This window comes from Sphaerospermopsis kisseleviana CS-549, from assembly GCF_028329225.1.
Classification (GTDB): Bacteria; Cyanobacteriota; Cyanobacteriia; order Cyanobacteriales; family Nostocaceae; genus Sphaerospermopsis; species Sphaerospermopsis kisseleviana.
This window is the reverse complement of sequence record NZ_JAQMTI010000108.1, coordinates 1-57,671: the sequence shown is the minus strand read 5'-3', so window position 1 is coordinate 57,671 and position 57,671 is coordinate 1. Positions and strand designations below refer to the sequence as shown.

The 57,671-nt window shown below is 36.7% G+C and carries 41 protein-coding genes and 1 pseudogene (1 of these 42 running past the window's edge); 30 read left to right on the top strand and 12 right to left on the bottom strand.

Annotated features, from left to right (window positions below; genetic code table 11):
• The 5 genes from dnaN to PN497_RS08875 form a co-directional block, all read left to right on the top strand.
• Window positions 1–699, top strand: partial view of a DNA polymerase III subunit beta gene (gene dnaN, locus PN497_RS08895; protein WP_096573039.1) — the end only. 735 nt of this gene lie to the left of the window's left edge; 699 of the gene's 1,434 nt are visible here — the last part of the coding sequence; its start codon lies off the left edge, out of view; it ends in the stop codon at window positions 697–699.
• A 232-nt stretch (window positions 700–931) separates the two neighbouring features.
• On the top strand, window positions 932–2,215 hold the full coding sequence (locus tag PN497_RS08890; RefSeq protein ID WP_272109952.1) for a DNA polymerase III subunit gamma/tau: 1,284 nt from the start codon (window positions 932–934) through the stop codon (window positions 2,213–2,215).
• Between the two features lie 174 nt (window positions 2,216–2,389).
• The gene (locus PN497_RS08885; RefSeq protein WP_096573040.1) at window positions 2,390–4,048 is read left to right on the top strand and encodes an IS1634 family transposase; all 1,659 of its coding nucleotides are present in this window, start codon (window positions 2,390–2,392) and stop codon (window positions 4,046–4,048) included.
• Between the two features lie 755 nt (window positions 4,049–4,803).
• Window positions 4,804–5,142 carry a hypothetical protein gene (locus tag PN497_RS08880; protein WP_096573041.1) on the top strand — a complete coding sequence of 113 codons (339 nt, stop codon included), beginning with the start codon at window positions 4,804–4,806 and terminating at the stop codon, window positions 5,140–5,142.
• Between the two features lie 12 nt (window positions 5,143–5,154).
• Complete coding sequence (locus PN497_RS08875; protein WP_096573042.1) at window positions 5,155–6,960, top strand: DNA polymerase domain-containing protein; 1,806 nt, start codon at window positions 5,155–5,157, stop codon at window positions 6,958–6,960.
• Window positions 6,961–6,969: 9 nt separating this feature from the next.
• On the opposite strand, the gene PN497_RS08870 is transcribed toward PN497_RS08875, so the two are convergent.
• Genes PN497_RS08870 through PN497_RS08860 form a run of 3 tightly spaced genes read right to left on the bottom strand, consistent with a single transcriptional unit; the run spans window position 6,970 to window position 13,317 of the window.
• Window positions 6,970–10,821, bottom strand: coding sequence for a HEAT repeat domain-containing protein (locus PN497_RS08870; protein ID WP_096573043.1), 3,852 nt, complete (start codon window positions 10,819–10,821; stop codon window positions 6,970–6,972).
• 19 nt (window positions 10,822–10,840) lie between these two features.
• Window positions 10,841–12,298 carry an esterase/lipase family protein gene (locus PN497_RS08865; RefSeq protein WP_096573044.1) on the bottom strand — a complete coding sequence of 486 codons (1,458 nt, stop codon included), beginning with the start codon at window positions 12,296–12,298 and terminating at the stop codon, window positions 10,841–10,843.
• A gap of 44 nt (window positions 12,299–12,342) precedes the next feature.
• Window positions 12,343–13,317 (bottom strand): GUN4 domain-containing protein, encoded by a 975-nt coding sequence (locus PN497_RS08860; RefSeq protein ID WP_096573045.1) that lies wholly within the window; start codon window positions 13,315–13,317, stop codon window positions 12,343–12,345.
• Between the two features lie 184 nt (window positions 13,318–13,501).
• Here PN497_RS08860 and holA point away from each other — a divergent pair, with 184 nt between their 5' ends.
• The 7 genes from holA (at window position 13,502) to PN497_RS08825 (ending at window position 19,651) form a co-directional block, all read left to right on the top strand.
• Window positions 13,502–14,467, top strand: coding sequence for a DNA polymerase III subunit delta (gene holA / locus PN497_RS08855; protein ID WP_096573046.1), 966 nt, complete (start codon window positions 13,502–13,504; stop codon window positions 14,465–14,467).
• A gap of 117 nt (window positions 14,468–14,584) precedes the next feature.
• Window positions 14,585–15,580 (top strand): DNA polymerase III subunit delta', encoded by a 996-nt coding sequence (locus tag PN497_RS08850; protein WP_096573047.1) that lies wholly within the window; start codon window positions 14,585–14,587, stop codon window positions 15,578–15,580.
• Between the two features lie 117 nt (window positions 15,581–15,697).
• Window positions 15,698–16,477: a hypothetical protein gene (locus PN497_RS08845; protein ID WP_096573048.1), complete on the top strand. Its 780-nt coding sequence runs from the start codon at window positions 15,698–15,700 to the stop codon at window positions 16,475–16,477.
• Between the two features lie 221 nt (window positions 16,478–16,698).
• Window positions 16,699–17,082: a single-stranded DNA-binding protein gene (gene ssb, locus PN497_RS08840; RefSeq protein ID WP_096573049.1), complete on the top strand. Its 384-nt coding sequence runs from the start codon at window positions 16,699–16,701 to the stop codon at window positions 17,080–17,082.
• Between the two features lie 108 nt (window positions 17,083–17,190).
• The gene (locus PN497_RS08835; protein WP_096573050.1) at window positions 17,191–17,637 is read left to right on the top strand and encodes a hypothetical protein; all 447 of its coding nucleotides are present in this window, start codon (window positions 17,191–17,193) and stop codon (window positions 17,635–17,637) included.
• Between the two features lie 317 nt (window positions 17,638–17,954).
• On the top strand, window positions 17,955–18,716 hold the full coding sequence (locus PN497_RS08830; protein ID WP_096573051.1) for a ParA family protein: 762 nt from the start codon (window positions 17,955–17,957) through the stop codon (window positions 18,714–18,716).
• The gene (locus PN497_RS08825) at window positions 18,713–19,651 is read left to right on the top strand and encodes a ParB/RepB/Spo0J family partition protein (protein ID WP_096573052.1); all 939 of its coding nucleotides are present in this window, start codon (window positions 18,713–18,715) and stop codon (window positions 19,649–19,651) included. The genes PN497_RS08830 and PN497_RS08825 overlap by 4 nt, the downstream gene beginning before the upstream one ends.
• Before the next feature lie 196 nt (window positions 19,652–19,847).
• Here the strand turns inward: PN497_RS08825 and PN497_RS08820 are convergent, their stop codons facing one another.
• From PN497_RS08820 to PN497_RS08810, 3 genes are all read right to left on the bottom strand, one after another.
• Complete coding sequence (locus PN497_RS08820; RefSeq protein WP_272109950.1) at window positions 19,848–21,239, bottom strand: WD40 repeat domain-containing protein; 1,392 nt, start codon at window positions 21,237–21,239, stop codon at window positions 19,848–19,850.
• 101 nt (window positions 21,240–21,340) lie between these two features.
• Window positions 21,341–22,090, bottom strand: a complete 750-nt coding sequence (locus tag PN497_RS08815) for a Swt1 family HEPN domain-containing protein (RefSeq protein WP_272109948.1) — start codon at window positions 22,088–22,090, stop codon at window positions 21,341–21,343.
• A 104-nt stretch (window positions 22,091–22,194) separates the two neighbouring features.
• Entirely contained in the window at window positions 22,195–22,719 is a 525-nt protein-coding gene (locus PN497_RS08810) for a hypothetical protein (RefSeq protein WP_096573055.1), read from the bottom strand.
• 516 nt (window positions 22,720–23,235) lie between these two features.
• Between PN497_RS08810 and PN497_RS08805 the strand changes: the two genes are divergently transcribed.
• The 10 genes from PN497_RS08805 to PN497_RS08760 all read left to right on the top strand — a co-directional run bounded on the left by PN497_RS08805 (window position 23,236) and on the right by PN497_RS08760 (window position 35,913).
• Window positions 23,236–24,312, top strand: coding sequence for a hypothetical protein (locus tag PN497_RS08805; protein ID WP_096573056.1), 1,077 nt, complete (start codon window positions 23,236–23,238; stop codon window positions 24,310–24,312).
• Window positions 24,313–24,470: 158 nt separating this feature from the next.
• Window positions 24,471–24,917, top strand: coding sequence for a DUF1257 domain-containing protein (locus tag PN497_RS08800; protein WP_096573057.1), 447 nt, complete (start codon window positions 24,471–24,473; stop codon window positions 24,915–24,917).
• A gap of 3 nt (window positions 24,918–24,920) precedes the next feature.
• Window positions 24,921–25,145, top strand: a complete 225-nt coding sequence (locus tag PN497_RS08795; RefSeq protein WP_096573058.1) for a DUF2997 domain-containing protein — start codon at window positions 24,921–24,923, stop codon at window positions 25,143–25,145.
• Between the two features lie 130 nt (window positions 25,146–25,275).
• A complete protein-coding gene (locus PN497_RS08790; protein WP_096573059.1) occupies window positions 25,276–26,892 on the top strand; it encodes an AAA family ATPase in 1,617 nt (538 codons plus the stop codon).
• Window positions 26,893–26,925: 33 nt separating this feature from the next.
• A complete protein-coding gene (locus tag PN497_RS08785) occupies window positions 26,926–27,081 on the top strand; it encodes a hypothetical protein (RefSeq protein ID WP_272109944.1) in 156 nt (51 codons plus the stop codon).
• A 245-nt stretch (window positions 27,082–27,326) separates the two neighbouring features.
• The gene (locus PN497_RS08780) at window positions 27,327–27,875 is read left to right on the top strand and encodes a WGR domain-containing protein (protein WP_096573060.1); all 549 of its coding nucleotides are present in this window, start codon (window positions 27,327–27,329) and stop codon (window positions 27,873–27,875) included.
• Between the two features lie 322 nt (window positions 27,876–28,197).
• On the top strand, window positions 28,198–33,315 hold the full coding sequence (locus PN497_RS08775) for a DEAD/DEAH box helicase family protein (RefSeq protein WP_096573061.1): 5,118 nt from the start codon (window positions 28,198–28,200) through the stop codon (window positions 33,313–33,315).
• A gap of 310 nt (window positions 33,316–33,625) precedes the next feature.
• The gene (locus tag PN497_RS08770; protein WP_096573062.1) at window positions 33,626–34,027 is read left to right on the top strand and encodes a DNA-binding protein; all 402 of its coding nucleotides are present in this window, start codon (window positions 33,626–33,628) and stop codon (window positions 34,025–34,027) included.
• A 395-nt stretch (window positions 34,028–34,422) separates the two neighbouring features.
• The gene (locus PN497_RS08765; RefSeq protein WP_096573106.1) at window positions 34,423–34,854 is read left to right on the top strand and encodes a hypothetical protein; all 432 of its coding nucleotides are present in this window, start codon (window positions 34,423–34,425) and stop codon (window positions 34,852–34,854) included.
• A gap of 90 nt (window positions 34,855–34,944) precedes the next feature.
• The gene (locus tag PN497_RS08760; RefSeq protein ID WP_096573063.1) at window positions 34,945–35,913 is read left to right on the top strand and encodes a DUF4351 domain-containing protein; all 969 of its coding nucleotides are present in this window, start codon (window positions 34,945–34,947) and stop codon (window positions 35,911–35,913) included.
• 161 nt (window positions 35,914–36,074) lie between these two features.
• Here PN497_RS08760 and PN497_RS08755 read toward each other — a convergent pair whose 3' ends face one another.
• Together PN497_RS08755 and PN497_RS08750 are read right to left on the bottom strand one after the other, a co-directional pair.
• Entirely contained in the window at window positions 36,075–37,304 is a 1,230-nt protein-coding gene (locus PN497_RS08755; RefSeq protein WP_096573064.1) for a ParM/StbA family protein, read from the bottom strand.
• A 99-nt stretch (window positions 37,305–37,403) separates the two neighbouring features.
• Entirely contained in the window at window positions 37,404–37,928 is a 525-nt protein-coding gene (locus tag PN497_RS08750) for a hypothetical protein (protein WP_096573065.1), read from the bottom strand.
• 711 nt (window positions 37,929–38,639) lie between these two features.
• On the opposite strand from PN497_RS08750, the gene PN497_RS08745 reads away from it, so the two are divergent.
• The gene (locus tag PN497_RS08745; RefSeq protein WP_096573067.1) at window positions 38,640–39,044 is read left to right on the top strand and encodes a plasmid mobilization protein; all 405 of its coding nucleotides are present in this window, start codon (window positions 38,640–38,642) and stop codon (window positions 39,042–39,044) included.
• A gap of 202 nt (window positions 39,045–39,246) precedes the next feature.
• Here PN497_RS08745 and tnpA read toward each other — a convergent pair whose 3' ends face one another.
• Window positions 39,247–39,648 (bottom strand): IS200/IS605 family transposase, encoded by a 402-nt coding sequence (gene tnpA / locus PN497_RS08740; protein WP_096573069.1) that lies wholly within the window; start codon window positions 39,646–39,648, stop codon window positions 39,247–39,249.
• Window positions 39,649–39,727: 79 nt separating this feature from the next.
• Between tnpA and PN497_RS08735 the strand changes: the two genes are divergently transcribed.
• Both PN497_RS08735 and PN497_RS08730 read left to right on the top strand, forming a co-directional pair.
• Window positions 39,728–40,999, top strand: coding sequence for an RNA-guided endonuclease InsQ/TnpB family protein (locus tag PN497_RS08735; protein WP_096573070.1), 1,272 nt, complete (start codon window positions 39,728–39,730; stop codon window positions 40,997–40,999).
• Between the two features lie 133 nt (window positions 41,000–41,132).
• The gene (locus PN497_RS08730; protein WP_443096395.1) at window positions 41,133–42,857 is read left to right on the top strand and encodes a relaxase/mobilization nuclease domain-containing protein; all 1,725 of its coding nucleotides are present in this window, start codon (window positions 41,133–41,135) and stop codon (window positions 42,855–42,857) included.
• A gap of 73 nt (window positions 42,858–42,930) precedes the next feature.
• Here the strand turns inward: PN497_RS08730 and PN497_RS08725 are convergent, their stop codons facing one another.
• Together PN497_RS08725 and PN497_RS08720 are read right to left on the bottom strand one after the other, a co-directional pair.
• Window positions 42,931–43,161 (bottom strand): hypothetical protein, encoded by a 231-nt coding sequence (locus PN497_RS08725; RefSeq protein WP_137667661.1) that lies wholly within the window; start codon window positions 43,159–43,161, stop codon window positions 42,931–42,933.
• A complete protein-coding gene (locus tag PN497_RS08720; RefSeq protein WP_096573072.1) occupies window positions 43,139–43,669 on the bottom strand; it encodes a hypothetical protein in 531 nt (176 codons plus the stop codon). Before PN497_RS08720 ends, PN497_RS08725 begins: the two co-directional genes overlap by 23 nt.
• A gap of 51 nt (window positions 43,670–43,720) precedes the next feature.
• Here PN497_RS08720 and PN497_RS08715 point away from each other — a divergent pair, with 51 nt between their 5' ends.
• The 3 genes from PN497_RS08715 (at window position 43,721) to PN497_RS08705 (ending at window position 51,707) form a co-directional block, all read left to right on the top strand.
• The gene (locus PN497_RS08715; protein WP_096573073.1) at window positions 43,721–50,233 is read left to right on the top strand and encodes a hypothetical protein; all 6,513 of its coding nucleotides are present in this window, start codon (window positions 43,721–43,723) and stop codon (window positions 50,231–50,233) included.
• Between the two features lie 315 nt (window positions 50,234–50,548).
• Window positions 50,549–51,331, top strand: coding sequence for a hypothetical protein (locus tag PN497_RS08710; RefSeq protein ID WP_096573074.1), 783 nt, complete (start codon window positions 50,549–50,551; stop codon window positions 51,329–51,331).
• 115 nt (window positions 51,332–51,446) lie between these two features.
• Window positions 51,447–51,707, top strand: a complete 261-nt coding sequence (locus tag PN497_RS08705) for a hypothetical protein (protein WP_096573075.1) — start codon at window positions 51,447–51,449, stop codon at window positions 51,705–51,707.
• Between the two features lie 14 nt (window positions 51,708–51,721).
• On the opposite strand, the gene PN497_RS08700 is transcribed toward PN497_RS08705, so the two are convergent.
• A complete protein-coding gene (locus PN497_RS08700) occupies window positions 51,722–52,492 on the bottom strand; it encodes an Rpn family recombination-promoting nuclease/putative transposase (protein WP_096573076.1) in 771 nt (256 codons plus the stop codon).
• A gap of 643 nt (window positions 52,493–53,135) precedes the next feature.
• Here PN497_RS08700 and PN497_RS08695 point away from each other — a divergent pair.
• Window positions 53,136–57,320: a hypothetical protein gene (locus tag PN497_RS08695; protein ID WP_242027294.1), complete on the top strand. Its 4,185-nt coding sequence runs from the start codon at window positions 53,136–53,138 to the stop codon at window positions 57,318–57,320.
• 41 nt (window positions 57,321–57,361) lie between these two features.
• Window positions 57,362–57,671, top strand: a pseudogene (locus PN497_RS08690) (IS982 family transposase); the annotation flags it as partial.

Here is a 57,671-nt window from a genome sequence, read left to right as displayed (position 1 = left end):
ACCACCAGATTATTAGAAGGAGATTATCCCAAATATTCAGCTTTAATTCCCCGACAATTTCAACATCAAGTTATTGTTGATAGAAAATTATTGGATCATGCTTTAAAACGAGTGGGAATTGTAGCTGACCAAAAGAATAAGATTGTCAAAATTATCTGTGATTACCAGCATCAACAAGTAACTTTATCTACTGAATCTTCAGATATTGCTGGTGCTGTGGAATCTTTGAATATTAAACCCCAAGATGATTATCAGCAACAATTAGTCATGGGTTTTAATATCAAATATCTGGAACAAGCTCTCAAATTTATACCTACAAATGAGGTCTTGATTCATATCAACCAAACTACAACTCCTGTGGTTATTACTCCTGTTGATGGCATTCTCAATCAATTAATTCTGGTGATGCCGGTTCAACTTATTAATAATAACAGCACAGCAATGAAAGAAGATGCTGCAAATGATAACGAGGAAGTTGTAGCTACAGAACATATTTCCTCAACAAATGAAGTGAATGAGAAAATAAATGTAGCTGCTGAAGCAGTGGAAACAGAAGAAGATGTCAAAGATAAAAATAATGTGATGAAATCTGATTCTTCTTTACAGAAAAACACAGCAGAAACTAAAACCAATTCTCGAAATTCTGCCAATTCTACTCCTAAACCTAGAGGAAGGAAAAAGAAAGTCGCTGCTGCATAAAATGACTGAATCAAAAATTGCAGTGGTTTAGATTTAGCAAACCAAACCTCAATACTTGTCAGTCAAAAGTTCTGCAAATATCCCTTCAACCCTAATTCCTCTGTGTACTCTGTGTCTCTGTGGTTCGTTACATCAAATCTGTTTTAACAACCACACCAAAAATTACTCACACCCCAAGTTTATTAATGATAAATGAGCTTGGGGAAATTCAATATATCTACTTTTGAAAAATATGACATACCAACCATTTCACCTGAAATATCGTCCCCAGTCTTTTGCTGAACTTGTTGGTCAAAGAGCGATCGCAACTACTCTCACCAATGCTATCACATCCCAAAGAATTGCCCCGGCGTACTTATTCACTGGACCCAGAGGTACAGGTAAAACTTCCAGCGCACGCATCTTTGCTAAATCTCTCAATTGTCAACATGGTGATTTTCCTACTCCCACACCCTGCGGCCTGTGCAATTCCTGTACCAACATCTCCAAAGGTTTATCTCTGGATGTTGTAGAAATAGATGCTGCTAGTAACTCTGGTGTTGAAAATATCAGACAAATTATTGATCGTACTCACATTGTACCTGTCAATAGTCGCTACAAGGTGTTTGTTTTAGATGAAGTACATAGCCTCAGTTCACAAGGATTTCAAGCTTTACTCAAAACTTTGGAAGAACCACCAAAAAATGTAGTGTTTATCCTCTGTACGACAGAAATTCACAAAGTTCCTGCAACAATAATTTCTCGTTGTCAAAGGTTCGATTTTAAAAGAATTGGTGTTGAGGATATGATACAACACCTCAACCAAATTGTGAATGAGGAATTAATTGATATTACTCCAGAAGCATTACGTTTGATTGCACAAATTTCTTTTGGTTGTTTGCGGGATAGTCAATGTTTACTGGATCAATTGAGTTTACTAAATATCATCATTGACCAAAATTGGGTATGGGAAATGGTGGGAAATGTGCCTGAGTATGAATTGCTAACAATAGTAGAAAGAATTGCTGAAAATGATAGCGATTCCGTAATTAATATTATTCGGAATTTGTTGGAATGGGGTAAAGAACCTTTAGTAATTCTGCAAAATCTCACCAGCTTTTATCGAGATATGTTGATTGCTAAAACATCTCCTAGCAGTAAAGAAATGGTGATGTTAACTGAAGATACTTGGCAACAATTGTGTAAAATAGCTAAAAGTTGGGAGACTACAACTATTTTAGCAGGACAGCAGCACTTGAGACAATGTGAAGTACAAATCAAATTATCTACTCAACCACAGTTATGGTTAGAGGTTGGTATTTTGGGTTTACTACCTGATGCTAATTCTGTTAATTCCAGCAATTCAAATCAATTTGGTTCAATTTCTGAAAATCCACCTTGGACGAATTGGAAAACACCTACTGATGCTATTGTTTGGGCGCAACATAAGTTACCAAATATGAGTATTGAATCCCACATTCCGCACCCTCAACTGTCACAGATCAAAAAAGCCATTAAAGTAGTACATAATAACTAAAGGTAACTTAAAAGTTAAGAGGCTTAATGAGAGTAAATAGTATTAAGCTGGGTATGGAGTGAGAAAGTGAAACTTCGTAACGGGACACAGAGAGAAGATTCAATAGGAAAAAAATGAATTGATAACAAAACAATAAATGAGAAAATCACAACAGAAGTAATAGAGGAAGCTGTTGTGAAATTAAAACCTCAAGAAATAGAAATTCAGAACATAGACCATCTAGGGATAGTAGCAGGAATAATAGACGCGATAGGAATAGTAGAAATAATAAATGAATTAATAGGAGTCGAAAAAGGCGAAAAAGTAAATGCAGGTCAAGTAGTAAAAGCCATGATAATAAACGGTTTAGGATTTGTCTCCAAACCGTTATATATGTTTCCCGAATATTTTGAAACAATAGCCTGTGAACATCTAATAGGAACAGGAATAAAACCAGAATATCTCAACGACGATAAACTGGGGATAGTCATGGATAAACTATTTATCAAAGGATTAGATACAATATTTTTTATCATTGCCTTAAAAGCAGCACAAAGATTTGGAGTATCACTATCAACCTCACATCTAGACTCATCATCAATGCACGTACATGGGCTGTATAACACTAGCTTACCAGAAGTAATATTTGAGAGTCAAAAAGTAGGAGATAACCAAGAATTAGAAGAATTAGCAGTAAAATCACCCAAAGAAATCACCATCACCTATGGTTATTCTCGTGACCACAGACCAGACCTAAAACAGTTTATCATAGAAATGATATGTTCAGGAGATGGAGACATCCCCATATTTTTGAAACTAGCATCAGGAAATCAAGCTGACTCATCATGCTTTGGTAAAATAGCAGTAGAATATCAAAAACAATTAGAAGTTAATAGTCTCATCGTTGCTGACTCGGCTTTATATACAGAACCAAACCTAAAAATGATGTCAGAATTACGCTGGTTATGTAGAGTACCATTAAGCATAAAAGCCGTAAAATCATTAATATCAACAATCCCAGAATCAGAATTTATTGATAGTACAATACCAGGATATAAATTAACATCGAAAACAGAAAATTATGCAGGAATAGAACAAAGATGGCTAGTAGTGCAAAGTCAAGAAAGAAGAGAATCAGACCTGCGTAAGCTCACCCAAAAAATTACCAAAGCAGAATCAAAAGCTGTACAAGAATTGAAAAAGTTATCACAAGAAGAATTTGCTTGTGAAGCAGATGCTATCAAGGCATTATCAAAATTATCAAAACAGTTTAAATATCACCAAATTAACGAAAGTAAGGTTACTCAAGTCAAATCTAAGACCAAAGATTTTCCACAAGAAATATCTTACCAAATATCAGCTACAGTTTCCGAAGATGAAAGTAAGATTAATACAGAATTGCTGAGTGCAGGGCGGTTTATTATTGCTACGAATGTTTTAGATTCAAAGGAACTTAGTGATGATTCTATGCTCAGTGAATATAAAGCCCAGCAGTCATGTGAAAGAGGGTTTGGTTTTCTCAAAGACCCATTATTTTTTGCCGACAGTATTTTCCTCAAAAGTCCTGAAAGAATAGAGTCTCTGGGAATGATTATGGGTTTATGTCTACTGGTTTATACTTTGGCTCAACGTCAAATTAGAAATGCTCTAAAAGAGTCTAAATCAACCATTAAAAATCAATTAGGTAAAGCAACTGACCGCCCTACTTTACGCTGGATTTTTCAATGCTTTCAGTGTATTCATTTGGTTACACTCAATCAGGAGGAACATATTTCTAATTGGAATAAAGACAGAGATTTTATCTTGCGTCTTTTACCAGATGATTGTTTACGTTACTATCAATTATTCACCTAATTATTATCTCTATTAATTTAATTTCTATGAGTGAAAATGAGCTAATTTCTTTGATTTATAGCTCAAGTTTACTATGTCTACAATTTTGTTTTTTGCTTCAACTTATTAGTCTAATTTATAATCTCTATCTTAAATATCTTCTTTTATTTATCTATTGACTCCTCTTGGTAGTATTCATTCTTATTGCTCCTTATTGAGAATGGGTTTTGATGGCATTTTTGGTATTTTTCTTTTTCAACAATGTATTTTTTCGCTAATATGTGATTTTTTAGGCTCAGTTTCCTTTCTTATTTCCGTAATTTCTCTATGTGCCAGATCAGGGTGCGGAATGTGGGTTGAATCATTGCAAGAATATTGGAATTCATTGATTCCAGTCAATGGAAAGAAAGCTCCTGTTTGGGTGGAAACTGTACAACAATTAGCGTCTTCTCGATAGATATTTACAGCAGTTTTTGAAGAAATTAGGTACACATTTAGCGGGCAAGATGCCCGCACCACAAGAGTTTGATTATTTAAGCTTGTACCTCTTTTGAATGAAATATGCTGTATCAATTAAAGGTTTACCTATCTCTTTCCTTTTCTCTTGTCTTCTTCTCTTTCCCTCTTCCTTCGTGTTCTTCGCGTCTATCCCTACGGGACGCTTCGCGAACGTGGTTCATTCAATCAGTATTTTTCAAAAGAAAAGGAGCAATTAGTTATTCGTAATAACTCAGTCTATCTATTTCAAATTATTTGTTACCATTGGAGTAATAGTCATGCAAATATCTTGTCAATCTAAAAGTGGGGAATCATGTACACAAAGTTTAAACACTTTAGAAGAATTATGTGAATTTATCAAAAATCACCCGGTATCCTCTTACAATTTCCACATCAATTCTGTGATTTACCAACTGTTGAAAATAACAACCTGTGAATGGCGTGAACATCCGAAAATTCTCCTGAATGTTCAAGGAAAAATCTTACCTCAAGAACTGACGATTACACATTTAGACGACTTTCACTATTTCTTATCTCAGTACCCGTCACCACAATATTTACTGGAAATCAATTCTGCACTTTTCAAAATGCAAAAGATAGGAACTATTGGTAAGTAACCAACACCAAAAATGAACACTGATTACAATCATCGTCTTTTTGTCAGCAAAAGCGGTAATCAAATTACTGTGTCAGAAGATAAATTAAATATTTTCTACACAGAGAATACAGTTTATCGCTCTTGGCAACCTTTACAGACTATCAAACCTTACAATGCCCTGAAGCAAATGGTTGTTGACATTGAAACTTCAGGGCTAATTCCTAGTAAAGATAGAATTTTCGCTATTGGTTGTATGAATAAATTGGGGGAGTATTTTGTATTCATGGATGAAAATGAATCAAAATTACTCTGCCAATTTATTTCCTATTTTCAGTCTATTTCTCCTGATGTAGTTCTCACATACAACGGTACAGATTTTGATTTTCCATTTATCATTACTAGATGCCTACTTAATAACATATCTCATCCATTTACTATTTCTCAGCAATTGAGAATTATCAAAACAGCACAGGTATTTGGTAAACCTATGAATATTTCCGAAATATTCATCAGCAACAGCCAACATATTGATGTTTATATTTGCGTCCTGAGATGGGATTTTGTCAATAAAGCATTATATCAACATTCCCTAAAAAGTGCAGTCATAGAAATGGGATTGCGAGAATCTGCTAGATTAGTTTTAACTCCCCAAGAAATTCAACATTGTTGGAGTGAAGGTGCAGGTTCTCAAGGATGGGAACAAATCAGAAAATACCTAATTTATGACTTGGAAGATACGAAATTAATTGCTGATAAATTAGTTCCTTCCTATTACTATGAATCGCTGATAGTACCAGGTATGAACTTACAACAATTATCGCTTACTGGTAATGGTACTAAATGGCAGCGAGTTTTAGAAAGACAATATCCAGGTTACAAACCAACTGCTGATCCGAAGTTGAAATTTGAGGGGGGACTGGTAATTTCTATACCAGGTTTACACAAACACATTGCCAAAATTGATGTTTCCAGTCTGTATCCCAGCATTATGCTTAAATATGGGATTTGCTCCCGCAAGGATACGCAACGAGTGGGGTTAAGTATTCTCGATTATCTCACCAGGGAACGACTCAGACTCAAGGAATTAGGAAAAGCTGGAGATTTAGCTGCTAAACAAGCTGAAGCTGCTCTCAAAGTGTTAATCAACTCGTTGTTTGGCTTTTATGGGACTTCTGGTGTTGGTTTTAACGATATGGAAGCTGCTGCACTGGTTACAGCTTATGGGAGACGGATTCTGCGATTCATGATTGATGTGATTGAAAAAGCGGGAGGTATCCAGGTTGAAAGTGATACTGATGGTGTGTTCTTCTCCCACTCTGAACCTCTGCTGATATTTGAAAAGCTGCAAAATGCTTTACCTACTGGTATCAAAATTGAGTTGGAAATTCTTGCTCAAGCGATGTTTGTTCCCTCTAGAGGAGCTAAGAATTATATTCTCTGGCATGAAGATGGTAAAATTACTACTAAGGGTTCATGGCGGAAAAGAGACCGTTCTCGTTTAGAAAAGGAGTTTCCTTTGAACTACCTGACACAATATCTTCTGTCAAAGACTAAGGCAGAACAATATTACCAGGAATTAACCAAGGTTATTCGTGCTGGTGATTTTCCTGTAGAACAGTTACAGGTTACTCGGAAAATTAAGAAAGGTGAAAAGGCTCTTTTGGTTCTGGGTAATACTGGGGATGTTGTGACGTTTTATCAAGGAATTTTGGGGTTGACTAATTCTGAAGCCTATTCCAGTGGGTATTATTTGGAGTTGATGGCTAAAAAACGAGATGAGTTACTTTCGGTTGTTGAGCCTCAAGGTGATGTGGGAAAGCAGTTGAGTTTGTTTTGAGTGGGGAGTTTACTGCTGAGTTGAGACCAATTCAGGATAAACAGGAATGAAATCTACTTTTGATTGGTTGAACTTAATTGCTAGTTTCCTTGCTAAGTAAAATACGTCAGGGTCATAAATGTTTACTTCAGTGTGAGAGAGTTCTATGAGTCTTCTTAAAGTCTTTTCTGTAGAACATTCCTCCAAAGCCGATACTACTGCTCTTATAACGTTCCTGTTATTGTCTTTGAGAGTTAAAATTAATGCTTCCATTGCTTGCTCGTTACCTTTTCCTATTCTACCCAAAGCAAAAGAAACCTCAATTTTTAATTCACTGCACTTTGTCTTTTTGAGAACTTCAGTTAAGTATGAAGCCCCTTCAGGATTATTAAACCTACGCAAATCCTCTTTCGCTTGATTTCGGATTTTATCAATGTATACAGTATTAGAAGTATCAATATCAGCGATTATCTTTGGAAGCATATTAATATCAATACCAGTAGCTGAATTAGTTGGGGCTGGCTCATTACTATTACTGTTCTTTTTACTCTGAATATTTTTCCAAGCTAATTCAGCCTTGTTTCTAACTTTCTCATTCTGGTGGTTGTTTTTAGTATCTACCAAGATTTCCTCTACCTTCAAGTTATCGATCTCACCCAAAGCCTTAAGTGCTGACGATTTTACGAACTTATTTGTATGTTCGCAAGCTTTGATTAAGGCTTGTACTGCTTCTGGGCTGCTAATCTTACCCAAAGCTCTTGCTGTCGTTGTTCTAATGTCATTAATGTCAGTATCAGAGTCATTTTCCTCATTGAAGGTTGTGATTAAGGCTTGCACTGCTTCTGAACTGCCAATCTTACCCAAAGCTCTTGCTGTCGTTGTTCTAGTTTGAATATTTTTCTGTTTGTCGTTCAGAACTTTGATTAAGTATTTCATAACTTTCTCGTTACTGATTTCACTCAAAGCCCATATCAACTTTTCTTGAAATCCTTGGACATCTTTGTTAAGAATGTAGCCACTGATTTCATTGATGGCATTAACAATCGCTTCTATTATTTGTATTTTGTCGTTTTCTTGTCTTGTTTCATTACCGATCTTGGCTAAAGTCTTGGCTGCCGAAATTCTATAGTTAATGTCTTCTTCCTTGTTATTCAGAAATTTGATTAATTCTTCTATTACTTCGCGGTTGCCAATTATAGCCAAAGCAGAGCATATCTCATACTCTTTATTGTTACCATATAGACTTTGAAAACTAGAAACATAGGATGGGTCTTTGAAGCATTCGATTAATAGCTTAATTGCATCCGAAGTGCCAATGTCACCTAAAGCCAAAGCAGACTGTCTTTTTAGACGGGGATTAGAACTTTTCAAAGTAGCATTCAAGGCTGGTATGGCTTCTGAGTTGCGAATTTCGCCCAAAGCTAATGCTGCTTCGCTTCTCACTTGTTCACTTTCGTTGGTATTTTCAAGAGTTTCTTTCAACATCCTGAACATCTGCGAATTTACTTGCCCGATAGTTACAACAGTCGAGCGAATGAAGTTAGCAGATGGAAATTTGTGCCAGAAGTGATAGATGTCTTCTACCAAGTCGCTATCATCCAATTTACGTTCAGCAAGACATCTACCTGCTAATAACTTCAAAGTATAGAATATATCATCTCTTTGCTCCTTGATAGATTTGATAAATGCTACTGCTTTTAGTTTCTTTTCTATCAATCCCGTCAATAAAGTTAAAGTTTCATGCCATTCGTATTGCCAAATATGTTTTATTGCTTCCTCTATAAGATTTTCATCGTTTGCTAAATACAAAGCTGTGAAATACTCTTGAAAAGTTCGATGCAAAAATAGATAATGACTTTCTTCATCGTTTTCTTCTGATTCCATTTTTTGCAGAATGCCATCCTTCTCTGATAGTTCCCTAATTAAGTCTATTGGTTTTGAATCGTTTAAATCAGATTTTATTTCATTATCTTCATTGTTTAAAACTTGCTCAATAACCCCATTGAGTTCATCAAAATGAATATTATCGTTGCTATTGCTAGATAAATTATAAGCAATTTCCGACAATAATTTGACTTTTGCTTCTTTTCTTGTATCACTATCTACGATATCTACTTCTTTTTTTCGTTCTTCATCCCATTCTGTCGACATGAAATTATTTATAGTTTGGCGATAAATTTCAGTACGCTTTGCAGGAAGACTTGGAGGCTTAGGTTTGTTATACATATTACAAATCAAAGATAATAGCAGTGGATTTTGAGCTAGTCCCATTATTTGAGGTTTATTACGCAGTTCGCTAATTAATCTTTCTACTAGCAAATTGTCATTAATAAACCAGCTAATATATTGTTCAATTTGGTTTTGACCAAACGGTACAATTTCAACTTCAACTACCTTATTACTATTACTATTGAAAAAAATCTTATCATAACCGACAATTCGGGATGTACAAATAATTTTACCTGAATAAATTGAAGCAAAATCATTTAACTTTCTTTTTAATCTATCTCGGTATATTGGTGGTACTTCGTCCAAAGCATCCAAAAAAACAAGGCATTTTCCATCTTTCAAATTTTTATTTAATATAGGAAATACTTCTTTTGGTAGGTTTGATATTTTTTCGATAAGTGTTGGAATTAGATTGATGATTTGGCTATCTTCGTTTAATTTTTTTGCTATTTGCGATAGTCTTAGAAGAATCGGAAAGTTCAAATCCTCATCATTTATGATTGTAATTATACCCAAATTATCTTTTTGTTGTTGTGCAGTGTTCCAAGCATCCATCCTTAATAATGTAGATTTTCCCATACCTGGATCGGCAAGAACCATGATCACTTTGTAATCTTCTTTTGCCTTTGCCTCTTCCCAATTTACTTTGTAACGCTGTGCCAGTTCGTTATCAAAGCCTTTATAGGCGTAGATCCTTTTGAGTTCTGTTGCGTGTTCACCATATATCAAAGGGGTTTCCACTAGAGGTTGAGAAATTCTTTCCGAAGTCACTTGAATAGGAATATATCGGAACTTTTCCTGGGATTCAATATCGGAGTTATTCTTTAATCTATTCAAATCAGTTTCTATATTGTTTAAAATAATACTAAAAAAATTCTTGACATCCTTTTCAAGAAGCACCGCTTTACCAATTTCTGAATCCATATCTGGAAGACTAATTGGCAAAGGTTGCCAACTTTCTTCGTGATATATTACAGCAATATCTAATGCAAATTGTGGAGGTCGATTTGTTTCTGGCTCAAATTGTTTACGACCTGCGATAATAGCTTGCTCAAAAGTTAAAAATCCATTAATTCTATCAGATCCCTCTGGGGTTGCTGAATTTAAACTATCACTTTGGGCAAAGCCAGTACATTCTATGAAAAGATATTGACCAGAATCAACTAAGTTAATAAAATTTGTAAGGTTATTGCTGTCAGTAAGGGATAGCAATCCTGATCCTCTCTTGAATAATTTATCATATTCTTTTCGTTGACGGGCTTTGTAATCTCCGAACCCGTGATTCAAAGATACAGCTACTAATGCATGACCTTTAATTATAATTAAAAGTGGCAGTAATTCATAAGTTAAACATACTCCACAGAAAAAAGCTGCTAGATCCAGACAAGTGCCTTGACGAATATTACCTATAATTTCACTTGGTTCACGTATAATTTGTTGTGTATCATTTGATTGATCATATTTTTCCAGAGCATACTGTATACTTAGGTTGCACAAAGTATTATATATAACCTCAATTAATAGATGACGACCATTAGGTTGTTTCAACAAATCTAATTGATTTTGAGAAAATGGTAAAAATTGGCCAGCCTCTTTATGAACGTAACGGGCTAAACCTTTTTCATCAGATTTAAGCCAGGCTTCCCTTGTCATACAAAATACCCCTATTTAATTATATAACTACAAAAACGTCTTTTACAGGTGTTGGACATAAAGGATTCTTCATACTTGTTTCTACCTCCAATCTATACAACCCTAGTGAAAGTTTATCAATTGTCAATACCCACTGCTCATCCTGTTGTTTAAAATTTAATTGGATTGGTTCTTTATTCGCTTCCACAGGAGTAATTGTGGCTTGAAGCACACCAATATTTGTATTTAAGTTCAAGATTTTAGCCCGCAGTTCAATAGGTTCACTGGTAACATACAAATCATCAATATTAAGACTAATAGTTGCACGGTGGTTTAGTTCAGATCTCAATCCACCCCTGATTGGTGGTTTCTCTGTATTTTGCATATCTTCAAGGAGTCTGCTCAGATCATCAAAAACTTGCAAGTTACTCTGTAAACAGCTATGTGTGTCTACAATATATCTTGCGGCCAATTTCCCATCTAGTTCTATAGGACTTGCTGATAGGCGAGGTACAGTTCCATCTCCTTCAGCTAATGCAATATCAAGTTTTTGATTATTTATTGTTGGTAATTCATAGCTGGTTTGTATTTTTCCGTCAACAAGTTCAACAGATTGAAAAGTGTTTTGACTACAACCAACAAAAGGTATTATTTGATAGCTATCTTTGAAATTTAGATATTGAGCATCTTTTTGGTGTTTCTCTACAGCTTGCTCAATTTCTCGATGGAATGCCAAAGCTTTTTCAGCCCGTTTTTTATCAAGATGAGGAATTCCTTGTGTCTCAGCTACTTGCTGGTAGTTTTCGCCAATTTTAACCATCGGGTATATTGGTATTAATTGGTAAACCGAAGTAAATGAACGGACTATATCTGTGAGATCAGCAAATCCTAGTCTCTGCTCATTAGCTAGATAATTAACTGAGTTAACTGCTCCTCTATAAGGAGTACCAAAAGTTACCAAAGCACGACAGTTTTGCCACCCTTCTAATACTTCTAAATAATGACGAGCAACTAAACCTCCCATACTGTGAGCTAGAATAATTACCTTAGCCTTCTCATTACCAGTTTTTTCACGCCACTGCGGTAAGCGTTTGTCAATTAGCTGTTGCAATTTTCGTGCAGCAACTCTGTTATCACGTCGCCAATCGTAGGGAAACTCGAAAAAATTAGCGGGGTTGTTATCATGTATTTCTCCTTTTGTTACATTAAATTCTTCAGTAATTAAATTTGAGATGGATGAATAATCATCAGTTTTAATCAATCCACCAATTACACCAGGAACTCTTATTAAACCAGTTGCTTGAACTCCATCTTCTAAATCATCTCTAAGGTAGTCATCTTCTCCTTGAATTTTTAGGTTTTGCAAATTATCATTTAAACCTGACATTGCCCAAATAATATTACTAGTATCCCATAGTTTTTTACCTTTTTTGAGTTGTAGAATACTACCCATAATGCCTGGTATCAGGACAATTATATCTTTCATCTCTTTTGCCATTATTTGCTCCTGTATTTTACTATCTTGATATTTGTGTGAAAAAATTAAAGAATTGTACTGTCTAAAAGAGTACGAAAAAGAAGACTTTTTAAGAGTTCTACACCAGAGCGTGTTTCATACAAACGTCCCATAAAGGGTTCTGATCTTGATACCCACAATGGCAGGTTAAACGGTAATTGATTAATCCAATTCTCCTCATCCGCTATACAAATACCTCCAAACGGGAGATGACCCATTGGTGCTTGTTTGGAAAATTCTAAGTCTTCGTAATCTAACCAATCGTCTTCCAATCGCCAGCCAACACGATCACATAATTCCAAATAGTCTTCTCCAACCTCTTGCCAGATTTGTTTTTGGACACTTAAACCAAAGCGTGCTTCGCTATGGTTTAGCCAAAGTTTATCAATAGCAACCAATTCAGCACTAGGAAAATTTTCAATATCATCATCAGTCAGCCAACCTCTTTCTAGTTGACCTGCTATCTCAAGGATGATCCTACCTGTTTCCGAGTCTGCTTGTTTCCATTGTTCAGCTTTTAAATGTTTTTCCAGTTCAGTTAATTTTACTCTTAGGTCATTTGAAGTGGCTTGATCTGTTGTATGCGACTCCAATTGCTTAATGTATGTAACTCTCCCAGCACCTTCTACATAAGTATCCGGATCGAGATAAGCAAAATAATCTTTTCCCTCTCTCACAAAAGCCTCGTCAGGACGACCAAATGCCGAACGATTAAATCCGTCATTAAAGCCAAATCGGCGTTTTATAGAGCCTCCAGTAGCAATGAAATGTTGAAATTCACCATCTTTGAATGAAACTTTTGGTAGTCCATCAAAACTAGATTCGGTATAGGTTACACCTTGATATCTAAATTGCGCTTCTAAGACCTCGATAGTTTCATCTCCATTACAATTTAACTGGGATTGGTCATAGGTAAAATGTCCCTCATATCTCTTGCTTCTTAACTGCCCTGAAACTATATTTACAGTAAACTTATAGGTGATGATAGAAGAATCTTGCATAGTAGTGAGTAGTTTTATCTCAAATAAAGATATATGACAATTAGCCACAATAACAGTACCATCCTACATTTTGTTTTTAGTGTAAAGTTAGAAATATTTACAACACACTAGACATTACCGAAAATCCTCAGATAAGAGAGCTAGAGCTAACGCTCATGTACGACAATACAATTGCCGTACCACCATGCCAACACACTTATACTTTGGTGAAAACGAATTCTTCCTAAATCGCACCATCAAACAACTAAAAACCCACACTCTAGATCAACAATGGACAAACTTCAACTATACAGAATACTCCCCAGAATCTAAAGAAACCATTCCTCAAGCATTATCCGATCTCATGACACCACCTGTTGGGAGTGGAGGAAGATTAGTACATTTGCCCAACAGCACATTACTGGGAGTTTGTTCAAAAGAAATTTTGTTGCAGTTGGAGTCCATTCTCCCCAAAATTCCCTCAACCAATACCCTCGTTATCACCAACACTCACAAACCTGACGCGAGAAATAAATCAGTCAAACTCCTACTGGAGTACGCACAGGTAAAAGAATTTCCTCTCATTCCCCAATGGCAAACCCAAGCATTAATACAGCAAGCTCGTACCTTAGCTGACGAAGTAAGTGTAACACTCACTAGCGATGCCTACAAAGTATTAATTGATTACACAGGCAATCATACACGACTGATATTTACCGAACTAAAAAAGCTCAAAATCTATGCTTTGGGTAAAACAGTCAATGGGGATATGGTGAAAGAATTAGTCTCAGAAAGTGCTGCTAATAGCTTACAACTAGCCAACGCCATTCGCTTAAATAACATTGCTCAAGCATTAGAATTTATTGAACGCTTAATTAACTGTAACGAACCAGCTTTAAAGATTACCGCTACCCTGACTACTACCTTTCGCACTTGGCTAACAGTCAAACAGATGATCATCACCGGGTGTCAAGATGAGAATGCGATCGCCCAACTTGCAGACGTGAAAAATCCCAAACGCTTGTATTACATCCGCCAAGAGGTTGCTAATTGTTGTGTAAACAAGCTGAAAAATAGTTTGAAAATGCTGTTAGAACTAGAGCTAATGCTCAAATCTGGTGTAGATGAAAAACTCGCCTTGCAAACTCAAATTATCAAACTTTGCTCGTAGGTACTACTTCTTGCAACTGCAATAAACACCCCGGAAATTTAACCTAAAAAGCTCCGGTTGTTGGATGTAAATTAAATTTCTGGAGATGTCTAATCAACAATTTCCAAAACTCAAAAAATGAAGCAACTTGATCTACTTCATCTCACAACAGACCTTTCTGTTTCTGAACCTTCTCAAAGTATAGATTCCGAATCTACACAGCCAATTGCAGAAAACTGGCAGTTATCAAAAATCATTGGCCAAAATTTAGCGGTATCTTTACTCAAAGGTGCAATTACACACAACCGAATTGTCCCCGCTTATTTGTTTGCTGGAGCAGACGGAGTAGGAAAATCTTTAGCTGCGAAATGCTTTATCGCTGAAATTTTCAACATCCAAAACCTAGCTAATTGTCCTGATATTTTATGGGTTGAACCAACATACCTACACCAAAAACAGTTGTTAAGTGAAAGTGAAATAGCAGCTTCTAGGGTACTGCGAAAAACTCCATCCCAAATTAGAATTGAGCAGATTCGAGAAATCACCCAATTTCTGGCTACCTCCCCTCTAATTGCACCTTACAAAATTGTCGTGGTAGAAAATGCTGAAAGAATGCCACCCACTGCTGCTAATGCACTCCTGAAAACTTTGGAAGAGCCAATATCCGGCACTATTATCCTCATTTCATCCCAACCCCAAAGGTTACTGGCTACAATTACCAGCCGTTGTCAACTGATTCCTTTCCAGCGACTAAACAACGCCCAAATGACGACAGTTTTAGAAAATGTGGGACGTTCTGAAATTCTCAATCACCCAAATGTTATACAGTTTGCGGGTGGTTCTCCTGGAATAGCGATCGCTCATCATGATCAACTCCAATCTATCCCACAATCAATTTTGCAACAACTAATTCAACCTCCTAGCAATCTGTTAACAGCGTTAAGTATTGCCAAAGATATTGAAATGCAATTAGATTTTCATCAACAACTATGGCTGATAGATTACCTGCAATATTGCTGGAAGGAATTTCTCAGTGATCAAAATTGGCTGTTGAAACTGGAAGATGCCAAAAACTCTCTGTTAAAAATGGCCTCTCCTCGATTGGTATGGGAAGTTTTGCTATTTCCTGACTAATACCAAAAACTACATTTTCAACGCAGCCTGTCTAAACTCAAAAAGATACCAAAAACGTTTTTGGATAAAAGGATTGCGCTATGCGCTCTTGTGGTGAACTAAATCAAACAAAAAACCATGAGTGCCATTATCAATAATTACCGTCAATTGGATGTAGCATTTCTCCTGCTCAACGACTTGACAACAAAACTCCGCACGGCTGGGGCAAGAATCTCAGTTAGGAAGGTGGGAAATTTTCACAGAATTACAGTTTTGAAAGAACCCACTGTAGCCACTATTGAGCAAATTCTTGGTGACACAAGCGGGGAAACAGAAACGCCTAACCTCAGCAGTAATAATGCGATTACTTCACCCACTGAAATCACTTCCTCAACAGAGGATACTCCTAGTGAAGATGGTGCTAATACAGTACCTACCGTAAACGAAGAGATTGAGGATAACTCAGTATTTGAGGTGATCGCTCTTCCAGAATCATCTGAATCTATTACACCACCAGATGATACTCCTAGTGAAGATAGTGCTAATACAGTAACTACCCTAAACGAAGAGATTGAGGATAACTCAGTAGTTGAGGCGATCGCTCTTCCAGAATCATCTGAATCTACTTCCCTACTAGATGAAAGTCATAATGGTGACAGTAAAGATATTATTGCTGAAAACACAGCAGAAATTATCACCGATTCAACTGATTCTCCTACACCTGATCACTCTTCCTCAGAAATCACCAATATTCCCAATTCTCCAGAGTTAGCAAGTTTGGAAGATTTACAAACACTAACTTTAAAAAGACTAAGGGAGTTAGCGAAATTGCACAAAGTCCCTGGTTTCTCTCGCATGAAAGAAGAGAAATTATTAACCAAATTGCATGGTTTAGTAACCAAAGAACAAGTTTTGTAATACTCATCAGCCTCAAATCTCCAGCAGATTTGGGGTTATTTTTTTATGCAGTTTTTCCCCAATACAACCAGTAATCAATGCGCTAGGCGCAATCAAATTTGACACTGGGCTGTATCCAATAACAGCACCAAATTAGCACCAAATCATTCATTTGGTTGCATAACCGAAAATGCGCTATCGCGCTAATACAGTGAAAAAATTGATTATCCAAGGAAAATAATATGACTCAGCAATACATCAATAAAGTTGATTTAGTTGGTCGCGTTGGTCAAACACCTGAAATTCGCTATTTTGAATCAGGTGCAATGAAAACATCCTTGACCCTTGCTGTTAAACCTCCCTACAGAAGTGAAACTCCCCTTTGGTTTGATTTAGAACTTTGGGGAAATATCGCTCAAGTTGCAGCAGACTGGGTTCAAAAAGGTTCAACTATTGGGATCACTGGTGAAATAGTCTTTGACAGATGGATAGACAAAAATACCAACGAACCCAGACAAAAACCCATCATTCGTGTCAACAATTTGGAACTTATCAGTTCTGCTCAACGCAAAGACTCAAATGAAACTGGTGAAGACCAAGATTCCATAATTAACGCCAACTTCTAGCCAGTCAATACATCCCGCAGCATCACTTTTGTCTGTGGGATGTTTTGGGTAAAAAGCGCAAAGCGCAATATTTATGAACAATTGACAATTTCATCACAAGGATAAACCATGATTAACTCAACCCAAACCATTCGACTGCTCACTATTGATGAAGCTTTTGACAGTCAAGGTGTCAAGATTGTCTATGGTGAATGTACTTTCTCCTACTATTCAAAAGATGGCGTAGTAGAAGACACAATTCCTTACAGAACCAAGGGAGCAGCAGCAGTTTCTATAGCTGAATCTGGAATTAATGCCACTGGTATCGCTATCGGCTATCTGGATCTTAACGTAGTAGATAGCAGTAAAGGATATAAGGAAAAGAAAACTACCTTAGTTATCCGCAACTTCATCTGCACTACTGCTGGTAATCGCACTCATACACCAACTGTTACCCCTGTTGTTCAACCACCCACACCACAGGAAAATACTCAACAGCTAGTTGGTGCTGGTGTAGCTACAGCATCTAACAACGGACATTCTCGGAATACTAATATTTCTGACATTCCCTTTTAATCATCTTACTTCTGGCTTGATGCCAGAGGTATTTTTTTCTGTGGACAGATAATTTTTTATTAAAAAGTGGTTTAATACAGCAGAAGGCAGGAGGTGAAACATGGTTACTGCTTGATAACGTGGCATAAGCCATGTTTTGATTTTCAGTTTGTAACTATTGACAATTACCTCTCCCTTAAAGGAAAAGGATTGAGAAAGCGAAATTTTTGGATTGTTACCCCTGGAAAGAGGAGATTTTAAACCTTGAATGAAACAATTATCAATTGTCAATTGTCAATTATCAATTCGTAAAAAACTTGATTGTAAGGAGACACTGCATGAGTCGCATTATTGCGCTATTTAACCAGTCCGGCGGTGTGGGGAAAAGCACTTTAACAATGAACTTGGGGTATCATTTAGCGCAGCGTCATCCTAACCGGGTGCTATTGATTGACATGGACCCCCAAGCCAGCTTAACCACATTCATGGGACTAGAACCAGAAAATCTCACCAACACCGTGTACGAAGCTGTGGTTGGAGAAGAACCTTTAGTTATACATCCTGAACAGATTCATGGACTGTCCTTAGCTCCCTCAAATATTAATTTAAGTGCTGCCGAGCTAGAATTGGTATCAGCCTTGATGCGAGAAATGCGCCTCAAAGATGCGATCGCTCCTGTACTGGACAAATATGATTTTATTTTGATAGATTGTCCTCCCAGTTTGGGTATTTTGAGTGTGATCAGCTTAGTGGCAGCAACTCACGTTTTAGTTCCGATTCAATGTCAATTCAAATCTTTTCAAGGAACGGACTTGCTATTAAATACAGTAGCGACACTCCGCAAAGCCGCAAATCGTTCTTTGGCGATCGCCGGATTTATCCCGACTATGTATGATTCTCGCACGGCTCAGGAAAGCAGAACTTTAAAAGCTATTTCCGAACAACTCTCACCCCTGGCCACGGTTTACCCACCAATTACTAAAACCATTGCCTTTGCCGATGCTAGTGAAGCACGATTGCCTTTAGCATTGTTCAATCGTAAACATCCTGCCGTTAATGTGTTAGAAAAAATAGCTCTAGGTTTAGAAAAACTGAAGTGAATACCAGTAAAAAAGACCAACCCTATACCAGCCGCTTGAAAGGAGTAGCTGCATTGCTTGGAGATAGCGTTTACCCAAGTGAAGATACTATTAGCAATCCGCATACAATTGGCATTGAGTCTATAAAACTGCCTAGTTCTCAACCCCGGCGTTACTTTGATGCGGAAAAGCTAGAACAGTTAGTAATATCAGTTAAAGAACATGGTATTTTAGAACCTCTGTTAGTTCGTCCTCTGGAAGCAGGACAATATGAGTTAGTTGCAGGGGAGCGACGCTACCGAGCCGCTATCAAAGTGGGGCTGACAGAAGTACCTGTTGTTGTTAGAAAACTCAACGATAGAGAAGCCTTGCAGTTATCGCTAGTTGAAAACCTGGTTCGAGAGGATTTGAACCCAGTCGAAGAGACTGAAGGTATTCTTCAGCTTTTAAGTTTGCGGTTAGATCAGGATACGGATAACGTGATTTCACTGCTCTACCGAATGCAAAATGAAGCCAAAGGCAAAGTTACCCAAAACGTTTTGGGTAACGAAGAATCAGAAGCAATAGAAGCTGTATTTGATGCCTTGGGAATGATCACCTGGGAATCTTTTGTTAGCAGTCGTCTCCCGTTACTGAAACTGCCAGAAGATGTACTAGAAGCCTTGCGGAAGGGTGAAATTGAATATACCAAAGCTACTGCGATCGCTCGTGTCAAAGATTTGGCACAACGAACTGCACTTTTGGAGGCGACAATAGCAGAAAATTTATCACTAACTCAGATTAATGAAAGAATTAAGGCAAGTCGTCAGGTAAACCAAGAACCACCTTCACTCAAGAATCGTTATAAGGAAGCATCGAAGCAATTACAAAAAGCGAAGGTTTGGGAAAATCCTAAAAAGCAAAAAGCTTTGGAAAAACTTCTGGCTCAAATAGAAGCTCTGTTGGTGGAGGAATAGACAGGAGAAGTAAGAAAACGCAGAAATACCATTTGTGAATAAAATCAAAATACACGGCTTCTGCTCATTGGGGGTAGGAGCTAACCTATTACAAAACGAAAAAACAATACTTTTTAAACAATGTAATTTCAGAAACACTACTCTAGACTTCAGTAGTTCAGTTATGGTTTTTATTTCAGCAAAATTTCAACATTAATCATTGAGAAAATAGTCGCCAAATACTGATATTTCCATAATCTCCGCTTACTAAAGTGTTTCCATCGGGACTTATGGACAAGGAAAAAACTGCACTAGGATGAGTATAGAGATTAGACTCTAACTCTCCTGTTTGGAAGTTCCAGATTTTGATATAGCTGTCATCACCTATACTGAACAAAGTCTTACCATTTGGGCTAATGGCTACAGACCAAGTACAGTTCTGATGTCCACTAAGTGTAGATTTTAATTCTCCTGTTTGTAGATTCCAAATTTTGATAGTTCCGTCACAACTCCCACTGACCAGTGTCTTACCATCCAAGCTAATTGCTAAAGAAAAAATCGTATTAGAATGACCAGTCAGAGTGGCTTTTAACTTTCCTGTCTGCAAGTTCCAAATTTTAATAATATCAACACCTCCAGTAACCAAAGTCTTTCCATCAGGACTAATTAATAAAGAACGAACTATCCGTAAGTGAGCAGGGAGAGTGAATTTTAACTTTCCTGTTTGCAAGTCCCAGATTTTAATAGTATCATCAGCACTCCCACTGATTAAGGTCTTACCATCCGGGGTGATAGCTACAGACCAAACTTTAGAATCATGACCAACAAGGGTAGATTTTAACTTTCCTGTTTGTAGATTCCAGATGTTAATAGTTTTGTCTTGACCTCCACTGACGAAAGTTTTGCTATCTGGGCTAATAGCAACCGAAAGAACTGAATGCTTTGTGAGAGTAAATTTCGGTTCTCCTGTTTGAAGATTCAGGATTTCGATGCCACCCTCATTTCCACTAACTAAAGTCTTACCATCTGAGGTTATGTCTAATCCGTAATACCAACCACGTCCCGAATTTAAGTTTTTAACTAAAGTTGCAGTTGTAATCTTTTTGCGTTGAGGAGAGGGGTTCGGTAGATTACTTAAAGAAGCATCCTTTTTATTATGAATATCAATTATATTAAATGGTACGTTATACAAATTATAAGAAACAATTAATATAAATAGCAGTTTAGTGATTAGATTTTTTCTAAAATATTTAACCTTAGAATACAAAAATATTGATACTATCAATAGTAAAAAAATATAAAATATAAGAAGAGGAGTATTATATTGAAGACTTAATTCTATAGCATTTGAAGGGAATAAATTAGATATATTATATTGTATTTGTTCTATCTCTCCTCTAGTAAGCAAAACTATCTGAATATATATCCATAATGAAGGAATTAATAATATTAATGATAAAATAGTAAGATCATCAGATGGTATTTCTTTACTGGTTATCCTTTGAATAATGGGTAATATAATAACAAAAACAAATACTTCAAATACAAGAGAAAACAAAAGAAAACCCATAAATATTAACATTTTAATAATTCCTGCACTTGCTTTCAAAAGTATATATTACAACGAAAAATATTTTATCTCAGTTAACACAAAAAAATTCAGTATTATCCATACTTTGAATAATCAAATATCTATTATCTGTAGCTGTTTTATGTATACAAACATTTTATTTGACGACACCAATCTCTATAAGAAATAAAAATTCTTTGAAAATCATCCTCAGATGGTAACACTCCATGATGAGCAATAATATGTCGCAAACCTTCTAATTGTTCAAATCTATTTTCAATAAATTTAATGTCTCCAATGTAAGGTAGGAATAAATCTTGATGATTTCTAATAATTGTAACTAAATCTCCCCAATCAATATAATGAAGAGGTGAACTACCTCCTCTAGAAGAAATCCAGTTGTTTTTCTTTTCTTTATCTTTACGGTCTTTTACTTTTTTTATTGTGGTTGTATTTTTAGCCTTTTCCCACCAATCATCTCCAAATTCTCTTGAAAGTATTTGTTCAATAAAACAACGAACTGAATTTTCGTAACAATGAAGTATTACATACAAACTAGACATTTTATAGGCATTTATCACATCTTCATGATTAAGATAGGGTGTATTAAATACTGCGGTAGTTTCTAATTTATTAAGAATAGCTATAAGAGTAGCTTTTGCTATTTGCATAACCACAACTAAAGAGCCATCGTCTGAATATTGATAGCCTTTTACTGCATTATTCCAAATATTTAATTCATCATTCATATCTGTATCATTAAAGATACATCTAACACTCTTCATCCAATGTGAAAAGTGTCGGAAAATCACATCTGGAGAATCATAAAAAGTCTCTAGCATAGACAAACTCTCTAATAATGACTCTATAACTTCTCGTTTATGTTTCATAGTTAAAAACAGACTCCATTACTTCCATTGTAGAAAATTTGCTACACATCATGTCCTAAAATTCAGGTATCCAGACTCTAACCCTATATTAATTATGAATAATATTAGTTAACAATCATATTTACAATTGTATCATTATCAGTAATTATATAAGAATCGCCTTTCTGTATTTCTTCTTTACTAAAAGTTTGTTCCAATTTTCCAATAATAACCGTGTAAAACTCTGATGACGGTAAATTATTTATAGTGACTGGATATAAACAATAATTGACAGTTTGATTATTCAATTTAATTAATTGGCCATCATTCGGTTGCCCCAATGCCACTACTTCAGACTTTGCGTTTTTGACAACGACTTTTAATTTTTGAATAGCAGGATTTAAATAAGCATCAGTACCCTTAGTAGCAACATTTTTTACATCTATAACACCGCATGGATGTCCGACAGGTTTCGTCCAATCACCTTTGATAACTAATCCTCCTTTAAAAGATAGTGTTGAGGATATATTTGTACTATTTTGAGTTGTTGAATTTTGTTCAGTTTTTTGAGTAGGAGATGTTTGAGTGCAACCGAACAGCGTTTCAATTAACATTACAGTCAAAAAAGTTTTAATCCAAAATTTATTCATAAGTAACTCAGAGTAAAAAAAACGAACTATGTAACAATACTGTACTCAAAAAGGAGTATAAAAAGAGGGCTAATGTAGTAAAGTTGTAGTTTTCAGCAACGACAACTCGAAAGCTACACACAGTCCACGTTTGATATCCTAGCACTATTGCAATGCAGGATCAAATGAGCAATAAAGTTACAATAAGGATTTAACAACCTGCTGGTAACATTCTGATTGATATGGATAAAATTGTACCATTTGAAAGCCTCCAGTTTTTGTAATCTGAAGTCATTATGACTATATTGTAAAATGGTGGATCAAATAAACTTTGGGTTAATTGGTATGTTGAGAATTACCAATAAATATTGATTGACAGAATGATTATCCAGTATGGCTTACAGCCTTAGCATAACTTTCTGTTTGATTGCTCATTTACTCCCTAACACGCAAAAAGATTTTGGGAATCAATTTGTGTAGCTATCAGTTTAAAGCTAACGCTTTTCTGGAAGTAAACAATTTAACTTCCAAAACAATATGCTACAAGCAGTCATTCCCAACTCAAATGAAACCTTCCTCCAAAACGCTGTTGTTGAAAGATACAACTTCTCCAAATTAAACAAAACACGCATCCGTTTCAAAATCCAGTTAAAGAAAACCACCAAAAGCAATGCTCCAAAATGGGCAGATGTTCTTAAAACGTCCCAAAATGAGCAAGAATCAGACTTAGTAAAAGTTACAACTTCTGAAGTTGGTTTAAAGGGCATCAAAGTTTTTAAAGCTTTAGATGAAGCCGCAAACAAATTAAGACAAGAAATTGCTTCAGTCCAAGAATGGATGAATTATGACAATGGTGATTGGATTTGTTCCATAGATTTAGCACCCATAGTCTGGAGTCAATTAATCGAAATTCGAGATAATATTGCCCCTACTTTACGCACCCAATTGAGAGAAGAGTATGACGAAGGTTACACAGATTATCAAGAACGGATTGATAAATTCCTCTCACTGAATGCTTGGCAGTTATCTGGAGAACAACAACAAGAAGTTAAGCAAAACTTAGTAAAAGCTTTTCCCTGTTTAGAGGAACTAGAAGACTACTTACAAGTAATAATTGGTCGTCCTGTGATTATTCCTGCTATTAGTGAGCAATTGTCAGAACAACAAGCTGAATGTTTGCAGCAAATAACTCGATTTATCGAGCAGTATGACACCAATTTAGAACAAACACTCAGAGAATCGGCGATCGCAGGTGGCGAACAACTAGCAGCGCAATTACTCGAAGATTTGAGCAATTGGGAGCCAGGACGCAAGCCAGTTAACTTCAAAAAGAAAATGGAACGTCATTTCAAGAAAGTGCAAATGCTTTTGGGTAACGCCAGTTTTGAAGCAGGTAGCAGTCTGGAACAAATGATGACTCATCTAGAAGACATTCTCGAAAACGCTTCTGTAGATGCCAAAAGGCTTGATTCACAGGGACGTTCTCAATTAGAGGGAAAAATGGACGAAATTTACGCCAAGCTGCTGGATGAACAACGTCATCTTCAAAGATTAGCAAGTGATGAGGGTATGGGGTTAAGCAAAGCTACAGCCATGTCTCTCAAACTTCGGTAGAAAAACCTGTCTGTATCATCTTTGAACAAACGCGAAGTGTGAGGTGTAGATGAGAATAATACACCTCATACACTTGCTACGCAATTAAGAGAGGAAGTAATAGCAACTGTTTGCTTCCCTGTTTATCAGTATTAATTTCCCAATTCACAGTAACTAAGATGTCACATTTCTCAACTGTCACCACAAAATTAACTAATCGTGAATGTTTAGTTGATGCTCTACAAGATTTGCAGCTTACCGTGCAAATTTATGAGAAACCACAATTGCTCAAAGGTTATTACGACGACTCTGAAGGCAAAAGTGCAGAGATTGTTGTCCCTGGTCATACTTTAAATGCCCGCGCAGATATCGGGTTTCTGTGGGATCAAGAAGTAAAGGTGTATCAAATCATCCACGATGCCTATGAAACCGTACCCCGACTGGGAGAAAACTTCTTTTCTCATACCCTCATGCAAGCCTACGGTAAAAACATGGTTCGCGCTAAAGCAGCACAGTTACAAGAACAGCTAGGAGAATGCACCATCACAGAAGAAACCAAGGGTCAGGTACATACCTTACGTCTTGCATTCTCAGCACATCAACAAACTCAGCAAGTACGGAGATAATTTATGGAAAGGGCAATATTGATACATTTTGACACTGCTACAGGTGAAGTAAAAATAGAAGCTGAAGGATTTGAGGGATTGTCCTGTCTAGAAGCAACCCAACCTTTTGAGGAAGCTTTGGGGATGGTACAGGGCGATGCCTACGGCGGTGAACTACGCACTTACAAACCCGAATCCCATCAACAGCTTCGTAGCACTAACACCCATCAACACCGACTGCATCAATAAACTCAAACCAGGGAGGGGGAAGATATCTTCAATATTCCTTCCTCTCCTCATTACCCTTCACCTAAACAAGCTTTGCTATTTCATCAATACATTTTCACTGGGGAACAAACAAAATTTCTTATTCACAACCATGAAATTATCAAACCTAATTACCACCATTGACTCTCAAATACCCATTGTGGCTTTAGAGGTTCTATCTCCTGAAGAAGCAACCATTATTCAATGGTTAACTACTGAAGTCATGGACAAACTGAATAGTCCTGTGTATTTCTGGAATTTAGGAGTGTCCAGCTTAGAACAATGTCTGATTGCTGACGACGGTGGACTGGTATTCAAATCAGTTGAGACTTATAAAAAGCCTCCTCACATAGACCCGCTAATACACGTATTTGAGTACATCAGCAATTTTGAGGGGAATGGGGTTTTCATTCTGGGAGATGTTCACCCCTTTGTGGGTAAAAACTCCCTGCAATTAAGTTGGGAAGTTCTCACCAGAGTCAAAAACTTGTATCATCGTCTCAAACCAACTGAAAAGCGCATTGTACTTCTGGGTCAAAATATTCAATTGCATGAATCTTTACTGAGGCTCATTCCTTGCTGTGAAGTTCCTTTACCGAGCATTGAGCAAATTCAAGACCATTTAGCATCATATCTGCTATATTTACAAGAATCTGCCAGTGAGCAAGAGGTGAATTTTACAGTTTCTCTGACGACTGAAGATAAAGAAACCTTAGCAAGAGCAGCATTAGGTTTGACACTGGAAGAAATTAGCGACTTTCTCCGGCTAACTGTGAAAGAACGCCTAACTTCCCAAGGCATTGTGATTGATGGTACAATCATTGCCTTAGTGGTCGAATACAAAACCCGGCTATTGGCTCAAATGGGTATCGAATTGGGTAAACCCACAACAATACCTTTTGGGGGTCTGGATTTGCTGCGGGATTGGTTGCAACGTCGTCGTCGGTTGTTTTCCCAAGAAGCGCGATCGCTCAATTTACCCCAACCTAAAGGGGTGCTATTAGCGGGACCACCGGGTACAGGTAAATCAATAGTAGCGAAGAATATTGCAACTATCCTTAATCTTCCATTGTTGCAACTAGACATAGCCTCAATGCTGGGTAGTCTGGTGGGAGAATCTGAAGGTAATGTCCGCCGCGCACTCAGTACGGCTGAAGCGATCGCTCCCTGTGTCCTGTGGATTGATGAAGTAGAGAAAGCACTTTCCGCTAACGGCGATACTTCTGGAGTTTCACAAAGAATTTTAGGAAATATCCTCACGTTCATGTCTGAGTGTACAGCAGGGGTGTTTGTGGTGGCAACCTGTAATGACCCAACTGCTTTACCGATTGAGTTCAAGCGCAAAGGACGGTTTGACGAAAATTTCTTTGTTGACCTACCTACAGAACCAGAACGCTGTCAAATTCTCAAGATTCATCTAGAAAGATACGGTATAAAAGTTCCCCAAGAGTATTTGGAAGCGATCGCTGCTAGTACCAGCAAGTTTAGCGGTGCTGAATTAGAAACTCTGGCCTCAGAAGCTGCACTATTAGCTTTCGATGAAGGAAGACCGCAGCAGGTAACACTAGCTGACTTAGAAAATTGCCAGCAAAATATTACACCTTTAGCTGTTCAAGATGCTGCTGCTGTTGAACGGATGCAGTCGTGGTCAAAGGTGGCACGACCAGCTTCTAGTTCTGTACAGGTTTCTAAGAGGAGTCTTCGTACTTCTAGGTTTCGTACTAATTAGTACACAACAAAAGAGCGAAGAGCGATCGCCTGGTTGCAGGTACACACAATGGCCTTGGTGAGTAAGTATCCTATCACTGTACCCAATACCAATATTACCCGTGAAACCGAAGAGCGATCGCTATTTTATCACTTTTATCACCAACTCAATAGGACTTACGAAATAACTGAGAACTTTGTTCTTGCGTAGCGGTAATTTACGCACATTACATCAATAGGGAATAAAAGATGATTGGGTAAGTGTAAATTTAGATTTTTTGCAACTTTACAAATTTGCACGAAGAAAAATCATCCTATTCATCAATAACGCCAATTCATATAACTGATAACTGGCGTGGTATAGCTGTATGCTTGCCAATATTACCGCTAAGTTTTTACGTAAGTCCTGTTCAAATGTTTAGCGTATAAACACCATTAAATATCAACAGTCCAATTATGGAAATATATTTGGTATTTGTAGATGCTGCCCAGAATAGTAATAAGTTCTGGAGTGCCAAAGTTGAGCAAGGAAATTTAACTGTTGAATGGGGTCGAGTAGGATACAAATCTCAGCAGAAAGTTCATGCTTGTGGTAACTATCAAAAAGCAGTTTCTAAATTCAACAATCTCGTTGCTGATAAAAAAATGAAAGGCTACCGAGAAAGCCAAGCTCAAATTGATAATAATTCTGATTCTTCGGAAATCAAAAGAGCTATTCAATTACTAGAAATATTACGCCCTTATGTAGCTGAAAGACAATTTGCAAATAGTAATTATTTAGAGACATTAAACCAATATCTCAAAATTGTCCCCACACCTTTGGGTATGAAAATAATACCATCATTAATATACCGTCATGTAGGAGACGTAGACCATCAACTATCACTACTAAACTCTTTATTGGAAACTGAATCTGTTCAAGGTGAAAATACAGCAGAATCTGTTAATAACAGGAAAGTTATCAGCTTGAAAACTATTAGTAAGAACTTTTGGAGGCATATCTAATACTGTCTCACATTCAAATTATTAAGCTTTTCAAGCTGTCAATGTAAATTGTTCAACCATAAATATTCACAAAATATTTATAAATGATATGGCTTACTGATTAAGGTAAGCTATATTTTTTCTCTAATATCACTTTACTTTAAAGATGCACATATAGCATTTCCTAGTCTAATGAATTACCAAATAATCTGCGTTTATCTGCGTCCATCTGCGTTCAATTATTACTGCTTATACTTCACTTGAATACGAATATCTATAACATATTTAAATCGTAACTTTGCGCTATGCGCCCATTACCAAAACTATTTTTTGGTAATGGAATATGTTTACAATCAATTCAACAATAGAATCAGAATTAAAAACCACACCCCAACAAAGGTGGGAAAACAACAAACAGGCAATTATTACCCTGCAAAATCTCAACACCACTCCCACCCAAGAACAACTACAAACATTAGCAAAATTTAACGGATGGGGTTGTTTACCAGAAATATTTAGCTTAAATCCACAAACCAGATGGGTTGCTAAAGCACAAAAAGAATTGCTAACTTTACTGGAACAAAACGAATTTAATAACGCTGCCAGTAGCATATTAAATGCCCATTATACAGAACCTAAAATTATCCGTAGTATTTGGGAAATGCTATCACGCATAGGATTTACAGAAGGCAGAATATTAGAACCAGCTTGCGGTACTGGTTTATTCTTTGGACTCATGCCAGAGGATATCAGGTGTAATTCAAAACTATTTGGAATAGAATTAGATAAAACACCCGCTACCATAGCCAAACATTTATATCCCGAAGCTAAAATCTATAATCAGGGTTTTGAACAAGTTAGCTTCCCAGAAGGATATTTTGATTTGGTATGTGGGAATTTTCCCTTTGGTGACTATGGAGTAAATGACTCAAAATATAACTTTCTCGGAGTCAGCATTCATAACTATTTTCTTGCCAAATCTGCCGACTTAGTGAGAGAAGAGGGGTTAATTGCCGTCATTACTTCTACATACACTTTAGATGCTCCCAGTTCTCAAAAGTTTCGAGCTTGGTTAGGGCAAAAACTAGAACTGGTAACAGCCGTAAGACTTCCCAGTGGAGTATTTAACACCATAGCTAGAACTCAAGTTAGCCCCATTCTGCTAATCTTTCAAAGAGTAAAAAATCCTCGTCATGCTAATACATCAAAATGGATAAATACTCAAGAAGTACAAATTGTTCCTCAAGATTGGGGTAATGAAGGTGATAAAACTAAAGCTCATCTCAACGAATATTTCTTGAGTGAATTTCAAGGCAGAAGTTTTGATAAATATTATCAAGACCAACTACGAAAATCTCCCCAATACACACATTTACAACAGAGAATCTATCCTCATGTACATCAATTACTAGGTACACCAAGCATTAATAAAATGTACGGTGAAGGTTTTGCTCTTTTAGATGATGGTAGAGATTTATCTGAAGCATTGTGTAAAATACCTTTAAATGTTAACTACTTTCCTAGAAAGCAAGGTGAAGAACTACTATTAGTTCCACCTGAACTGCAACATATTAAAGAAATGGCTTTTTGTATTCATGAAAATCAAATTTATCAAAGAGCGAAAAGCCATTTAGTTTTAGTAGAAACAGTAGAGAGAAATAGAATTGAGGATTTTTGGCAGCTACGTAGTTGTTTAATAAAAGTCATCAATGCCCAACAAACAGTAAATGATGAGGAATTAACACAACTTCAACAAGAACTAAAAAACAGCTACAACTCATTCATTCGTAAATGGGGGAGAATCAATAGCAAGTACAACCTAATACATCTAGGGAAAGACCCCAACTATTATTTAGTCAGGACTCTAGAAAAGAGCAATTACAAATTAGCTGATATTTTCTCTAAACGAGTCTGTCGCTCATATTCTGCTCCCACAAAAGTCAATTCAGCCCAAGATGCTTTAACCCATTCTCTGAATATCAAAGGTTGCTTAGATTTGGATTATATCTCAGAAATTAGCCACCTGACTCCAGAGGAAATTATTCAACAACTCGATGCTGATAATCTCATCTTTTATAATCCAATTGGCCAGAAATGGGAACTCGCGGCTCAATATTTATCTGGTAACGTTTACAGAAAACTGCAAGAAGCGATCGCAGTTAATTTACCAAAAAACATAGAAGCACTTAAAGCAGTTCAACCATTACCAATGCTTCCCGATGCTACAGAAGATATCAAACTTGCTTGTCTAGAAACATCGAATATTGATTGGAATTCTCTCACAGATTCCCAAAAAGATAAAATCTTGAACAAGAAAATTCACATAATGCTAGGTACAAACTGGATTAAACCAGAAATTTACCAGCAGTTTGCGAAAGAGATATTGAAAATAAAAGTAACGATATCTCACATTACTTCATCCAGCACATCTTTTTGGACTGTAGGGGAAAATTCTGACGATATTACAGAATATGGCACAAGTTACATTGACAGTGCCAAACTTCTAGAAAAAGGATTAAATCGTCAAGACCCCAGAATCATTATTTACGCAAGCAAGGATACCATCAATACTGTAGCCTCTAATGAAGCGACAGAAGAAGCCAGAGCTAAATTAGAATTAATCAAATCTGCCTTTAGAAATTGGATTTGGGAAAATCAACAAAGATGTGTGGAATTGTATACATATTACAACACACAAATCAATGTTTTCTCTGCCCGAAAATACAATGGTAATTACCTCCAACTTCCAGGTAGTAATCCTCATGTGCAGTTAAACTATTGGCAATTAGATGGTGTTTCTAGAATACTTGAAGAAAATGCCACTTTTCTAGCCCATGATGTAGGACTTGGTAAAACATATACCATGATTTCTGCCATCATGGAATGTCGGCGGTTGGGATTAGCCAAAAAACCAATGTTAGTTGTGTTGAATGGCACTGAAAAGCAAATTGAAGAGAGTTTTAGATATCTCTATCCAATGGCAAACTTATTAGTTCCTGAAAAGCTAGATGCCGAAGGTAGAAAAATCTTCACTGCTGCCATTCAAACAGGAGATTTTGATTGCACTATCATTACTCACTCCCAATTCTTCAGTTTAGCATTATCGGAGGATTATCAATTAGCATTCCACAATCAAGAAAAAGAAATTCTCCAAGCTTTCTTGAGAAACGAATCCAACAACAGAATCACCACTAAACAGCTAAAGAAGGCGTTAAAAAGCCTAGAAAGTAAAATTAACAAGGTAACAGCATCAACAAGAAAAGATAATCACATTGATTTTGATAATTTGACAGATATGTTGGTGATAGATGAGATTCATGAATTTAAGAATTTATCTATCATCACCAAAATGTACAACATCAGAGGTATTCCCAATAATTGGAGTCAACGTGCTAGTGATACGTACATGAAGATTCTGCATACTCTGGGAGATATGCTCACAGAAACTTGTTCCCAATTCACAGGAAAAGTAATTGGTGCAACGGGTACAATTCTGTCTAATACTATGGCAGAATTATTTAACTGGATGCGGATGTTTCAACTTCCTAAATTACGAGAATTGGGAATAGAAACTTTCGATGAATGGGCTAGTCAATTTGCAGAACCTACTTCTTCTGCTGAAGTTACTGCGAGTGGTAAATACAAAGTAGTAACTCGGTTTAAGAGTTTCTGCAATATCCAAGCTCTCCGAGGGCTAATGGATCAATTTGTTGACCTCCGCACAAATGATAACATTGGTGATGTTTTAAAACGTCCAAAACCTAAGTTTATTGATGTTGTTGTAGAACCATCTCCAGCACAATTACAATTTCTGAGGGAAGCTCTCAAAAGGGCTGAGAAAATTTACACTCGGCAGGTTGCACCTAGCATTGATAATATGCTGAAGGTAACAACGGATCTCACAAAAGCTGCTTTAACTATGCGCTTATTGGGAGAAACTAAAGAAGCAGATACCAGCAAGTTACATGAGTGTGTTTGGAATAGTTGGCAAATTTGGAAGCTAACAAATAATGTCAAGGGAACTCAGTTAATATTCTGTGATGCTAGTATTCCTAAACCAGATAAATACAGCACTTATTTGTATTTGAAAATGCTGTTTATAGCATTAGGTATTCCAGAATCACAAATTGCCTTTGTTCATGATTTCAACAAATCTAAACGGACTAAACTGTTTGAGTTAGTTGATTCTGGTCAGGTGCGTATTCTACTGGGAAGTACAAAGAAATTAGGTACAGGTTGCAATGTCCACCGTCGCGGATTATGGGCTATACACCACCTAGATGCCCCTTGGCGACCTTCTGACTTAACTCAACGAGAGGGGAGAGGTATTAGACAAGGAAACGGGGAATTAATGGGTTCTACGTTGCCTTTCGTTTGGATATTTAGGTATGTTACGGAACGCCTGGATGCCCTTAGATGGCAAACTTTACAGTGGAAGCAGGAAATGACGACTAAATTCCTGAATGGTGAGGATTTAGATAATGTAGAAGATTGTGATCAGGGGGTTTATTCCTATGCTCAAATTAAGTCAATGGCTACAGGAAATTCTCTGTTAATTGAGGAGTCTAATTTGCGTAGTGAGTTGAATTCTCTACTCATTCAACAAAGGAGTCATCAAAGACAACAATTTAGTTTGGGTTGGAATATAGATAACTGGAATCGCAAAATTCAAGATTTAAAACGCAAGATTGAGTTGCTTCAGGAGGACTTGCAAATAATCAAGCCAATGTTAAAGGACATAGAAGCAGCGCAAATTTCTAGACGAATCTCTCTGGAGTGTAAAGAGATTTTCCAGAATCAATATACTTCTGCGAGAAAGATTGCTAATTACCGAGGATTTGATGTGTATGCTTATTATCGTCCTGGTAATAATAAGTTAGGTATATACATCAAATGTTGTGGAAATGAGTATTATTTCCCCTGGGTGATGAACAACAAAAGAGAAAGTATTGAGTTTCAGCGTTCTCATCCTTTAATCAGTCTTGATGCGTTGATAGATTCATTACCGGAATATCTGCCAAGATTGCACGAAGAATTGGAAAATGCACAAGTTGAAAATGCTAGACTTGAATCTCTTGTAGGACAAGCTTTTCCGCATACAGAAAGGATTGCTGATATTTCCCAACGTTTGCAGGAAATTGATGCTATTTTACAAGAGGATGAAGCTGCTTTAGATGTTTCTGAGGTGTCATCTCATGAGGAGAGTAGTGAAGATAGTGATGATGATTTTTGGTTAGATGATGAAAGGTGTATTCAAGAATGTCACATTCACCCAGGAATAGTAGATAAATTGTTTAGTCGCAGCATTGAAAATATCAAATGGATTAGCGATATTTCTCAAATTGTCAAGACTATCAAACCTATTGATTATCAAACTTCTGCATCTAGCACAATTAACAAAATACATGATTTTCCTAGCAGTATCAATAAAGTAGGGGGTATTCAACTTAGTCTGTTTTGAGATTACTGCTAGAGTTTTAGATTACTTTAAAACTGGGTATTGGGGAACTGCTTCCCCAGTGCCTATTTTTTATTTTTTAAGTGACATAATGAATACTTTAAAAACATTACATAAGTAGTTGTGCAAAATAAATTTTATAGTTAAAAGAAGAAACAGTGAACACAGAATTAAGTTTTACATATACATCAAAAAAGCCTAACTAACGACATATAAATACTGCTTTAATATAGTGACAATATTGATATATCGCTACGCGAAACATTTGTGAAAATCATGAAAATCAAAATTCACTGTATTTCAGGAGATAATTATGCAATCTGTACTTACTTTAATGATAGAAGCTATCTGTGTTACTTTCTTTGTAGCGATGTTTATAGATTTTATTGCTGGGATTTTTCAATTAATACAAGCTACAACATCAGTTATACCGGACAACATATCAATATCAATTCCTAAAGTCAATAAACCAGTTATTGTTCAACCATTACCTGACCCTTGGAACATGAAATTAGAAAATGATATTTCATCTGACGAAACCATGAAAAGTGAAACCATTCCTTTTCCTGTTCCTACACTAAAACTTTTACCACCTGCAAAAGAAATTAAATCAGAACCAAAACGCAGAGGAAGACCAAAAAAGAATAATACAACCCCTACTCCAAAAACTACTTCTACACGCAAACACAAATCACCTGAAAAAGCTGCTGCGTGAACAAACAAAGATAATCAAAAACCTAAACCATAGAATTTTTCAATTTTAATTTATGGTTTAGGTGTCAATCCTTAGCAGATTTCATTATTACAGGGAAAGAAAGGAGAATAAAAAATTAACCTTTAATCTTTCCCTAAATAACTGAATCACTACAAACTTATAAAGAACGCCTGGGGAAAGAGTTCTTTTCATTGACAATAATATTTGTTATGTCTATACTAGGGAATATTAGATTCGCATATTCAAGAATTAAATTCACTCCAGGGATAAAATCATACAGTTTGAATAAATTTATAGCATTATCAAATCTAGTCCATATCATTTAATGATTGAAAACCAGCATAGAAATGCAATTCATCAAAATACAAACTGCTGTAAATATCATCTGGATAACTATGCTAATTATTTGCCCTAAATGCCAAAGTAATAACTCTCGTAAATTATCCCTAGTTTATCAAGAAAATGTCACCCATAGCACTAGCACAGTCAGAGGTTCTATAGGTTCAAAATCTGCTGCTGCTTATAAAAATGAAACTAATACTACATCACTAGGCAAGATAGCAGCACCACCAGAAAAACCAAAATCAAATATTATTTTAATTCTTAAAATCATTTTTCTTACCTGGATAGGTATTATAGTATGTGGTATTTTTAATGCCTTAGTTCTAATTGAATTGTTAATGTTTGTATTTTTCCCAATCTACCTATTTTGGGCAGTAAGAAAAAACATTTTATACTCACGTAAATACCCTAGACTTTATAAAAAGTGGGATAATTCTTTTATGTGCCAGCGTTGTGGAACAATCTTTGAGATTATTGAAAGTTAGAGCATTTTCTAAATCATATTTATTATAAAAAAATTATAAACAGACAAAAATTTGTATATAATATTTTTTATCATGCTCATCTACTAAAAAATGACTGAATTAACAGCTAACTATGATGAATCATGGAAAGAAGCATTAAATGAATATTTTGAAAGCTTCTTATTCTTTTTCTTTCCTCAAATCCATGAATTAATTGATTGGAAAGAATCCCCTCAACCCCTTGACAAAGAACTTCAAGAGATTACAGCTTCATCAGAAACAGAAAAACGCATTGCGGATAAACTTTATAAAGTTTGGTTGTTAGATAAACAACAGATATGGATTTTGATTCACGTTGAAGTTCAAAGTCATTATGATGTTGATTTCGCAGAACGAATGTTTATTTACCACTATCGCGCTTTTGATCTTTACCATAACAAGGTACTTAGCCTAGCGATTTTAGGTGATGATAGACCCAATTGGCGACCTGATTGTTATCATTATTCTATTGGAGATGGTGAAACTCACGTCAAATTTCCTACTGCTAAACTCCTTGATTACGAATCGCGTTGGAATGAGCTAGAATCTAGTAACAATCCCTTTGCTATCATTACGATGGCACACTTGAAGACTAAATCCACAATCAGTAATTTTGCTGAACGGGAAGCGTGTAAATGGAAGTTAATTAGAGAACTTTACGAGCGAGGGTTAACAAAAGAACAAATAGTTAAGCTATTCAAAATCATTGATACAATGATGACTTTACCTAAGCATTTACAAGAAGGATTAATCACTAAAATTAAACGTTTGGAGGAGGAAAGAAAAATGCCCTTAGTTAGCCCAACAGAAAAACTGGCTATGGAACGCGGTGAACAGCAAGGAATACAACAAGGTGAAGAACGGTTAATTATACGACAACTTAATCGGCGATTTGGTGTAATTGCATCCAGCTTAATTGAGCAAATTCATCAACTATCTGTTGAACAGTTAGAATTACTGGGGGAAGCACTTTTGGATTTCTCAACAATAGCTGATCTAGAACAATGGTTACAAAATAAACCAAATTCCGTAGAAGAATAGCAGAAATATTTGATAGAAAGGGAGGAGTTGTATTAGGCGATCGCACGTAGCGCACTGCCAAAGGCAATCGCTACACCCACCGCAGATCGCCTCTCTTAATTTTTAGAGGTTCAATCATTACAATTACCTACCAGTTAAAAAACTCTATTTCATTAACAAATTCAAAGTCTATCTGGCATTTCCAAAAATCCCTTTGGCTTTGGTGAAGGCAGATTAACAACCTTGTTCCCTGAAACAGTAGAACCAGAATTATTAGTTGGAGTATTACTATTTTTAGTAGTTAAATTCGCACTACCAAACAATACTTGATACAAAGCCCATACATCTGCTAATCGCACACCCATCCCTACTTTATCGAGTGCTGGAGGAATTTCTACACCACCATTCCAAATCAATTTCACATTACTGTAATATGCCTCTAATTCTGATCTAAGATACTCCGCAGTACCACCACATAAAATTAATTCATCAATATCACGGGGTATTTCTTGCAATAACCAGCGTACTAATGCTCGAAAATATTCATCCCGACTAATTTGGAGGGCAAAAGACATATCTTGGCCTTCTGCTAAAACCTCAACTTCACTTTTACGTCGTGATAAAGTAGCTAAAACTTCTGGTTTACATTCAGATCCTGCTGCTACTACTGTCGCTATAAGATAAGGATCATCTTTTGACAAACCACTACAACGTCTAACAAAATCATCCAACATCCATGACATCCCAAAGGCATTTGATACCCCTGGAGTTACTGCACCTTTATTAGATATTTGTACAGAAGCATTGCGATATCCCAACATTGCTACCGCAAGGTTGCAATTTTTAATGTTTTTCCCCAAAATATTGCGACGATGTAGATAAATACCAACTCCTTCGGGAACAACATTCAAGTCTACCAACTTGACTCTGATTTCACCAGTAGGTGTATTAAAACGTTTTAAAACCTGTTTTAATTTAGTTTCAAGTCGCTCCTTATCTTGATACTCTGAAGGTGGTAGTAAAACAGCGAGTGAAACCGTGAATTTATTCATCAGTTTTAATTTCTGACTCACAACCCACAAAACACCACAAATTTTTGGTACTGCATTTTCTTCTTTTAACTGCTTGAGTAAGGAATTACCACCATATTTGTTTCTCGCAAGGAAACCAACAGCATAATATTCTTCACCAATACCCACCCAGCAGGTGTTCTCTGGATCTGTTTCTCCAGATTTTGTTTTTTCATAGTTCTCTACTGAAACAACAGATACATCTGCTATTTCTGGTTCCATACAAAGCAACATAGGAAAGTCATTTTTATTAAATACACTTGCAATTGCTTTGGTTTGAGAACCACCTAAATCTATAGCCAGTGTCAAATCTGGAATTACACTATTTGTGGTTTTAGTCATGTTATTACTCCTTTTTCCATCAATGAACCGAAATATATTCTTTGTGATTTAATTTCGTTAATTATGATCCTAAAATTAGGTTTTACTTATTTATGGTGTTTATCCAAATAATGAACGGATATCCTGTCTAATAGCCGTTTGTTCATCTGTTAATTCCATCTGTACTTCTACATCTTCATCCCAAATATCATCTTGTTGGTTAGTTTCTGGAGATTGAGTGACTGTCGTTTTATTAGGAATTCTTTGTTCTATTGGGCTTTGATAACTAGCATAATTCTGTTTTATTACAGAATCGTTTGTAGTCAAAGTGGTACTAAAATTGTCCATCCCTTGAAGAATTATTTTAGCTAAGGATAAATTTAAATTTAACTTAATTTGAATATAATCCCAATGCTTTAAACAATCGATCAATGATGATAAAGTTACTTCCTTTAATAAATCATCATCTACTCCATCTACATTGATATAGGCTAATGGCATAAAACATATTCGTACTGCTTGCCATACTAATTCATCAATATTTTTATAGGAATGGTTGAGCAAATAATTCAACAAAATTCCATCTGAAGTATTTTCTCGAAATTGAAATCTCAGTCTCTTGTCTAAAATTTTTTGCCTTGTCATATATTGCCTCTATTTATTGATAAAGGATTAATATCTACATAACTATTAGTACAAACAACAAAAGTTTTGTTGCTGGCTGGAACACAAATTTATAAAGGATAATAACTATATTGCAATAACTAGCAATGAATTGAAAAGCAACAAATGATATAAGCAAGATATAATTTTTGATATATTTTTGTTTTAGTGAAACCTCATCTAAGTATTATGCTAAAAATATGTTTGAACAGAGAAAAATTCATAAAGGCAAATTCTTAAACCCGATTCATCAATTTTGTATTACAAAAGTAGTAAAATGTATGACGATAATCGCCAAATTACTCAATTTTTTAGATATGGGCAAGTGTAGGCAAAAGTGGGCAAGTGTAGGCAAGTGTAGGCAATTTACAGATAAAATCTTAGTACAAATAAACTAAAAGCAGATTTTTGGATCAAAAATTGTAGGCAAGTGTAGGCAAAAGTGGGCAAGTGTAGGCAAGTGTAGGCAATTCTGTTTTTTATGCTGACTTTATCAGTACAGGACTGAATTGACTGCTGGACAAGAGTTTTGACAACTACCATCAAAGTATCAGATGCTACTATTTATTTAACAGTGTAAATTCCCGGTGAAACGCAAGCCATGTTTTGTTTATACGCTCTAGGAGCATATGACATTTAAAAAATAGCCTAACTACAACATTTTTCTTCTGAAACAGTTTTTTGGAGAAAGCCATGAAGTCCAACAAAACTAAGGTAACTAATGGAGTTGCTAAAAAAATTGTATTTCCTATTCGTTTTGCTGCTGATGAGTACGAGCAACTTAAACAAAAAGCAAAAGAAGGCAGAGTGAGTATCACAGAATTTATTCGACGTGCCGCACTTCGACGGCGTGTTGTGGAATTGCCCCCTCCCCCTGAGTTAAATTGGAAGTTGTACACAGAACTAAATGCTATTGGGGTGAATCTTAACCAAATAGCTACAGCAGCAACTAACGCATCAAAAACAGGACAAGCTGTAAATTTTGATGTTGAGCAGCTGCAAAACTTAGTGAAATCCCTGCGTGCATCCATCAAGGAAACACAAATGCAATTGCTGGAGTGCGGGGTGACAGTTGATGAATCAGAAGAAATTATTTGATGGATCACGAAGGCGATTGCGCTTCGCGTACTGCCGAAGGCGATCGCTGTGCCAGTTGCGATCGCTCTAAAATTCACCACATTTTCCCAAATCACAAGAAAATCGCCGAAAGGCACGGAAGCCACTTGGCTTTAGACAGTGGAGGAAGTGCCAACGGCGAATTTATAGAGCCTCCGGCACGCTATCGCGAACGCCTTGATATTTAACCGTGATGCGGATCTTCGATATACCTTTTGATAACGTCTGCTGAAACTTGTCCAGCAGTAGAATAAAAATAACTATTAGTCCATAAACTAGGAAGTTTAAGTAATTCAGGAAATTCTCGCCTTAACAAGCAAGATGACCGTCCTTTAAAAGCTTTAACCACTTGATTTATAGCAACGTCTGGTTGATGTTCTACAAATAAATGAACATGGTCTGGGGCAACTTCAAGAGCGAGTATGTCCCAGTCTTTTTCTTTGGCTAGTTCGTAAATTATCTGTCGAAGACGTTTGGCTATCTCTCCAGTTAACACCTTTTTTCGTCGTTTGGGTATCCACACAAGATGCACTACTGCATTGCCTTTTGAATGATTTCCTATTCTGTATTCCAGCGTTGTCTTCATGTTGTTTCGTGGCTGCTATTGACAAGTAAATCATATCTCAACTATACTTTTGAAATCAACAAACATTGAAGGTCGAACAATGTACGGATGCCAACAAGTTCTCATTAAGTCCGATAAATCAACAACAGCAATCTTGGAGTACGTCTGCACAGAAGCTAAAAAGCTAATAAATTGTGGCGTTTACTATTCTAGGCAGATGTACTTTAAAACTGGACATATTCCCAGTAGAGCAGATTTGCATAAACAACTAGGAACTTATCAGAAAAACATTCATTATCAGGCATTGTATTCTGATACCTCCCAGCAAATACTAACCAGTGTAGCTGAATCTTTTAAATCGTACATTGGGTTAGTAAAAGCTGCGAAAAAGGGTGAGGTTTCCCAGAAACCAAAATTACCCAATTACCGCAAAAGTGTTATGGCTGTAGCTACTTTTACAGGCAGGTCATTAAAGTTAATTGATGGGATGATTAGGTTTCCTTTGGGAATAAAAGTTAAGGCATGGTTTGACATAGATTGTTTTTATCTACCAATGCCATCCAACCTTGATTTCAAGTCAATCAGAGAAGTACGCATTCTACCTAGAAATAGACAATTTTATGCAGAATTTGTCTATCAGGTAGATGAAGTAAAATCTGATGTTGATAAAAATAATGTTTTGGGGATTGACCACGGTTTGAATAACTGGCTAACCTGTGTTTCTAATCTAGGAACATCATTTATTGTTGATGGACTTCATTTAAAAAGTTTAAACCAGTGGTACAACAAATCAGTAGCTAAACTTAAAAGTGATAAACCGCAGGGCTTTTGGTCTAACAGATTAGCTGCTATTACCGAAAAAAGAAACCGACAAATGCGTGATGCAGTTAACAAAGCTGCAAGAATAGTCATTAACCGCTGCATTGAAAACAAGATTGGTACTATTGTTTTTGGATGGAATAAAGGACAAAAAGATAGTATTGATTTGGGGTCTAAAAACAATCAGAAGTTTGTCCAAATTCCCACAGCAAGATTAAAAGACCGTCTTACTCAATTATGTAAACAATACGGAATAGATTTTATAGAAACAGAAGAATCATATACTTCTCAATCATCGTTTCTTGATTGCGACAACATACCTAAATTCGGTGAAAAACCCGAAGGGTGGAAAGCAAGTGGTAAACGAGTTAGTCGTGGAGTGTATAAAACTTCTGATGGATTCAAAATTAATGCGGACTGCAATGGTGCTGCTAATATTTTGAGAAAAGTAGCGGTAATGCTAGGAGTTGATCTTAGCGGAATCAGTAGAGGCTGTTTAAGCCAGCCTAAGAAAGTTCGTTTATGGACTCTTCAGAAATCTCCGTGTCTTTAGACCGGAGAAGCTTAATATCCCAACAAAGTATTCAGCTAACCCCTAAATAACCCGTCGTAGACATTGCTGAGAGGAGTCCCCTTTGATTGGCAAGCAGTTTAAAAATCACAGCTTTCGCTCAACCCTAGAATATGTGCTGGGTAAGGAGAAAGCCACTATGATCGACAGCAATATGGGTGGAACTACACCCATACAACTAACTAGAGAATTTGGTGCAGCCAGAAGATTTCGCCCCAATCTCCAACGTGCTTGCGCTCATGTCATTCTTTCTATTCCTCACCGTGATGTATGCCATAACAAAGGGGAATATCATGAACATTTGGAGGATGAGCAATACACAAAAATTGCCCAGCATTGGCTCAAGGCCATGAAATTCTTGGGAGAGGAATTAAATCAAAGCCAGTACGTTGTTGCTCGTCACCATGACACCAACCACGAACACATTCATATCATTGCTTCGCGTATCCGTATGAATGGCTCAGTTGTACCAGATTCCTGGGATTATCGCCGCAGTGAGGTGATATTACGACAATTGGAGAAAGAGTACGGTTTGGAAGAGGTGTCTTGTAGTAGTGATAGGGTGGCTAAAACAGTAGAGAAAATTGGAATTGAAACAACTATTAGCGATCGCCACGCCCAAACGCAAAAACAGAAACACCACTCTTCCAATCAACCACCTATTACCCAACTGTTAGCTGACATCATTGATGAAGCTACGAAGGACCAACCAAATGTTACCCAATTGATACAGAGACTTCAGCAACAAGGTGTTGTGGTTCATCCTCAGTTTAGTACCGAGGGTTTGTTTAAAGAGGCGATCGCTTTCGAGATGAATGGTGTCAAAGTTGGTGGGTATAAATTAGGGTCAGCATACAGCTTTCCAGGACTTCAGAAAAAACGAGGTGTATCTTATAACCCTGAACGGGACTTACCAGCAATATATTCTTGTCAGGGCAAAAAACAGGTTGAAATGCCAACACCTGCTATAGAAACAACGGTAACAATATTGTCCCCAGAGGAAGAAATACCATTAACCTATAAAACTACGCATAAACAAGAAACTACTTCAGAAATTAGTGCGGTGCAGAAATCTTCACTAGAACTACCGGAGGTAATCAGTTCCCTCACAGCAGACATATCACAATCAGAATTACATCAAGCTATTACTACACCAGAGGCTAAAAATAATACAAATGAGGGTAGTCAAGCACTAATCGAAGTTGAGGAGGCGAATAGTCAAAATGCAGTAACAGAAGCGACAGGAGAACAACCACCTTCCTTACAGAACGCTACGCAAACAGTAATGGCGAAACGCCCACATCTAGCGATCGCGCGGAGCGCACTGCCGGAGGCGATCGCTCAAAATGCAGTAACGGAGATAATAACGGAACGCCAAGTTGTGGCTAAACACCGGCTTTCAGCGATCGCTTCTAGTAAACCTGCAAAAAATACTCTGGACACTAAGAATAGAAGCAAGGTTTCTGTAGACAACCCAGATTCCGGTCAGGAAAGTAATGCAATACCTTCCAACACACCTTTGTTGAGCGCACACCAATCGGTTAATCGCTCACAAAATCACGCTAACAGCATCAGCCCAACTATCAGGTTTTTTTGGCAACAAGCAGGACAACCAGAAACATATTCAGGAAAATACTACGACCTTCAACTAGAGAAAGACATTCTCAAACTAAAACGCAAAAATGGGGAAGAAATTGCAGAAATTTACCTCTATGATGACGCTAAAGGTAAAGATAAAGGGTTGACAGATGAAGATTTGATGATATTGGAAAGACTGAAAATGCTACTGTTAACCCACAACCGACAAGAAGAACAAGAAAATAACAGAGAATTGGAGTAAAGACAGTTATATCAAAAATGGTTTTGATTTATATCAAACGATATAAAGCAACAAACAAAAACTACCTCCAATTCTACTTTTTTTTACTAGCAACATCAGTGAAATAACTTTTAGAATCAAATCTGAGGAAACTATTAGTAGTTATAGCGATCGCCCATGTTAGGACATCAATCAATTGATGATAAAACCCAAATAACAAAAGACTTTTCACACTGTCACCTGTCACCTGTTCCTTGTGACATCCTGTAACAGTGATGTATAAATTACCAAATTGGCAAATTTCAATACCGTGTTTCTGGTTCAAAAGGCAAGGTATCAACATCTTCAAAATTACGCAAATCTATTTCCATCTGCTTCCTCCTTTGTAAATAGGTTTTGTTGTTTGAAATAATTGCTTGCATTTGCTGTTCACCAAAATTTATGCCCTGTTCCGCATATCGAGCCGACAATTCATTGTAATTATCAACTTCAATTTTTTTACGGCTTTCCATTTCTGCTAATGATTCAGCACTGATACCAATACTATGAGCATATTTCACATACTCTGGTTTCAAAGAACCATCAACATTAAATTGCTGCTTTTCTTCTTCTGTAAAGAAATCGTAGGCAGTATAATTTATCCCAGATTCAGGGTCAGTTTCATCTAATTGTTTAAGTTGTTCATATTCAGATTTAAATCCTTGCCCATGTTCAGTAATATAATCATTATCAAATCCATAAGAATGCAATTGCTCAATGTATTTAGATTTTAAAGTACCGTCAGGATTGACTTTCTCTAGATACATATTTAACCAACGCTGTAATCGTGACATATCTAATAACTCCAACAAACAATCTATTGTAAATGATAAACAAATCAAATCATGACATTAGAATTTAAACATTTTGATACTCGATTAAACCAGTGGATTCATACAGATGGTAATGCCAAAAACTCTGATTCAATTTTAACTGAAAAACTAGATAATACACTTTTAGAATTCTTCTTACCAGAGAGAGATTTTTCCTTTGGACAAATGGATGAACACTGCACCGCAGAAGACTTAAAAAACCACCCAAATGGCGATGTGTTACTGTTTTCATCCAAAACTAGGCTACTCTACGGTTCACCAGAATGTTTAGAGATTATTGAAAAACTTTGTCCAGATAGAAAAGACCGTGGTGCTTACGGTTCTATTTTTTTAGGATCATGCAAAAATGCCATCCATGAAAGACTCAATATTTTAGTAGTAGATGACGCTAATGGAGAAAATGGAGGGATTTTACCAAATGATGTGGCATATAAATCTGTAGGTGACTGCTACGGGCAAATTTCAACTGAACTATATGACAAAATAACTAAAAGAAACGAACAAAAAGATAAAAGCTTCCGTGTAATACAACACCGCTTTGGCTGGAGAGAAACTGATGGAGAAGACACTAAATACCGTTTTGGTAAAGGCACACTTCGCCCTCATAAACTAGAAAGATTACCGTGGGTGAAAAATACACCCAAAATTGACCTCATCATCCCCATATCTAGCTTTAAGGGAACGGATAAAGATAACCCATCCACACCAATTAAACCGCAAATCAAACCAGGTTTATATAATCAAACTATTTGGTTGGGTGAAAAATCACAGTCTCAAAAAGGTAAAACTGCCATTTCTCAACTACTAGCTTCTTTCCCTCAAGGTATAAAAGACTTTGCGGAAGAATTAGAAAAGCAAGCACAAGAACTTGCAGAAATTCAGAAAGACCCTAGAAAAGTCGCACAGCTATATTGCGAAAAATACGAAAAACGTAAAGCATTTATTGGACAACAAAAACCAGAACAATTAGAGAATGAAACGCCAGATAAACCAGTAGAATTATATAACGATAATCCTAATTCAGATGATTTACAAGAAGATAGTGAATCTCAACAAGATGATTTGTTGATGTACAAAATTATCAAAGCAGATTTACTTGGTCATGCTCAACTTTTAGAAACTGAGAAAGTTAAACAAGAACTTACGCGATTTGTACAAAATGAATGGCGAGATATTGCCCTTGGTCGTGTTCTTACCTTTGACCGGGGAATGATTATTCCCTCCAAAGAACTTAAAAATGGTGAAATTTGTGTCCCTTGGATGATAGAAGGTGAAAAAATCCTGAATTTTCGCTCACCTTTTTTAAATGCCAATGGTTTGTGTGTTTCTATCAACAAACAGGTTGAAGATTACCTGGGACCAGATGGCAACCCACTAGAAGGAATTATCGTGGTCAACGATGAAGACCACAAACGCATCCAAGCTAGAATTGAAGCCCTAAAAGCACAAGGTATTGAAACTGAAGAATTAGACCCAATAGAAACAGAATCAGAACGTCAAGGTCGAGATTTTGATGGTGACTGTATTGGTGTAGAGTTAGCAAATAAATATCCTAATTTTACTGCCGAAGCCGAATATAAAAACTTGCCTGAAAATGCTTATGATCCCACAGTTAAACTGAAAAAGCAATCTTTTTACAGAGAAGATGGTACACAACCTGAATTTGAAGAAATCGCTATTCACATGAGTGATGGTATCAGTGTTGGTATTATCAATAATCATGTGACAGCATTGGAAGCTTTAGAATCAGAAATAGAAATTTTAATCAACTATGGTAATTACCAACAACAAACCGAATATTTAAACCAAGTTGCTAATCATTATAAAAAATTATTCCATTTAGAAAGTGATAAAACTAATTCTCAAAAAATTAGGCAAGAGTACAGAGAACAGATGCAAGAGTTTCTTAAACTAGCATCCGTTCAAGATAAAAGTCCTGAAGTAATAGAACAGGCAATGTTAGTTAACCAGAATATGTACCGACAAATGATTGAGGAAGCTTGTTTCCAAAATCAAATTGCGGTGGATTTATTCAAAAGTGCCAAAAAGCCTGATATGGAGGTAATAGCTGAAAACAAACGCTATCTTTATCGAGATGTTAATTATATTAAAGATAAAAAATCTTCATCTGCTTACTTGAATGAAGGTATTAATACTACTGGATATTCACCAGTGGAGTTACTAATTAACCAAGTTAATAAATACTTTGAATCATCTCCTTTAGAATCACGTCCTATTATCCAATTTCAAGATTTATTTAAAGGTGTAGAATTTACTCCTCAGCAAAAATTTCAAGCTATTTTAAATAAGCAAGAATTTGATGAAAAATTTAATGCTGCTACCAGATTAAATAAACGTCGAGAAACTGAACAAGGTTCTTATGCTGTTGTTAAAACAAGCAGTGGTACAGAAATCACCATTACTAATCTCACTCGCTACGAACATCCGGGAATTTGGAAAGGTTCAACACTCAACATCCGTTTAGAAGAAATACCAGAAAAATATCGGTCTTCGCAACGTCCCCATAATTTATTAGCAATAGCACAAATTGATGGAGAAACAGAAAATGGAGAAGCTAAATATGAGAAGTTGGGAACAGTTAGTCAACAATCTGTAATTGACTATAATTTAAAACCGGGAATGACTACTCAGGGAGCGACATTAGTTGAACTTAAACCTGAATTGAGAGAAAGTCAAATCAAGTTACTGTTTCAAGAAGCTTATGCTGTTGCTGAAAATTTCTATAATTTATTTCCTGAAGACCAAAAATTAGCAGTTGCAGCTGCAACGTGGAGTATATCAGCTTCCCGACAAGATGAATTAGAACAAGGTGATAATTCTAGTTTCAATTCTCGAAAGAAGGTTTCTAATTTTGTATTTGCAACTTTTGGTAAAGAAATAGTTGGTCAATTAGATGAGTTACAATTTTCACAACTCAAGGTTTTAGGAATTGGTAAGGAAGGAGATAATTTTATTGGCAAAGAATGGAATCCACAAGAAAAATATGAGATAGAAATACGCGCTAGTCGCTATTCTCCAGGACATGAAAGACATAATTCTAGATTGGTTTTTGTCAAAGATAATGATGGAGAATACAAAGAATTTGCTGTTTTGGAACAAAGAACAGGCCAGTTACCAATTGGTACTCAAGCACAAGCATATATTAAACCAGGTGAAGCTTATACAGCTACAGCAACTATTAATTTACCATCACAATCACCAATCAACATTACTATCAGAGAAATTAGTAAATTTTCTCACGCAGGTAAGACTTTCAATGGTGAAGCAGTTACACTCACTATTGGTAATTTACCCATTCCTGTTAACACAGCTAAAATTAAATTGGATGGTCAAACATTAGGAGAACTGGATGCTGATTCAATTCAAGAATTAAGAAAGATAAATTATTTATCTAATGGTAATCCGCTACAACTTAAATTAAAATCTATTGGTGATAGTCAAAATGAAGGTGGTTTTATTATTGCTGAATCACCTCATGGGAATTTATTAAAAATTAATAAGATTAATGTTTATGATTTCAAAGGTCAAGTTTTTACTGGAGAAGAATATAAAAGCGTTAGTTTAGAAGTACCAACCAGTAAAAATAGAGATGCTGTTTTTCTTGATGGAGAGTTATTAGGAGTTCTGCACTATAAAAAAGATAAGGAAGCACTACAAAGTTTAGGATTACTTAAACACGGTCAACAAGGTTCTGTTAATTGTTCTTTACAAAGCAATTTTTCTCACACTTTTATTAATATTGAACCCAGTACAGTACAATATCCAGAAATTTGGACAAAGGAAGCTCAAGCTTTTCAGGATAACTCTCAATTAAATACAGTAACGAAACAAGAGATAATGGTGGAAAATAGTGGTTTGTTACTGGAGAAAATCAAAAAGCGTCCCACAATCTTATTTTCCGCTAAGGAAGATCAGGTACTTGGTTTAATAGGGATGACGGTAGATAACCATAAAACAGAATTAGTACAAAATTGGTTGCAAGCTAAAAATATTGAATTTAATATTTTACCTGGACAAGATGTACCGCTAGAGACTAAAAAAGGTATGTCTGTATTTTACTTGGTTAGCAATACAATTATAAATGATGATTTAGATGCTTTGAAAGCAAAGTTTGGAGAAATATTAAGTGCTGATGGGACAGATAGTGCTTACAGTCAACGTCTTAATTCTCTTCCTAATAGACCATATATAATAGGTGAACAAATAGATAAACTTCAGGAATCAATTACAACAACAATTCCTGTTACAGTTACACCCAAAGAAACAATTTTAATTTCTGAAAATCAGCAACAGATATCCGCAGTAGCTGAGGTATTAACTGTTAATGACACCATCGTATCCAAACCCGAAGAAAAAGATGTTGTGATTTCGGGTAAACCTGTGCAAATGGTGTTTCCGTTGAAAATGCACGGTGAACCCAATCCTTTACCCATCAGCACTACTATTGAAGCTATGCGCGGATATGGTAGATGTCATACAACCAGAACTTATGAACCGTATAAAGCTTATGGGTTTAAAGAGGGGGATATAGCGATCGCTTCCGGTAGGTCTAATAGTGCGATCGCTATATCTAATTCCCAACAAGTTGCCTTTCGCGTCGGTAAACAATACCGCATCACCCCAGAAATGATTGCAGATTCAGCATATCAGCAACAATGGGCAGCAATGGAAAAACACAGCAGTCGAGAATTGGCCAGTTTTAGGGATAAACCTGAAGTGTGGGGACTGCATACAGAACCACTGGGAGATTATGTCAACGGTAAAATCGTACCTTTTCCCAGCGCAAAACTTGAGAAGTCGTTAATTACACCCGCTATACCACCTTTATCTACAGCTAAACCCCCAGCAACTGTTATTACTTCTCCAGTAAATATCGGTTCGAGAAGTTCTGACCCTCTAGGTGCGGCTATGACTAATCCTACTGTTAAAGCTAAGGAATTAGGCAAAATCCAACGGGATTACCCTGTGTCTTTCCGTGATAACGCCGCAGTAACCGCCGGTAAATATGGACCAGAAACTTATACCCAAGATAAACCTGCTGGAGTTCCTTTTGTCTCTGCTGAACAAGCTTATCAACACTACAAAACTACAGTACCTTTGGGAGAACCACGAATACAGTTAATGGCAGAAATCATTCAAGCTAAGTTAGAACAACACCCCAAGTTGTTTGCAGCTATCACCCAAAGGGGAGGAATGGAATGGTTGGAAAACTGTACTCACTATGTCACTTCTGCCAGAGATAACTACTGGGAAGGCAAGGGTAAAGAATCTCCATTTATTCGCGCTTTGATAGAGGGATATTCCAGGGTGTTGGAAAATTCTCAGACTATTACTCAAGCATCGCCAGAATTGCCATCCAAGGAAGATGTAAAAACAGTTACTACACCGCAACCTAGAGATTCTGTCCAAGAAATTATTAGTTCCCCCAAAAGTTCAAACCCACTTACTAATCTCCAACCCCTAAATGCTTCTGTAGCAACGCATATGCAAAAAGATGTGGCAATGGCTGAAGTAGCTACTCAATTTATTGGTATATCTGCTGCACCACCTGACACAGCTTCTAGCACCCGTAATTATCAACAAGCTTGGGGGAAAAAGGCAAATACAGGTGTGTACTCAGCCAATGACACAATTATGGTTTCAGGTTCTGGGCCTTGGAGGGGTGTTACTCAACAACAAATTTTGGACACCTTCAATAAACATTATGTACCACTGATTGATCAGGCGATCGCCTCCAAAAGTTCCTTTGTAGTGGGTAATTCTGCTGGTACTGACCAACTGGTAAAACAATATTTAGAAACACAGGGGTATAAGTTGGAAGCTGTAAATGATGGGTACACACGCGCAGTCAAGCTAGAACAAGATACTACGCTTACTAACCAACAACCACAATCTGTTACACAAACAGCTTCAGCAGTATCTTCCCCAGTACCTACACAACCATTATCTGTAGAGTCATCTAACAAAATAAATTCGCCCAACTCTACACCTATTTCCTCATCAAACATTGTTCAAAAAGAGGCTGCTGATACCAGTCTTCACCATGAAGAAACAACTATAGAACAATTAAGAACTTGGTATTTAACTGCACAAAAATTAGGTAAGTCAGCAGAATATATTCAGCGAATTGCCGAAGTTGGTAATGAGTTTAAATCAGGTAGAGGATTAACAGATAAAGCACGTTTAGCAATGAATAATGATTTTCAAGAATTACATTCTATTAATCGCATCACACAAATCGCTCAACGAATAGGAGATGTATTTGGCAGTCGGCAAGAAAACGGGGAAATTATAGTACAAGGTAAAGAATACTTAATTACCATCAATAATTCCCAAAAGGATTTAAGGATTAATAAAAAAGATGGAACTGTTTTACTAGATATTCAATTAGGACAAATCAAAGAGAGTAAAGTATCGGCTGAAGTTATTGATGTATTTGAGGAGATAAATCAAAACATCAATCAATCTTTAGCATCTGTCAAAAATCAGTATCTTCAAGTTTAATATTTTAGGACTTACGCACAGGGTACGAAAAATATGACTTTGAGATTGCTTCGGAGTGGTCGTAATGACGAAAATATGTTAATCTTGCGTAAGTCCTATATTTATCAAATTCAATTTTTTTTATTTGCACAAAACACCAAAGTATGTAAACTAAACTTCAATTTCAGATTGCGTTTTTTACAATACATCTTTAAACTATAGCTGTAGCCAAGGTAATTAAGACATTATCAATTATGGAAACATAAAAATAATAAGGTATTTCACTATTGCCTTCTGCTATAACAACCCACCTAATCAATTCATTAGCATAAATTTATGACAAATAACCCCCTAGCTATACTCACTGAAGAATCAAATAAAATATCACCTGATATTTCACCTACTAAAACTGCTTATATGTTAAGCCAACTTCTTGAATATGTTGGTTACGATGAATCAGAATCTATTCCAGTAACAGAAACAGTGAGTATTGAAGAACAAAACGATGCTATCAAAACATTGGCATCTATTATTGCTAGTCTTAATTATGGAAGAACAGTAGAAGAATCCATTTTAATAGAATTTGAACCAGACGAAATCCAGTTAGAAAATCCAGAGTTTATTCCTGAATCACCAATAACTTTCGTAGATGATTTAACTGTAAATAAAACAACGGAAAAACAAGATAATTTCACTCAAATCAATTATGATTCGATCATAGTTTTAGAAGATGAACAAGAAGAAAACCAAGCAAAAATATATGAGGAAGATATTATGTTGTATGTTATTCCTCTGATAATGGCAAGGTTAATGAACGAAGGAAGTTTATTAGAAGATAGTGAATATGGAGAAATGAGAGTTTATCAATCGGATGAATTTACTGCTTCACTACAAGTTACACCTACAGAGGAGCAAATTTTAATTTTGAAAAGGAAGCAACATTTATATTTTGAAAACGAAGTTGCTTTAAATGCTACTAAAAAAACAAATTATGCCCAATTTCAAGTTACTACAAATCAATTAACAGAGGCAGAGTTAGAAAAGTTTAAATTGATAGCATTAATGGAATACAATCAAAGTAATGAATTTAATAAAAAAGAACAAGAATTAGGAGATTAATAGAATTTAAGTTTAGACTAAATCGGTGATGTTCAAGAAAAAAAGGGAGTCTGATTGAATACAGTCTCTTTTTGGCAGAAGCTAAGAGAAGAATCACCTAGTTTTACTCGCCAATATGAAACGTACTTTCTTAGAAGAATTTTGTCAAGCTGCCTACAAGTATTTAGGTATAGGTAAAGACACTACCTTTGAATTGACAGATGCGATATTGCTATGCAATTTTAAACCACTCACTAAGTCCCCTCAAGGAATTACCACTAACACCACCATAAGAAGCGATTGCGCGGAGCGCAGTGCCAAAGGCAATCGCTTTATCATCAAAGATAAACATCTTTTCTTGTCAGTGTACTGCAACCGATTTGTTAGGCTGCTATAACCATACAGTTAGGACTAATTCTGTGGAGACTCATTCAGTTGTTGTTGAATTTGTTGGACTTCTTTGAGCGATAAGCCTGTTACACGGGCAACCATCTCAATCGCTAAACCTTCTCTTAGTAAATTATTGGCAATTTCTCTCTGTTTTTTTGCCCCTGCTTCTTCCTGAATCGAACGGTAAATCACAGATTCTTGCATGATGTCTCTCCGCACTAAACTATAAATTACGTCTTGCTCTAATCTTAACCCAGCCAGAATTGCTGAGGCTGCTATCAGATTCGCCTGTATCGCTGGATCTTCAATCTGATCGGCAATTTTAGTTGCCTGGCGTAAGGTCTCTGCTGGATTGGCAGTCTGTCCCAGTGTAGCAAAGGGCAATAGTCCAGGATATTGCAAAAATAGTGAAGCAGGTTGCTCCCACAAACGAATGACATCAAATTCATGGTGTGTGCGTTCCATTGTGAAACTGGTTTGATAAACTAACTCTGAGGTAGTCTGCTTCAGATAAATCACAACTTGCCGCATCGGTTTAGTTGGATCTTTGCGGTACATTCGCACGCGGTAATCCAAAACACGGAATGGAATATTGTTTTTGGGAAGTGTTTGGAACTCGATATGCAAAACAGATTCGTCTGATTCCAGTAAAATTAGGGCATCGGCGCGAATCGGATCGAGGGAGAGTTCAGAGGGTTTGAGTTCTGTCATTGTGACAGACTTCCCTAACAGCCAACTGGCGAAGTCGGCGGAGAAGTGTTCGGCAAGGTATCGGCAGGTATCGTCATACATGGGAGAGATTGTACAACCGATTATACCGATTTGATGTTGAGCAAATATAACGTTTGATGAAGTGTGATAGGGCGATCGCTCTTGAGGAAGAATAAGGGCGATCGCCACACCCCCCACCTGCGATAAATATCCAGCTTACTGACAACAACAAAGCTCACAACCATTGATATTACGTTCACAAATAAAAACTACTCACCCTTATTGACAATAAAAAAGGGGTAATTTTCAACTACTCAATAACTCCCCCTCAAGGAACTATCACGAACAGCACCGTAAAAAGCGATCGCCATATCCCCCACTCGTGATAAACATCCAGCTTATTGAGAATAAAAAATCTCAAAACCATTGATATTATGTTCAAAAATAATAACTACTCACCCTTATTGACAATAAAAAAGGGGCAATTTTCGACTACTCATTATGTCCCCCACCTGTGATAATTAACTCCCCCCCTTGTGATAATTGATTTTTGAGTAAACCCTTACCCCATAAAGCTTTCAGGAAATTACAACTCAAATTTAATAAAACCTGCACATTATATAGATATGGCCGGAAAAAAACTACTCAAAACGGGGTTGTATCCTAGTCAGAACATCTATTTCAGCCCTGCGGGGACTACTCACCTGGTTTTGAGTGCGCTGCCATGAAACGTCAATACACCACCAAACGCAATCCTTGTCCTGTCTGTGGCAACCATCACGGTTGCGCTATTCGCTCAGATAACTTAATTGAGTGCTTGCGGAGTTTCAGCCAATATGATGCCCCTGCTGGTTATCGCTTTATCAAGCTCCTGCGTAACGATATGGGCGGTTTATTTGTCCCAGATGATAAAAGTGGTCAAATCCAGGGTGAGCGTCTGTCTTCGCCTCAAAGTCGGGCTGGTAGCAGAAAGATAAACAAGGGGTTGAGTATTGAGGAACGGAACAGGCAAAACCGATTACTTTTAAACTCCACTGTGAGTAGTTTGGGTACTCAACATATCTCCCACCTGCAAACACAACGACAGTTGACTACTCAGGAAATTAACTGGCTCAAAGACTTAGGTTGGGTGAGAAGCTGGGAACCAGGATTATCTGCCCCGGTGGGGGTAACATCTGCTTTGGCTGGGGTGTCACTTGAAGGTAGACTATTGGGGAGAGAAGGAATTGCGATCGCAGCCCTTGACCCCAATTTTCAAATCACCGGTTTTCAAATTGCTACTCTGCAAACCAAACCCAAATACATCTGGTTGAGTAGTTCCAACCAAGGAGGAAACGGACCACATTTACCAAATGGGGAACTACCTCTGTTTTGCTGGAAACACCCAAACAGTAAAAGGGCAAAAGTAGTAATTCTTTGCGAAGGCGCACTCAAGTCTCTACTCACCGCCGTGTTTTTGTGGCGTTCTGGACAAACTGATATTGCCGTCATTGGTACAGCAGTGGCCGCACGCTATGGTAACAAAACCCTCAAAGATTACTTGAAGCGGTTGCGTCCCCAAAAAATTCGCTTGATGCCTGATGCTGGTGCTATACTCAATCCTCATATTGCCCAAGGTAATGAAGATACTCTGCAACAGTGCCGTAAATGCAGATATCATCTCTCTGTGGGTGACTGGGGACAATTGGAAACTAAAGAGCAATTAGACATTGACGAATTACTGGCCGTAGGTCGGCAAGATGAGATTAAACTAATTAGCACGGCTGCTTACCTGAATCGTCATCATATCCATCAGCAAATCAGAAAACTACTCAAACAAGGTTCATTCCAGTTGGTGCAGGATAAGTTGATCACGCTAAAACCTGCTCCCAACTCTACAGACAATTTAGATTTAATTCAGCAGTATGCAAAAGGCGTTGAATACTGCCGTAAAGGTGGATATCAGGTAATGGTGAGTTGGAATAATGAAGCAATACCTTCCCCCTGTCCCCCGCACACTGCTCCCCTACCTCTTTTGACACCAGAAGAGTTTTTCGCTGGATGTTCAGAACAAGTACAACAGTCTCTGGCTCAGATAGACAGAGAATGGGGAATGCTCTACAAACTAAAGCTCTGGTTTGGGCGCATGGTGGAGCGTTATCGTCCCAAAAATGGTTTTGGTCAACAAAATTCGGGAGTATCGGATAGATACGAACCACAGAGGCACAGAGTACACGGAGAAAGAAAAGACAAGGTTAAGAGGTTTGACGCAGCTTTACAAGGTGATGGTGTTTTCAAAGGTGATTTTTCTGTTTCATCCTTTGGGTTAAATGCTGATCATGATGGTTTTAGCAGAATCACGAATAGGAGAACAGAGTACAGGGAAGATGGAAAAACAGAACTTTCCACAGATCAGGGAGTTACAGAACTTCTGGATCAAGATGAGTGTAATTTTCAGATAAACGAACCGCAAAGAACACAAAGGACACGAAGGAAAGAGAGTTTAAGAGATATTGTTCCCAATTCCTTTACATCACAACCTGATGAAAAACAACTGCTTTCGGAAGATGAGCAAGGTTTATCCTCACCCATTGCACCATGCAATGTCATTGAGTACAAACCTGGAAAGTTCGCTAAATATGGCACTTTACAACAACCACCGAAAATTATCTTCAAAAAAGGTCAGCGTTTGCAAGTTTACGCTGAAGCTATTGCAGCCGGGTGGAAACACATTTTAGATAAAAGTCCCACCGGTACATTTAAAAGCCATGATGCAGGAACAGCTTTACCAACAGCTTTGGGAGTAGAAAAGTTATGGTATTTTACCAGTCATGCTCGCAATGTGAGTACAGAAACCATTGAACGCAATTATGAATATCTGGATGTACGTAATTCAGGTATGGTCTGGGACACTACCCCTAACGGGAAACGCTATTTAAGATGGCCTAAACAGGGAGAAACACCAGATACAAAAGGTAATTGCCATCGTAGTCAGATTTTTAATGTTTTACGTAGTAAGAATTTAGACTCTATTGAAGGTGCAGAAAACCCCATCTGTGCTACTTGTCATTTACTAGAAGCTTGTCGTGGTTGTGCAGGTCCCGGTTTTGGACATCGTTTTTTAAGGAAAGAGACTTTCAAGAGCGATCGCATTCGTTCCCATCCCGACAGCGCACCCCAACCAGAAGATTTCGACTGGTCAACTAGCGGTATTTTCTGGGATGAAGTTATGCAAACAGTACAACCAGTTAATACTATCACTGCCAATTTACGGGACATTGATCAAGTAATGGCAGAGTTAATGACTCATTCTCCTGAAATCAGTCTGCAATTACAACCAATGTGGGCAGTTTTAAGAGAATGTATCACAGGAGATATTCAACAACCTTACTACGGTTGGAATGATGCTGGTGTCCGAGGAATGTTGGGTAAAGCACCAGAAAATTTAGATGAAATCATTACAGAAGTAATGCAGATTTTACAACCAGATTTATTACCGATTTTTAACTCTACCAGTAGGTATGGAGTAGATTTAAGTGATTTACCCAAAAAAGTGCGAAAACAGTTTGGTAATCCTATTTCTGAATTAGTGGATAAAATTCAAACAGAAGTAGTAGTTAACTGGTTTGTACCATTTTTACAAGTTTGGAGTAGAAAAATTCCCGGCGCAATGCGGATTGATAATGGTAAGTTGAGCGTGACAACTCGTAATTCACGTCATAGTGCAATTAGTCAATCAACACTATGGAATGTTTACTTAGATGCTACTACAAAACCTGAGTATATAGCTTGGTGGTTTGATATTGAACCAGAAGCAATTTTAACTGTAGAGCAAGAAATAAGGAAACCTAATAATTTACAAATTATCCAAATTACAGGATTAGGACAAGTTTCAAAAAATCGTTCTTCCTACTGTCAAGAAAGAGTCAGCGCACTCCGACAAGAATTATTGTCTCGTCATAGTGATATCAAATTTATTGACTTTGTGAAATGCTGTGAAAATGAAGATGGTGGTTGGTTTAGAGACAGTCGCGGTTCTAATGATTTCCAAGAAATTACAGCTTTAGCTACTTTTGGGATTCCCTATCAGAATATCGGGCATTTAGAAACCTTATATCTGACTTTAAAACCCACTGATGAGCAAGTTAACTATCATAACTGGGATGATGGAAAACTCAATCATAGGAATAGTAATAAACCATTATCTTACTCAAAAATCAATCAAGATTTACAAAAATTTATTGATTGGGTTACGCAATCGGAAATTATCCAAGCTATTGGCAGATTAAGAGTAAATAATCGTCGGGAATCAGAACTTAATTTTTATTTTTGTGCTGATTACGATTTGAGCTTTTTAGAACATGAAATCAAATATATACAAGCAGCAGAAATGACAATTGAAGCTGGTTCTAAAGATGAGAAATCTTGGTGGAAAATTGAAACAGCAGTTAAAGAACTTTGGTTACAGGGACAAAAGATTACTCAACCAGTTGTAGCAGCAGTTTCTGGTATGAGTCAGGGTTATATTTCCAAATTAGCAACTGAGTTTGGAGGAGGTTGGAAACAATGGTTAAAAATATTCCTTTCTCTATTAAATAGTAATAATAGCAAAAGGAATAATTTGGATGATATAAGCGATGTTGTAAAAGAGGAATTGGAAATGACAGATATAGATTTTAGTCTGCAAAATTTCGAGACGAAATCTCATCAGGAAATAGTTAAAACAGTATTTGCGATAGATAAACATTTAGATGATATTGATTGGCAGTATTTTTTAGATGAAATGCCAATTAAATCGCAGTCTAAGATTATCGCTGCTTTACTTTCAATCTTGCCTAAATGTTGGGTTCAGGAATTAATAACCCAAGTTGCTAGTTATGGGGAAGAGCGATCGCTAAGGCTGTACTTTGTGAAGGCAGTGGGTGAATAAAGTAATAAAATCCCCTCCAGTCAGAAAAAAAGGAGGGGTGTATGTTAAATGAAATAATTGCCATCTATGCTATCACGGATGACTTATTGAAAGCGATTGGACATGAAGAAGATAGTCGTAGAGTCATGAGTGATGCAGAAATTATCACAACGGCTATATGTGCAGCGATGTACTTTAATGGCAACCATAGTAAGGCTTGTATTTATATGCAAGAACATGGTTTGATTCCAAATATGTTAGATAAATCACGATTTAACAGGAGATTGCACGGAGTTTTTATGTTAATGAACGATTTATTTCATCAAATGGGAATGATACTGAAAGAAATTAGTGATGATATTGAGTATCTTT

Bases quoted from the DNA above. Each gene is read 5' to 3' on its own strand.
- PN497_RS08890 (WP_272109952.1), top strand. From the start codon at position 932: ATGACATACCAACCATTTCACCTGAAATATCGTCCCCAGTCTTTTGCT.
- PN497_RS08880 (WP_096573041.1), top strand. From the start codon at position 4,804: ATGCAAATATCTTGTCAATCTAAAAGTGGGGAATCATGTACACAAAGT.
- PN497_RS08875 (WP_096573042.1), top strand. From the start codon at position 5,155: ATGAACACTGATTACAATCATCGTCTTTTTGTCAGCAAAAGCGGTAAT.
- PN497_RS08870 (WP_096573043.1), bottom strand. From the start codon at position 10,821: ATGACAAGGGAAGCCTGGCTTAAATCTGATGAAAAAGGTTTAGCCCGT.
- PN497_RS08865 (WP_096573044.1), bottom strand. From the start codon at position 12,298: ATGGCAAAAGAGATGAAAGATATAATTGTCCTGATACCAGGCATTATG.
- PN497_RS08860 (WP_096573045.1), bottom strand. From the start codon at position 13,317: ATGCAAGATTCTTCTATCATCACCTATAAGTTTACTGTAAATATAGTT.
- holA (WP_096573046.1), top strand. From the start codon at position 13,502: ATGCCAACACACTTATACTTTGGTGAAAACGAATTCTTCCTAAATCGC.
- PN497_RS08850 (WP_096573047.1), top strand. From the start codon at position 14,585: ATGAAGCAACTTGATCTACTTCATCTCACAACAGACCTTTCTGTTTCT.
- PN497_RS08845 (WP_096573048.1), top strand. From the start codon at position 15,698: ATGAGTGCCATTATCAATAATTACCGTCAATTGGATGTAGCATTTCTC.
- ssb (WP_096573049.1), top strand. From the start codon at position 16,699: ATGACTCAGCAATACATCAATAAAGTTGATTTAGTTGGTCGCGTTGGT.
- PN497_RS08835 (WP_096573050.1), top strand. From the start codon at position 17,191: ATGATTAACTCAACCCAAACCATTCGACTGCTCACTATTGATGAAGCT.
- PN497_RS08830 (WP_096573051.1), top strand. From the start codon at position 17,955: ATGAGTCGCATTATTGCGCTATTTAACCAGTCCGGCGGTGTGGGGAAA.
- PN497_RS08815 (WP_272109948.1), bottom strand. From the start codon at position 22,090: ATGAAACATAAACGAGAAGTTATAGAGTCATTATTAGAGAGTTTGTCT.
- PN497_RS08810 (WP_096573055.1), bottom strand. From the start codon at position 22,719: ATGAATAAATTTTGGATTAAAACTTTTTTGACTGTAATGTTAATTGAA.
- PN497_RS08805 (WP_096573056.1), top strand. From the start codon at position 23,236: ATGCTACAAGCAGTCATTCCCAACTCAAATGAAACCTTCCTCCAAAAC.
- PN497_RS08800 (WP_096573057.1), top strand. From the start codon at position 24,471: ATGTCACATTTCTCAACTGTCACCACAAAATTAACTAATCGTGAATGT.
- PN497_RS08795 (WP_096573058.1), top strand. From the start codon at position 24,921: ATGGAAAGGGCAATATTGATACATTTTGACACTGCTACAGGTGAAGTA.
- PN497_RS08790 (WP_096573059.1), top strand. From the start codon at position 25,276: ATGAAATTATCAAACCTAATTACCACCATTGACTCTCAAATACCCATT.
- PN497_RS08780 (WP_096573060.1), top strand. From the start codon at position 27,327: ATGGAAATATATTTGGTATTTGTAGATGCTGCCCAGAATAGTAATAAG.
- PN497_RS08775 (WP_096573061.1), top strand. From the start codon at position 28,198: ATGTTTACAATCAATTCAACAATAGAATCAGAATTAAAAACCACACCC.
- PN497_RS08770 (WP_096573062.1), top strand. From the start codon at position 33,626: ATGCAATCTGTACTTACTTTAATGATAGAAGCTATCTGTGTTACTTTC.
- PN497_RS08765 (WP_096573106.1), top strand. From the start codon at position 34,423: ATGCTAATTATTTGCCCTAAATGCCAAAGTAATAACTCTCGTAAATTA.
- PN497_RS08760 (WP_096573063.1), top strand. From the start codon at position 34,945: ATGACTGAATTAACAGCTAACTATGATGAATCATGGAAAGAAGCATTA.
- PN497_RS08755 (WP_096573064.1), bottom strand. From the start codon at position 37,304: ATGACTAAAACCACAAATAGTGTAATTCCAGATTTGACACTGGCTATA.
- PN497_RS08750 (WP_096573065.1), bottom strand. From the start codon at position 37,928: ATGACAAGGCAAAAAATTTTAGACAAGAGACTGAGATTTCAATTTCGA.
- PN497_RS08745 (WP_096573067.1), top strand. From the start codon at position 38,640: ATGAAGTCCAACAAAACTAAGGTAACTAATGGAGTTGCTAAAAAAATT.
- tnpA (WP_096573069.1), bottom strand. From the start codon at position 39,648: ATGAAGACAACGCTGGAATACAGAATAGGAAATCATTCAAAAGGCAAT.
- PN497_RS08735 (WP_096573070.1), top strand. From the start codon at position 39,728: ATGTACGGATGCCAACAAGTTCTCATTAAGTCCGATAAATCAACAACA.
- PN497_RS08720 (WP_096573072.1), bottom strand. From the start codon at position 43,669: ATGTCACGATTACAGCGTTGGTTAAATATGTATCTAGAGAAAGTCAAT.
- PN497_RS08715 (WP_096573073.1), top strand. From the start codon at position 43,721: ATGACATTAGAATTTAAACATTTTGATACTCGATTAAACCAGTGGATT.
- PN497_RS08710 (WP_096573074.1), top strand. From the start codon at position 50,549: ATGACAAATAACCCCCTAGCTATACTCACTGAAGAATCAAATAAAATA.
- PN497_RS08705 (WP_096573075.1), top strand. From the start codon at position 51,447: ATGAAACGTACTTTCTTAGAAGAATTTTGTCAAGCTGCCTACAAGTAT.
- PN497_RS08700 (WP_096573076.1), bottom strand. From the start codon at position 52,492: ATGTATGACGATACCTGCCGATACCTTGCCGAACACTTCTCCGCCGAC.
- PN497_RS08695 (WP_242027294.1), top strand. From the start codon at position 53,136: ATGAAACGTCAATACACCACCAAACGCAATCCTTGTCCTGTCTGTGGC.